The organism is Streptomyces sp. NEAU-YJ-81 (assembly GCF_017592595.1).
Lineage (GTDB): Bacteria > Actinomycetota > Actinomycetes > Streptomycetales > Streptomycetaceae > Streptomyces > Streptomyces hygroscopicus_B.
In genome coordinates this window covers 57,672-115,342 of the sequence record NZ_JAGFNO010000019.1, presented here as the reverse complement: position 1 = coordinate 115,342, position 57,671 = coordinate 57,672, and the positions used below count along the sequence as shown (strand labels likewise).

At 71.5% G+C, this 57,671-nt stretch carries 39 protein-coding genes and 1 pseudogene (2 of these 40 cut by a window edge); 21 read left to right on the top strand and 19 right to left on the bottom strand.

Features of this window, described 5'->3' with window-relative positions:
* Window positions 1-36, bottom strand: the beginning of a protein-coding gene (locus J5X86_RS32075; RefSeq protein ID WP_208520199.1) for an alpha/beta fold hydrolase. 1,020 nt of this gene lie to the left of the window's left edge; only the first 36 of its 1,056 coding nucleotides appear in the window; it begins with the start codon at window positions 34-36; its stop codon lies beyond the left edge, outside the window.
* 149 nt (window positions 37-185) lie between these two features.
* Complete coding sequence (locus J5X86_RS32070) at window positions 186-1,208, bottom strand: 2-hydroxyacid dehydrogenase (RefSeq protein WP_243981947.1); 1,023 nt, start codon at window positions 1,206-1,208, stop codon at window positions 186-188.
* Between the two features lie 188 nt (window positions 1,209-1,396).
* Here J5X86_RS32070 and J5X86_RS32065 point away from each other — a divergent pair, with 188 nt between their 5' ends.
* From J5X86_RS32065 to J5X86_RS32040, 6 genes are read left to right on the top strand one after another with little or no spacing between them, the layout of a single operon-like run.
* Window positions 1,397-3,049, top strand: coding sequence for an ABC transporter substrate-binding protein (locus J5X86_RS32065; RefSeq protein ID WP_243981945.1), 1,653 nt, complete (start codon window positions 1,397-1,399; stop codon window positions 3,047-3,049).
* 1 nt (window position 3,050) lies between these two features.
* Window positions 3,051-3,980: an ABC transporter permease gene (locus J5X86_RS32060; RefSeq protein WP_119993656.1), complete on the top strand. Its 930-nt coding sequence runs from the start codon at window positions 3,051-3,053 to the stop codon at window positions 3,978-3,980.
* Window positions 3,981-3,994: 14 nt separating this feature from the next.
* Window positions 3,995-4,963, top strand: coding sequence for an ABC transporter permease (locus tag J5X86_RS32055; RefSeq protein WP_208520198.1), 969 nt, complete (start codon window positions 3,995-3,997; stop codon window positions 4,961-4,963).
* Window positions 4,960-5,973 (top strand): ABC transporter ATP-binding protein, encoded by a 1,014-nt coding sequence (locus J5X86_RS32050; protein WP_208520197.1) that lies wholly within the window; start codon window positions 4,960-4,962, stop codon window positions 5,971-5,973. Before J5X86_RS32055 ends, J5X86_RS32050 begins: the two co-directional genes overlap by 4 nt.
* Entirely contained in the window at window positions 5,966-7,030 is a 1,065-nt protein-coding gene (locus J5X86_RS32045; RefSeq protein ID WP_208520196.1) for an ABC transporter ATP-binding protein, read from the top strand. Before J5X86_RS32050 ends, J5X86_RS32045 begins: the two co-directional genes overlap by 8 nt.
* Window positions 7,027-7,743, top strand: a complete 717-nt coding sequence (locus J5X86_RS32040; RefSeq protein ID WP_208520195.1) for a sulfite exporter TauE/SafE family protein — start codon at window positions 7,027-7,029, stop codon at window positions 7,741-7,743. Before J5X86_RS32045 ends, J5X86_RS32040 begins: the two co-directional genes overlap by 4 nt.
* Before the next feature lie 41 nt (window positions 7,744-7,784).
* Here J5X86_RS32040 and J5X86_RS32035 read toward each other — a convergent pair whose 3' ends face one another.
* From J5X86_RS32035 to J5X86_RS32025, 3 genes are all read right to left on the bottom strand, one after another.
* The gene (locus J5X86_RS32035; RefSeq protein WP_208520194.1) at window positions 7,785-8,105 is read right to left on the bottom strand and encodes a hypothetical protein; all 321 of its coding nucleotides are present in this window, start codon (window positions 8,103-8,105) and stop codon (window positions 7,785-7,787) included.
* 54 nt (window positions 8,106-8,159) lie between these two features.
* Complete coding sequence (locus J5X86_RS32030; RefSeq protein WP_208520193.1) at window positions 8,160-8,855, bottom strand: DJ-1/PfpI family protein; 696 nt, start codon at window positions 8,853-8,855, stop codon at window positions 8,160-8,162.
* A 146-nt stretch (window positions 8,856-9,001) separates the two neighbouring features.
* Window positions 9,002-10,033 carry a LacI family DNA-binding transcriptional regulator gene (locus J5X86_RS32025; RefSeq protein ID WP_208520192.1) on the bottom strand — a complete coding sequence of 344 codons (1,032 nt, stop codon included), beginning with the start codon at window positions 10,031-10,033 and terminating at the stop codon, window positions 9,002-9,004.
* A 110-nt stretch (window positions 10,034-10,143) separates the two neighbouring features.
* Here J5X86_RS32025 and J5X86_RS32020 point away from each other — a divergent pair, with 110 nt between their 5' ends.
* From J5X86_RS32020 to J5X86_RS32005, 4 genes are all read left to right on the top strand, one after another.
* Window positions 10,144-11,322, top strand: a complete 1,179-nt coding sequence (locus J5X86_RS32020) for a phytanoyl-CoA dioxygenase family protein (RefSeq protein WP_208520191.1) — start codon at window positions 10,144-10,146, stop codon at window positions 11,320-11,322.
* 16 nt (window positions 11,323-11,338) lie between these two features.
* Window positions 11,339-12,115 carry an SDR family oxidoreductase gene (locus tag J5X86_RS32015; protein WP_208520190.1) on the top strand — a complete coding sequence of 259 codons (777 nt, stop codon included), beginning with the start codon at window positions 11,339-11,341 and terminating at the stop codon, window positions 12,113-12,115.
* A gap of 113 nt (window positions 12,116-12,228) precedes the next feature.
* Window positions 12,229-13,233, top strand: coding sequence for a Gfo/Idh/MocA family oxidoreductase (locus J5X86_RS32010; RefSeq protein WP_208520189.1), 1,005 nt, complete (start codon window positions 12,229-12,231; stop codon window positions 13,231-13,233).
* Window positions 13,230-14,252, top strand: coding sequence for a Gfo/Idh/MocA family protein (locus J5X86_RS32005; RefSeq protein ID WP_208520188.1), 1,023 nt, complete (start codon window positions 13,230-13,232; stop codon window positions 14,250-14,252). The genes J5X86_RS32010 and J5X86_RS32005 overlap by 4 nt, the downstream gene beginning before the upstream one ends.
* A gap of 84 nt (window positions 14,253-14,336) precedes the next feature.
* Here the strand turns inward: J5X86_RS32005 and J5X86_RS32000 are convergent, their stop codons facing one another.
* A complete protein-coding gene (locus J5X86_RS32000; protein ID WP_208520187.1) occupies window positions 14,337-14,948 on the bottom strand; it encodes a TetR/AcrR family transcriptional regulator in 612 nt (203 codons plus the stop codon).
* Window positions 14,949-15,176: 228 nt separating this feature from the next.
* Here J5X86_RS32000 and J5X86_RS31995 point away from each other — a divergent pair, with 228 nt between their 5' ends.
* The 5 genes from J5X86_RS31995 (at window position 15,177) to J5X86_RS31975 (ending at window position 20,327) form a co-directional block, all read left to right on the top strand.
* Window positions 15,177-15,734: a 2Fe-2S iron-sulfur cluster-binding protein gene (locus J5X86_RS31995; protein ID WP_208520186.1), complete on the top strand. Its 558-nt coding sequence runs from the start codon at window positions 15,177-15,179 to the stop codon at window positions 15,732-15,734.
* Complete coding sequence (locus J5X86_RS31990; RefSeq protein ID WP_208520185.1) at window positions 15,731-16,723, top strand: xanthine dehydrogenase family protein subunit M; 993 nt, start codon at window positions 15,731-15,733, stop codon at window positions 16,721-16,723. Before J5X86_RS31995 ends, J5X86_RS31990 begins: the two co-directional genes overlap by 4 nt.
* Window positions 16,720-18,870 (top strand): xanthine dehydrogenase family protein molybdopterin-binding subunit, encoded by a 2,151-nt coding sequence (locus J5X86_RS31985; protein WP_208520184.1) that lies wholly within the window; start codon window positions 16,720-16,722, stop codon window positions 18,868-18,870. Before J5X86_RS31990 ends, J5X86_RS31985 begins: the two co-directional genes overlap by 4 nt.
* A 195-nt stretch (window positions 18,871-19,065) precedes the next feature.
* Window positions 19,066-19,599: a bacterioferritin gene (locus J5X86_RS31980; protein ID WP_208520183.1), complete on the top strand. Its 534-nt coding sequence runs from the start codon at window positions 19,066-19,068 to the stop codon at window positions 19,597-19,599.
* A gap of 20 nt (window positions 19,600-19,619) precedes the next feature.
* The gene (locus J5X86_RS31975; RefSeq protein ID WP_208520182.1) at window positions 19,620-20,327 is read left to right on the top strand and encodes a pentapeptide repeat-containing protein; all 708 of its coding nucleotides are present in this window, start codon (window positions 19,620-19,622) and stop codon (window positions 20,325-20,327) included.
* On the opposite strand, the gene J5X86_RS31970 is transcribed toward J5X86_RS31975, so the two are convergent.
* Window positions 20,285-20,629, bottom strand: a complete 345-nt coding sequence (locus J5X86_RS31970; RefSeq protein WP_208520181.1) for a hypothetical protein — start codon at window positions 20,627-20,629, stop codon at window positions 20,285-20,287. The two genes, J5X86_RS31975 and J5X86_RS31970, sit on opposite strands and share 43 nt — an antisense overlap.
* Before the next feature lie 204 nt (window positions 20,630-20,833).
* Between J5X86_RS31970 and J5X86_RS31965 the strand changes: the two genes are divergently transcribed.
* Window positions 20,834-21,700 carry an AraC family transcriptional regulator gene (locus tag J5X86_RS31965; protein WP_208520180.1) on the top strand — a complete coding sequence of 289 codons (867 nt, stop codon included), beginning with the start codon at window positions 20,834-20,836 and terminating at the stop codon, window positions 21,698-21,700.
* A gap of 69 nt (window positions 21,701-21,769) precedes the next feature.
* Here J5X86_RS31965 and J5X86_RS31960 read toward each other — a convergent pair whose 3' ends face one another.
* Both J5X86_RS31960 and J5X86_RS31955 read right to left on the bottom strand, forming a co-directional pair.
* Window positions 21,770-23,209, bottom strand: coding sequence for an APC family permease (locus J5X86_RS31960; RefSeq protein ID WP_208520179.1), 1,440 nt, complete (start codon window positions 23,207-23,209; stop codon window positions 21,770-21,772).
* Window positions 23,203-24,048: a carbon-nitrogen hydrolase family protein gene (locus J5X86_RS31955; RefSeq protein ID WP_107439194.1), complete on the bottom strand. Its 846-nt coding sequence runs from the start codon at window positions 24,046-24,048 to the stop codon at window positions 23,203-23,205. The genes J5X86_RS31960 and J5X86_RS31955 overlap by 7 nt, the downstream gene beginning before the upstream one ends.
* A 109-nt stretch (window positions 24,049-24,157) precedes the next feature.
* On the opposite strand from J5X86_RS31955, the gene J5X86_RS31950 reads away from it, so the two are divergent.
* Entirely contained in the window at window positions 24,158-24,919 is a 762-nt protein-coding gene (locus J5X86_RS31950; protein ID WP_208520178.1) for a FadR/GntR family transcriptional regulator, read from the top strand.
* Between the two features lie 130 nt (window positions 24,920-25,049).
* On the opposite strand, the gene J5X86_RS31945 is transcribed toward J5X86_RS31950, so the two are convergent.
* Both J5X86_RS31945 and J5X86_RS31940 read right to left on the bottom strand, forming a co-directional pair.
* Window positions 25,050-25,559, bottom strand: coding sequence for a DinB family protein (locus J5X86_RS31945; RefSeq protein ID WP_208520177.1), 510 nt, complete (start codon window positions 25,557-25,559; stop codon window positions 25,050-25,052).
* Between the two features lie 34 nt (window positions 25,560-25,593).
* Window positions 25,594-26,283 (bottom strand): bifunctional 2-polyprenyl-6-hydroxyphenol methylase/3-demethylubiquinol 3-O-methyltransferase UbiG, encoded by a 690-nt coding sequence (locus tag J5X86_RS31940; RefSeq protein WP_208520176.1) that lies wholly within the window; start codon window positions 26,281-26,283, stop codon window positions 25,594-25,596.
* A 133-nt stretch (window positions 26,284-26,416) separates the two neighbouring features.
* On the opposite strand from J5X86_RS31940, the gene J5X86_RS31935 reads away from it, so the two are divergent.
* From J5X86_RS31935 to J5X86_RS31925, 3 genes are all read left to right on the top strand, one after another.
* The gene (locus tag J5X86_RS31935; RefSeq protein WP_208520175.1) at window positions 26,417-27,004 is read left to right on the top strand and encodes a helix-turn-helix domain-containing protein; all 588 of its coding nucleotides are present in this window, start codon (window positions 26,417-26,419) and stop codon (window positions 27,002-27,004) included.
* Between the two features lie 286 nt (window positions 27,005-27,290).
* Window positions 27,291-28,571, top strand: a complete 1,281-nt coding sequence (locus tag J5X86_RS31930) for a YeeE/YedE family protein (protein ID WP_208520174.1) — start codon at window positions 27,291-27,293, stop codon at window positions 28,569-28,571.
* 136 nt (window positions 28,572-28,707) lie between these two features.
* On the top strand, window positions 28,708-30,138 hold the full coding sequence (locus J5X86_RS31925; RefSeq protein WP_208520173.1) for a DUF3616 domain-containing protein: 1,431 nt from the start codon (window positions 28,708-28,710) through the stop codon (window positions 30,136-30,138).
* A gap of 53 nt (window positions 30,139-30,191) precedes the next feature.
* On the opposite strand, the gene J5X86_RS31920 is transcribed toward J5X86_RS31925, so the two are convergent.
* The gene (locus J5X86_RS31920) at window positions 30,192-30,980 is read right to left on the bottom strand and encodes a hydrolase (RefSeq protein WP_208520172.1); all 789 of its coding nucleotides are present in this window, start codon (window positions 30,978-30,980) and stop codon (window positions 30,192-30,194) included.
* A 285-nt stretch (window positions 30,981-31,265) separates the two neighbouring features.
* Here J5X86_RS31920 and J5X86_RS31915 point away from each other — a divergent pair, with 285 nt between their 5' ends.
* Window positions 31,266-31,673, top strand: a complete 408-nt coding sequence (locus tag J5X86_RS31915; RefSeq protein ID WP_208520171.1) for a RidA family protein — start codon at window positions 31,266-31,268, stop codon at window positions 31,671-31,673.
* Between the two features lie 78 nt (window positions 31,674-31,751).
* On the opposite strand, the gene J5X86_RS31910 is transcribed toward J5X86_RS31915, so the two are convergent.
* The 7 genes and pseudogenes from J5X86_RS31910 to J5X86_RS31880 all read right to left on the bottom strand — a co-directional run.
* Window positions 31,752-32,132, bottom strand: coding sequence for a helix-turn-helix domain-containing protein (locus tag J5X86_RS31910; protein WP_208520170.1), 381 nt, complete (start codon window positions 32,130-32,132; stop codon window positions 31,752-31,754).
* Between the two features lie 122 nt (window positions 32,133-32,254).
* A complete protein-coding gene (locus J5X86_RS31905; protein WP_208520169.1) occupies window positions 32,255-32,863 on the bottom strand; it encodes a TetR/AcrR family transcriptional regulator in 609 nt (202 codons plus the stop codon).
* 159 nt (window positions 32,864-33,022) lie between these two features.
* Complete coding sequence (locus J5X86_RS31900; RefSeq protein ID WP_208520168.1) at window positions 33,023-34,057, bottom strand: ACP S-malonyltransferase; 1,035 nt, start codon at window positions 34,055-34,057, stop codon at window positions 33,023-33,025.
* A complete protein-coding gene (locus tag J5X86_RS31895) occupies window positions 34,054-35,490 on the bottom strand; it encodes a class I adenylate-forming enzyme family protein (protein ID WP_208520167.1) in 1,437 nt (478 codons plus the stop codon). Before J5X86_RS31895 ends, J5X86_RS31900 begins: the two co-directional genes overlap by 4 nt.
* Before the next feature lie 123 nt (window positions 35,491-35,613).
* Window positions 35,614-42,564 (bottom strand): SDR family NAD(P)-dependent oxidoreductase, encoded by a 6,951-nt coding sequence (locus J5X86_RS31890; RefSeq protein WP_374229314.1) that lies wholly within the window; start codon window positions 42,562-42,564, stop codon window positions 35,614-35,616.
* Between the two features lie 186 nt (window positions 42,565-42,750).
* A pseudogene (locus tag J5X86_RS31885) lies at window positions 42,751-50,433 on the bottom strand (type I polyketide synthase); the annotation flags it as partial.
* 53 nt (window positions 50,434-50,486) lie between these two features.
* Window positions 50,487-57,671, bottom strand: partial view of a type I polyketide synthase gene (locus J5X86_RS31880; RefSeq protein ID WP_208520165.1) — the 3' portion only. The gene runs 3,174 nt beyond the window's last position; the window shows 7,185 of its 10,359 coding nt (coding positions 3,175-10,359); its start codon lies off the right edge, out of view; it ends in the stop codon at window positions 50,487-50,489.

Below are 57,671 nucleotides of genomic sequence, written 5' to 3'. Positions count from 1 at the left end.
GCCGACGGCCTTGCCCATATTCCGCCTGCTGATCATGTGACCCATCCCGCCCATCCCGCCCGTCTCTTCCGGTCTCGATGGGTGAGGAGCCTGGCACGACCGGCGTCACCTGTCAAACCGGTGACGCCGTGAAGTCAGGGTCAGGGCAAGGCCGGGCAGGCGCGCCTCCTGGAGGTCGGTCGAGGTCAGTCCGTCTTGCCACCGCCGCCGGGCGTGGTGGCCTGTTCACGACCGCCGCGCACCACATTGCCGAGGGGCTCCCCCTGGTCCAGGCGGTTGATGTTGGCCGCGATATCCGTGGCGCGGGCCGCGAAAGTCTCCTCGGTGTGGCCCGAGTTGTGTGGTGTCATCACCACATTGGGCAGGGTGTGGAACGGCAGGCGGCTCGGCGCGTGCGGAGGGCCGGCCCACCACACGTCCAGGGCGGCGCCGGCGATGGTGCCGGCCGAGAGCGCCTCGTACAGCGCCTCCTCCTGGACGACCGGGCCACGGGCGACGTTGACGAGGAGGGACCGCGGGCCCATCGCGGCGAGTTCGGCCGGGCCGATCAGTCCGCGGGTCGCGGCGCTCAGCGGAACGGTGACCACGACGATGTCGGATTCCGCCAGCAGGTCCGGGAGCCGCTCCGGGCCACCCACCCAGTCGGGGCGCAGGCCCTCCGGCAGGGCGGCCGACGGATCGCGGCGCACCGCCCGCACACCCAGCCCGACCGCCTGGCACAGCCGGCCGATCTCCCTCCCCGTCTCGCCGAAGCCGATGACTCCGACACGGCGGCCCCGCAAGGTGTCCCCGAAGGGCAGCGCGGAATCCACGGCGACATTCCGCCACCGTCCGGCGCGCAGCTCCTGGTCGGCCGCGAGCACACGCCGGGACAGCATCAGCACGCACATCAGGACGTGTTCGGCGATCGACCTGCCGTGGTGGTGGGTGTTGGCCACGATCACCTCCGGCCCCAGCGCCTCCAGGGGGATCCCGTCGTAGCCCGCGCCGACGACATGGACGAGGCGGAGCCGCCGGGCTCGTCGCGCGTCGTCCTCGGTGAGCTGGGAGCCCACGTACACGTCGACGGTGGCGATGGCGTCGGCCATCCGTGCCGCGTCCCAGTCGGAGGCGTCCAGCCACTCGTGCGGGCCCTCGATTCGCGCCCTCAGCCGCTCGGTGAACCTGCCCAGGATCCGGTGGTTGAGCATGATGCGCATACTGGCCATGACCGCCGTCCTCATATATAGCCGCTGTCTTCATTTCTGCACAGGGCTATTGAGGCTGTCAATGATTGGACTGTCCCGACTATAACCCCCTCCACCTGGGCTTGTTGTCAGATCTCTTGACGCCCCGGCACCTCAGGTTTAGCTTCAGCGTCCACAAATACAGACCGGGTACGCAAGTGTAGACAGCCATGTCGACTGTCGTTCTCGGGCGGCAACCCGCCACCACCCTCGGAGATACGCCGACGATGAAGTCCTCCGTACCCTCCAGCCCGCGCCCGGAACGGGGCCGGGCCCATACAGTTCTCGCCTTTCTGGCCACGGGCACGATGCTGCTCACCAGCGCGTGCGCCGTGGCGAACAGTGACACGGCGGGTGATGCCGGCAGCGCCGACGGGCGCACCCTGCGGGTGGTCCTGACCCAGGAGCCGCCGACGCTAGAGCCCTGTGAGTCATCGCTGACCGCGACCGGTGTCGTCGTCCGCTCCAACATCACCGAACCGCTGGTGGAACGGGACCCCACCTCGGGCAAGCTGGAGCCGCTGCTGGCGACCGGCTGGCGGCAGACGAAGCCCACGACGTGGACCTTCGACATCCGCCCGGGGGTGACCTTCCAGAACGGGCGGCCGTTCACGGCGAAGGACGCCGCGTTCTCCATCGACCGCGCCGTCAACTCCGATCTCGCCTGCAACGTGGACGGCTATGTCTTCGGCGACGCGAAACTCGACGTACGCGCCGTCAGTCCCACCCGGCTGACCGTCACCACCGAGAAGACCGACCCCATCCTCCCGCTGCGGCTCAGCTTCGTCGAGATCGTGCCGCGCACCACCGACACCAAGGCCAAGGTGCGCATACCGATCGGGACCGGCCCCTACGCCGTCAAGTCGTGGCAGACCGGTGTCTCGATCTCCCTTGCCCGCAACGCCGATTACTGGGGGAAGGCTCCCGCCTACCCCCGGGCCAGGTATGTCTGGCGGAGCGATGCGAGCGTCCGCGCGGCGATGATCGACAAGGGCGAGGCCGATATCGCGACGGCGCTGGATCACACGAGCGCCGACCAGGGCAACACCGTCGCCTACCCCAACAACGAGACGACCGCCCTGCGTCTGGACGGCCGCGAGGCGCCGCTCAACGACATCCGGGTGCGCAAGGCGATCGGCATGGCCATCGACCGCAAGGGCATCATCGGCGCTCTTCTCGGCGGACTGGCCAAGCCCGCCGCCCAATTGGTCCCGCCCGGCGTGGTGGGCCACAACGACGACCTCGCCCCCGCCCCGTACCAGGAGGCCGCCGCCCGCGCGCTGGTGAAACAGGCGGCCGCCGACGGCGTCCCGGTCCACCGGAGGATCACCCTCGTCGCGCGCAACGGCATGTTCGCCGGAATCGCGGAAGTGACCGAGGCCCTGCAGTACGAGATGGCGCGGGTGGGGCTGAACGTGAGGATACGCATGGCGGACACCGCCACCCATCTTCAGTACCAACTGCGTCCGCTGCCCCGCGGTGTCGGGCCGGTGGCGCTGCTGATCATGCACGGCAACCAGGCCGGGGACGCGGCCTTCACCACGAGTCAGTACCTGCAGAGCGACGGCCCCCAGTCCACCTTCGGCACCAAGGACCTCGACCGGCGCATCGCCGCGGCGGACGCGCTCTCCGGCAAGGCCCGGCAGAAGGCGTTCGCCGACGTGCTCGCCTACCAGAACACGTCGGTTGTCCAGTACGCCTATCTGGCTCATATGCGCGGGCTGCTCGGACTGTCGCCTTCGGTGCGGTACCGGCCGGACTCCGCCACCGGGGACGAGATGCGGCTTTCCGAGGTCAGTCCGGCGACGGCGCGGAGGCGCTGACATGACGTCCTTCCTGCGCAAGCGCATCGTCTCCAGCGCGATCCCGCTGGTGTTCGTGGTGCTGGGCGTGTTCTGCCTGGCCCGCCTGACCGGCAGCCCCGTCGATCTCTACCTCCCGCTGAGCGCGACTGCCCAGCAGCGGGCGGAATTCTCCGCCGCCCACGGCTTCGACGACTCCATTCCGGTGCAGCTGTGGGACTACCTCGCCAATGCCGCGCAACTCGACTTCGGCACCTCGCTGCGCACGGGCGAGTCGGCCGGTTCGATGGTGCTCAAGGCGTTCCCCGTCACGCTCCAACTCGCCGGGATGACCATGCTCCTGGCGATTCTCGGGGCGCTGCTGGTCGGAAGCCTCGCCGCCTACCGGCCCAACTCGCTCATCGACCGGATCGCCGGCCTGCTGTCGATGACCGCCGCCAGCATCCCCGACTTCTGGTTCGCGATCATGGGTGTGCTGGTCTTCGGCGTGGGTCTGGGCTGGCTGCCGACCTCCGGCACCCTGGGCGGCCCCGAGATCTGGGTGCTGCCCATCGCCACCCTGCTGATCCGTCCGTTCGGCGTGCTGGTGCAGGTGGTGCGCGGCAGCATGGTCGGCGCGCTGTCCGCGCCCTACGTCAAGGTCGCGCGCAGCAAGGGAGCGGACCCCAAGCGCGTGGTGTTCGGGCATGCCCTGCGCAACTCCATCACGCCCGTGCTGACCGTCGCCGGGGATCTCACCGTCGGTCTGGTCAACGGCGCGGTGATCGTGGAAACGATCTTCGGCTGGCCCGGGATCGGCAAGCTCATGATCGACTCGATTCTGCAGCGCGACTTCGCGGTGTTGCAGGCCGCCGTTCTGATCACGGCGGTGACGATCTTCGCGCTGAACATCCTCGTCGACGTCTGCCACGCCCTGATCGACCCCCGAGTGCGCCAGGCGGTGCCGGCGTGAGCGAAGGAGCCACCATGACCGAGCCCGCCGACCCCGCCGACCGTCCCTCCGACGAGGCCGCCCCGGCACGCACCCGACCGACCCGCTGGTGGCTGCTGCTCGGCAGGGACCGGGGCGCCGCCGTCGCGGCCGTCGTCCTCGCCGTGGTGTTCCTGATCGCGCTGTTCGGCCGGCTGTTCATCGGGGACCGAGCCGTACGGCAGGACCTCCGCGCCTCGCTGCGCCCGCCCTCCCTCGACCACGGCTTCTACGGGCTGCTGGGCACCGATGTGCTGGGACGCAGCGTGCTGGCCCGGCTGGTGGACGCCGCCGGGACGACGCTGTCCATCGCGGTGCCCGCGGTGCTCTGCTCGCTGCTGATCGGCTCGGCGCTGGGGCTGTGGGCCGGATACCACGGAGGCATGCGCGAGAGCGTGGCGATGCGTGTCGCCGATGTCATCCTCAGCTTCCCGTCCCTGCTGATCGCGGTCGTCGTGCTGTATGTCTTCGCGCCCAGCGCGATGAACATCGTGCTGATCCTCGCCATCGCGCGCATCCCGGTCTATCTGCGCACCGCCCGCGCGGAGTCGGCCGAGCTCAGAAGCCGGCTGTTCGTCGACGCGGCCCGGACCTTCGGCACACCGAGCCGGAACATCATCTACCGGCACATTCTGCCGATCGCGCTGCCCACGCTGCTCACCGTGGCCACGCTCGACTTCTGCTTCGTCATGCTGACCGAGTCGTCCTTGAGCTTCCTCGGCATCGGCATCCAGCCCCCCGATGTGAGCTGGGGACTGATGGTGGCCCAAGGGCGCCAGTACCTTCAAACGGCCTGGTGGATCGCCGTGCTGCCGGGCTTCGCGATCGTGCTCACCACGGTGTCGGCCACGGTGCTCGCCGCCTGGGTCCGCCTGGCCACCGACCCCGCCCAGCGCTGGCGGCTGACGCTGCCCCGGAAGCGGCGCGGCAACCGCGCCGCTGTTCCCTCGGAGATGATCGCGTGAAGCCCTCCACCCTGCCCGCGCCCGCCGCGACCGGCGATCCCGCACTCGAGGTCGAGGGGCTCTGCGTCGACCTGCGGACGCCCTCCGGCACCCTCCGTGCCGTGAACGGCGTCGGCTTCAGCGTGCGCAAGGGGCGCACGCTGGCGCTGCTGGGCGAGTCCGGCTGCGGCAAGTCGATGACCGCGCTGTCCATCGTCGGGCTGCTCGACCCGACGGCCGAGGTGACGGGCGGATCCGTGCGGGTGTCCGGCACCGATGTGCTGCGGTTGGGCCAGGCGGGGCGCAGAAAGCTCGCCGGTCCCGTGCTGTCGATCGTCTTCCAGGACGCGCTGACCGCGCTCAACCCCGTACAGCCGGTCGGCAGGCAACTCGCCGAGCCGTTCCGGATCCATCGCGGGCTGTCGCGGCGCGATGCCCGGGAGAAGGCGGTCGAGCTGATGACCCGCGTCGGTATCCCCGAGCCGCGGCTGCGGGCCCGTGCGTATCCGCATCAGTTCTCCGGCGGTATGCGCCAGCGGCTGCTGATCGCGATGGCCGTGGCGCTGGACCCCGATGTGCTGATCGCCGACGAGCCCACGACCGCGCTCGATGTCACCGTGCAGGCGCAGATCATGCGGCTGCTGCGGGATCTGCAGACCGAGCGGGACATGGCGCTCGTGCTGATCACCCACGATCTGGCGGTGGTCGCCCAGCGCGCGGACGATGTCGTGGTGATGTACGCGGGCAATGTGGTGGAGACCGGCCCGGTGGCGGAGGTCTTCTCCCGCCCCCGCCACCCGTACACCAAGGGCTTGCTCGACTCTGTGCCCGAACACGCCGTCAGGGGCGGCCCGTTGCCCGCCGTGCCGGGGAGCCCGCCCGAGCTCAGCGCGGTCCCGTCCGGCTGTGTCTTCCAGGCCCGATGCCCGCTGGCCGAGGAGCGCTGCGCCCGGGAACGCCCTCGTCTGATATCCGTCGGTGCCTCGCGTTCGGCCGCCTGCCACTTCTCCGAGGAGCTCGACCGTGCCTGAGACGCCCCTCACCGACACCACGGCCGCGGGCCCGCGGGCCGATGGCTCGGCCGCTCCCCCTCCACTGCTCGAAGTCCGCGGTGTGACCAAGTCGTTCGGCCATGGCCGCCGGCGCCTGACCGCGCTGGACGGAGTCGATGTGCGGGTCGAGCGCGGGGAGACCCTCGGGCTGGTGGGCGAGTCCGGATGCGGCAAGTCGACCCTGGCCAGAGTGGTGCTCGGGCTGGAGCGGCCGGACTCGGGGACCGTGCGCTTCAACGGCACCGATCCGTTCACCCTCAAGGGCAAGGAGCTGCTGGCCTGGCGGCGCCGGGTGCAGATGGTGTTCCAGGACCCCTTCGCCTCGCTCAACGCCCGAATGTCCGCGGCCGATCTCATCGGCGAGCCGTGGCGCACCCACCGCGACATCGTGCCCACGGCACAGGCGCGGGAGCGACGAGTCCGTGAGCTGCTGTCGCTGGTCGGACTGCGGGAGAGCGACGCCCACCGCTACCCGAACGAGTTCTCCGGCGGGCAGCGGCAGCGCATCGGCATCGCCCGCGCGCTGGCCCTCGACCCCGACCTCATCGTGTGCGACGAGCCGGTGTCCGCGCTGGACCTGTCGGTGCAGGCCCAAGTGCTCAATGTCCTCTCCGAGCTGCGGGAACGGCTCGGTGTCTCCTACGTCTTCATCTCCCATGACCTGTCCGTGGTCCGGCATGTCTCCGACCGGGTGACCGTGATGTATCTGGGCAAGGTCATCGAACACGGCCCCACCGAGGACGTCTTCGACCGCCCCCTGCATCCCTACACCGCCGCCCTGATGTCCGCCGCGCCCACACTCGACGTGTCCGGGCAGGCCCAGGACGACGACGAGATCCAGTTGCGCGGGGAGATCCCTTCCCCGTACGACATCCCGTCGGGCTGCCGGTTCCGCACCCGCTGCTGGAAGAGCGAGGCCCGGTGCGCCGAGCTCGCTCCTCCGGTGGTCACCCGTGACGGCACGGCGGACCCCGGGCGGGAGCCGCACGAGGGCCTGTGTCACTTCCCGCTGGGCACCGGGCCGACAGAAGCATGAGCCCGCCGGAGTTCACCCTGCTCTTCATCACGGTGGCGGTCGGGGCGCTGTTCCAGGTCTCCATCGGCTTCGGGCTCGGCCTGCTGGCCGCCCCGGTGATCGCGATATTCGACCCTTCGCTCACCCCGGTGGTGGTCCTGCTGCTCGCCACCGGGGTCACGGCCGCGGTCCTGGTGCTGGAGGGCGGCCACCTGGACCTGCGAGGCGCGGGGTGGGCGCTGGCCGGGCGGGTGCCGGGCGCGGTGGGCGGCGCGGCGCTGGTCGCCGTGCTGCCCGCCCGGCAACTCGCCCTCCTCGTCGCCGTGGTCGTCCTCGCGGGCGTCGCGGTGAGCCTGCGCGGCTTCGTTCCGGCGCCGCGACGGCGTGCGGTGCTGCTGGCAGGCCTGATGTCGGGGCTGATGGGCACGGCGACCTCCATCGGAGGGCCGCCGATGGCCATGGTCTGGCAGCGCCTGAGCGGGCCGCGACTGCGCGCCACGATGAGCGGGTTCTTCCTGGCCGGTTCCGTGATGAGCCTGGCCATCCTGGCGGCGACCGGAGCGGTGCACACGTACAGCCTGTGGCACACCGCCCTGCTCGCCCCTGCCGCGGCGATCGGGGTACTGCTCGCCCGCCCGCTGTCGGGCAGACTGGACATGCGGCGCACCAGGGGTGTCGCCATGGTGCTCGCGGTGGTGAGCGCGACCGTGCTGGTGATCCAGCAGTTCGTCTGAGCCGAGCCGCACCTCCGCTACTGCCCCGGCCTCGGGGAGCCTCAGCCCTCCGCTGCCACGGGGACGGCCCGGCGCTCTCCGGTCACCTTGGAGGAGGGCAGCCGCCCGGCCTTGGAGGTACCGGTCATCGTCTCGCCGTCGACCGTCATCGTGAACGCGAGGTTCAGCCGCATGGGCTTGGTGATGGCCTGCCGCCAGGTGAGCCGGTCTCCCTCGAGTGCCACATCGGCCAGCGGCACCTCCTCCCCCGCGCCGTGGGCCGTACCGGTCAACGTGCCGTCCTCGTCGCGGAATTCGGCCACGGCCTTGATCCGGCCGATGGGAGTGGAGATGGTCAGATCCCAGGTGCCTTCAACGGACATGGTGGTGTGCTTCCTTACCGTGGGTCGGGGCGGATTGCGCTGGGGGCGGTGTGGTCACAGGGCGACGGGCGACGGCCCGTGGTGGCGCCAGGGGGTGCCACGGCGCTCGTAGGCGAACAGCTCCTCGACGGCGTGGGCGACCCGCGGCCCCAGTTCGCGCTCCAGCAGGTACAGGCCCAGATCGAGCCCGGAGGTGACACCGGCGCCGGTCACGAGGTCGCCGTCGTCGACGACACGGGCCCTGACCACGTTGACACCGGTGGCGTCCAGCATGTCCAGGCCCATGTGGTGGGTGGTGGCCCAGCGGCCCTCCAGCAGACCGGCCATGGCCAGGACGAGCGATCCGCCGCACACCGTGGCGACGGTCACCTCCGGACGGTCCATGGCCGCCTTCAGCAGCCCCGGCAGGCCGGTGTTCACGGCGCGGCCCAGAGTCACGGGGATGAATTCGTGCTCCCGCCACTCGCCCGCATCCGCGTCCACGTCGAGATCGGGGACCTCGCCGGGTTCTCCGACCCGGCCGGCCGCGCCGGGGACCACCACCAGGTCCGCCGTCGCGGGATCCAGGGCGGCCGTGGCGCGCAGCGGCACACCGCCGACCCCGCTCACCACCTCACGCGGCCCCTCGGCGGACACCAGCTCGGCGCGCAGCACTCCCCCGGCAGCCATGCCACCGGCGTGCAGCACTTCGTAGGGGGCGAGCACATCGAGGAGGTCGAAGCCGTCGAACAGGACAATCTGGGCGAGCATGAAATGTTCCCTCACATGCGGTGATGGCCAGTCTGTCTGGCCTTGTCCCGACGCTAGGCGAGGGCGGAAACGGCTCCCAGTGGCACGAGCGACATGGTTCAACGGAATAGCGCCAAGCGGACCGGAGGGCGCCGCGGGCCGGCGTCTCAGACCAGGTCGGGCGGCATGTTGTACGGCGTGACGACCTGGATGGGCGAGGGCAGGGCGGGGCCGTCGTCGGGCAGGGCTCCGTGGGCCCGCATGATGATCTGGCAGGCGCGGCGCATGTCCTGGCGCAGGTCGTGGTGGAGCACCGCGGACAGCCGTCGCTCGCGCAGCAGCCGGGTGTTGTCGTGGTCGAGGTCGTGGGCGATGAACACCTCGTAGGCGCGGCCCAGTTCCTCGAAGGCTTGAATCGTGGCGGTGTTGCCACCGCCGATCGAGTAGACCGCCCGGATCTCCGGGTCGTGGCGCAGCGCCCGCAGGACCAGGTCACGCTGGGTGGCGTCCAGACCGTCGCTGTCGGTGACCTCGACCAGCGTGCGCGCGGGATGGGCGTTGCGCAGGGCGCTGCGGAAGCCCATCTCGCGTTCCTCCTCCCCGCGGAAGAAGCCGCGGCTGATGGTGGTGAGCACATTGCCGGGGCGGTCACCGAGCCCCTGTCCCAGGAGGTACGCGGCGGTGGCCCCGGCGGCGCGGTTGTCGATGCCGACGTAGGACCGGCGCGCGCTGCCGGGCAGATCGGTCACCAGGGTCACGACCGGTATGCCCACGGCGGCCAGGCGGCCGACGGCCGCCGTGACCTCCGGGACGTCGGGCGCCTTCAGGACGACCCCCTGGGAGCCGCCGCGCGCGGCGACGCGGTCCAGCGTGGCGATCAGCTCCTCGACCGGACCGGTCTCGCGGAAGTGGAAGCGCGAGCGCATCACCGCGGGGCGCAGCGCCGGCAGCTCCGCCTCCAGGGCGGCGCGGACCGCCAGGGAGAAGCGCTCCGGCGCCTGCATCACGATGTCGATCATGAAGGTGCGGCCGCCGATGCGGACCTGGGTCCGCTGCCGGTCCAGGTCCTTGATCGCCTGGTGGACCTCCCGAGTGGTGCTCTCGCGCACGCCGCCACGGTTGTTCAGGACCCGGTCGACGGTGGCCTCGCTCAGGCCCGCCTGCCGGGCGATCTCCCGGATCGGATACGGATGGGACACCGGCGCGCCTCCATGAGGGGTTTTTGATGGACTGCTGAGGATTGCCCGATGCTCGGCTGATCACAACACTGACAGAAAGCCGCAGCCCACGGGAAGGATCGCAAAGCATCATGCCCCTCGTCGCTCCGAGGTCTCACGTCTGGCTCAGTGAGGCCGACTGCACTCTCGACGCCTTCCGCGCCCTGGTCGAGCGGACCACCGACCCCGGCGACCACCCCGGCGCCGACGCCGTGGAGCAGAACGTCCCCGTCTACGACGGCGACCGCCTGCGCGCGCGGGCCGCCACAGCGTCCGGCCGCCGGGAGGCGCAGGCGGAACTGGTGGACGCCCTGCTGGACGGCCCCGGCATCGTGGTGCTCAAGGGCGCCTTCCCCGACCCGTCGGTCCTCGACCGGGCCACCGAGGCGTTCACGACGCTGATCGAGGAGGAGCGGGCGACGGGCTCCGCCCGCGGTGACCACTTCGCCAAGCCCGGCACCAACGACCGGGTCTGGAACGCGCTGGAGAAGCTGGCCCTGGGAGCGCCGGAGGTCTTCGCGGACTACTACGCCAACGACCTCCTCGCCCTGGTGGCCACCGCCTGGCTGGGCCCCGGCTATCAGATCACCTCACAGATCAACCAGGTCAACCCGGGCGGCGCGGCGCAGAGCGTGCACCGCGACTATCACCTCGGCTTCCTCTCCGAGGCGCGGGCCGCGGCCTATCCGGCCCATGTCCACCGGCTCTCCCCCGTGCTGACCCTGCAGGGCGCGGTCGCCCACTGCACCATGCCCGTCGAGTCCGGCCCGACGCTCTACCTGCCGTACTCGCAGGCGTACGAGCCCGGCTACCTGGCCTGGCGCCGCCCGGAGTTCATGGCCTACTTCGCCGAGCACCACGTCCAGCTCCCGCTGGAGGCGGGCGACGCGGTCTTCTTCAACCCCGCGCTCTTCCACGCCGCCGGGCACAATCGCTCCACGGATATCCAGCGGATGGCGAACCTGCTGCAGATCTCCTCCGCCTTCGGCCGCGCCATGGAGACCGTCGACCGTGCGGCGGTGGTCGACGCCGTCTTCCCCGTGCTGCGGCAGTGCAAGGCCGAAGGCGCCTCCGAGGACTGGCTGCACAACGTCGTCGCGGCCTGTGCCGAGGGCTACCCCTTCCCCACCAACCTCGACCTCGACCCGCCCGTCGGCGGCCTCGCCCCGGACTCCCAGGCCGACATCGTCCGGCGCGCCCTGGAGCAGGACTGGACCCCGGACACCCTGCGCGCCCAACTGCGGGCCGGCGCCGAGCGCCGCGAGAGCTGAAGGAGACGGACCGCTCATGGGACTGCTGCAAGACAAGATCGTCCTGGTCAATGGCGGCAGCCAGGGAGTCGGCGCCGGTATCGTCCGCGCCGTCGCCCGTGAAGGGGCCACGGTCGCCTTCACCGGACGCCGCCCCGACATCGGCGAGCCGCTGGCCGGGGAACTCACCGCCCAGGGGGCCACCGCCTCCTTCCTCCGCGCCGATCTGGCCGATCCCGCGCAGGCACGGGGCAGCGTGACGGAGGTGGTGGCGGCCCACGGCAGGATCGACTGCCTGGTCAACTCCGCCGGGCTCACCTCCCGCGGGACGCTGCTGGACACCACCCCCGAACTCTTCGACGCGCATATCGCGATCAATCTGCGCGCCCCGTTCTTCGCCATGCAGGCCGCCGTCGCCGACATGGTGGCCAGGAAGGCTCCGGGCACAATCGTCAACATCATCTCCAACTGCGCACACGGCGGGTATCCGTTCCTGGCGCCGTACTCCGCCGCGAAGGCCGGGCTCGCGGGCCTGACCCGCAACGCCGCCCACGCGCACCGCTGGGACCGCGTCCGTATCAACGGCCTCAACCTCGGCTGGACCGAGACCGAGGGCGAGGACGCCATCCAGCGCGCCTTCCACGGCGCCGGCGACGACTGGCGCGAGGAGGCGGCCCGCGCCCAGCCGATGGGCAAGCTCGGCCAGGTCGACGAGATCGCCGATTTCGTCGTCCTCCTGCTCTCCGACCGCAGCGGCGTCGTCACCGGCTCGGTCATCGACTGGGACCAGATCGTCGTCGGCGGACTCGGCTGACCCGCCGCGCCGCACCGTCACAAGCCGCACCGTCACAAGCGGCACCGCCAGAAGCCGCACAGTCAAAAACCGCACCCTCACCACCCGCACCGTCAGAAAGGGCACAACTCCCCATGCGTATCGGCATTATGGGCCTGGGCCGGATCGGCGCCTTCCACGCAGAGACCCTGTCCACGCTCGACGCGGTGGATTCCCTCGTGGTCACCGACCCGGTCGCCGCGGCCGCCACCACCGCCGCCGAGCGGTTCGGCGCCCAGGCGGTCGCCTCGCCGGAGGCCGTGCTCGCCGCCGGTGTGGACGGCGTCGTGATCGCCGCGGCGACCGACGCCCACCCCGAGCTCATCCTCGCCGCCGTACGGGCGGGCGTACCGGTCTTCTGCGAGAAGCCGGTGGCGCGCACGATCGAGGAGAGCCTCGACGTCCTCCGCGCGGTGAAGGACAGTGGCGTGGAGGTCCACATCGGCTACAACCGGCGCTTCGACCCCGGGTATGTGGCGGCGCGCAAGGCCGTGGTCAGCGGTGAGCTGGGGCCGCTGACCACCGTACGGTCCACCACCTTGGACCCCGAGCCGCCTCCGGCCGCCTATGTGGCCGTCTCCGGCGGCATCTTCCGCGACTGTGCCGTGCACGACTTCGACACCGTCCGCTGGATCACCGGCCGCGAGGTCACCGAGGTCTACGCGACCGGCGCCAACCGCGGCGCCGACTACATCGCGACCGCCGGTGACGTCGACACCGCCTCCAGCCTCCTCACCCTCGACGACGGCACCCTCGCCGTGGTCTCCAACACCCGCCACAATCCACGCGGTTACGACGCCCGCCTGGAGCTCCACGGCATGACGGACAGCATCGCCGCGGGCCTGGAGGACAAGCTGCCGCTGCGCTCCGTCGAACCGGGCGCCACCTTCCCCGGCGGCACACCGCACCACTTCTTCATGGACCGCTTCGCCACCGCCTACCGGGCCGAGCTCACCGCCTTCACCGAGGTGGCGGCGGGTCTGCGGCCCTCTCCCTGCACCGTCGCCGACGCCGTCGAGGCCGGCTGGATCGCCGAGGCGTGCACGCTGTCCCTGCACGAGCACCGCCCCGTGAGCATGGAAGAGGTACGGAAGGCATGACGACAGCCGAGCCGCTGCGCATCGGGATCCTGGGCGCCGCCCGGATCTCCGGGCTCTCCATCGTCGGCCCCGCCCGTGCGGGCGGCCACCGCCTCGTCGCGGTGGCCGCCCGCACCCGCGACCGGGCCGATGCCTTCGCCGCCGAGCACGGCGTCGAGCGCGTCCTCGACTCCTACTCCGAGGTGATCGACGACCCCGATGTGGAGGTCGTCTACAACCCGCTGGCCAACAGCCTGCACGGCCCGTGGAACCTCGCCGCCCTCGCCGCGGGCAAGCACGTCCTGAGCGAGAAGCCCTCGGCGAGCAACACCGAGGAGGCCACCGAGGTCCGCGACGCCGCCGCCAAGGCGGGCACCGTCTTCATGGAGGGCTTCCACTACCTCTTCCACCCCGTCACCCGCCGCCTCCACGAACTGCTGGACTCCGGGGAACTCGGGGAGCTGCGGCACGTCGAGACGATGGTCGCCATGCCCGCTCCGCCCGGGTCCGACCCCCGCTGGTCCCTCCCGCTGGCCGGGGGCGCCCTCATGGACCTGGGCTGCTACAGCGTGCACGCCCAGCGCCTGCTCGCGCCCTGGGCCGGTGGTCCCCCGCACCTGGTCACCGCCCGGGCCGGCGCACGGCAGGGCGCACCGGATGTCGACGAGTGGCTGGACGCGGAACTGGCCTTCCCGAACGGCGCCACCGGATCCGCCCGCTGCCATATGGCACACGGGGAGTGGAACATGAGCTTCCGGGTCGTCGGCTCGCGGGGCGAGGCCACGGCCGTGAACTTCGTCCAGCCCCATCTGGACGACCGTGTCCTGGTGCGCACGCCCGCGGGTGAGCGGACCGAGGAGCTGGGCAAGCGCTCCTCGTACACCTTCCAGCTGGAGGCGTACGCCGCTCACCTGCGGCATGGCGCGCCGCTTCCGCTGGACGCGGAGGACGCGCTGACCACCATGTCCCTGGTCGACGCGTGCTACCGCACCGCCGGGTTCCCGCCCCGGCCCCGCACCGCGCTTCCGGCCTCGGGCTGAGCCCGCACGCACGGGGGCACGGTCGCCGGCGCGCCCCCGCCGGTCGGCCTGCCCCCGCCAGTCGGCCTGTCCCCAGCCGCCGGCTCAGCTCTCCGTGTCGGCCGTCGACCCCGGCCGGGCCGCCGCGGGCGCGCCCACCCGCAGCCCGTCCATGACCAGATCCAGAAGCCGTCTGGCGCGCACCGGCCCCTCGTCATCGGGGCTGATCTGCCACAAGCCGGAGATGGCGAGCAGGAAGTCGTCGGTGGTCACGTCCGGGCGGATCGTGCCGACCTCCTCGTTCGCCTTCAGCAGAAGCGCGACGGCCTCGGTCATCTGGCCGTGGCCCGGTTTCTTCTGGCCGCAGGCGGTGCTGAGGGCCTTGTGCAGCGCGTCGGCGAGACCGGCCTTGGCCATGGCGAACCGGGCGAGGTGCCCCATCCACTCGCGCAGCGCCTCATCGGGCGCGCGGGTACGGAGCAGCTCGGCCGCGATGTCCGCGACCTGCAGCATCTCGTGGCGGTAGATCTCCAGCACGAGGGCCTCGCGGCTGGGGAAATTGCGGTACAGCGTGCCCTGCCCGACGCCCGCCTTCTTCGCGATGGTGCTCAGCGGGACATCCGCCGAGCGGGTCAGCTCCGCCAGCGCCACTTCCAGGATGCGCTCGCGGTTCGCTTGCGCGTCCGAGCGCAGACGCGCGTCCTTATCTGCCCGCACTCGTCCTCCTTCCGGACACCGCAAAGCGCCGACCTTGCCCACCGGACAGCTGTCCGCTAAGTTTCATGCACAGCGGACAAGTGTCCGCTTAGGTACACCTTACCGGCTGAAACGGCCCGTGGGGATGGCCGGAACCGAGCGCCGAATGGCATTCTCACGCATTCCCACCCCCCGGGACCTCCTTTGGATGACTTCGACGCGCACCACATCCGCGAAAGAAGGCTGATCATGGCCCCATCGACGTCCAGCGTCATCACGCTGACCATCAACGGCGAGAAGTACACGCTGCCCGTCGACCACCGCACCACCCTGCTCGACGCCCTGCGTGAGCATCTCGACCTCACCGGGACCAAGAAGGGCTGCGACCAGGGCCAGTGCGGGGCCTGCACGGTACTGCTCGACGGCCGCCGGGCCGTCTCCTGTCTGCAGCTCGCGGTGGCCGCCGAGGGCCGCGACGTCACCACGATCGAGGGGGTGGCCGACGGCGACCGGCTGCATCCGGTGCAGCAGGCGTTCCTCGACCTCGACGGCTACCAGTGCGGCTACTGCACCCCGGGGCAGATCTGTTCCGCCCTCGCCGTGATCGAGGAACACGCGGCGGGCTGGCCGAGCGCGGTCACCGCCGACGTCCGCCCCGAAGCCGCGCCCCCACCACTGACTCCCGATGAGATCCGGGAGCGGATGAGCGGCAACCTGTGCCGCTGCGGCGCGTATGTGTCGATCGTGCAGGCGGTCGCGCAGGCGGCCGAGGCGCAGGCGACCGGGACCGAGGAGGCCGTCGCATGAAGGAGTTCGGCTACCAGCGCGTCCTCGACGTCTCCGAGGCGATCGCCGTACTCGGCGCCGATCCCGACGCACGGTTCCTCGGCGGCGGCACCAATCTGGTCGATCTGATGAAGACCGGCATCGAGCGGCCCGGACGCCTCGTCGACGTACGCGAACTGCCCCTGGACCGCGTCGAGGTGACGCCGGACGGCGGTCTGCTCATCGGGGCCACCGTCACCAACAGCGATCTCGCCGCCCACCCCGAGGTACGGCGCCGCTACCCGGCGCTCGCGCAGGCCGTCCTGGCCGGTGCGTCCGGGCAGCTGCGCAACATGGCCACCGTCGGCGGGAATCTTCTCCAGCGCACCCGCTGCGGCTACTTCACCGATGCGGCGGGGCCCTGCAACAAGCGCCTGCCCGGCAGCGGCTGCCCGGCCATCGAGGGTGAGCACCACAACCACGCGATCCTCGGCTCCTCCGGGCACTGCGTGGCCACCCACCCCTCGGACATGGGGGTCGCGCTCGCCGCCTTCGACGCCGTCGTACGGTACGAAACCGCCGACGGGCCGGGCGAGTTGCCGCTCGCGGACTTCTATCTGCCCGTGGGCGACACCCCGCACCTGGAGACGGCGCTGCCCTCCGGCGCGCTGATCACCGGCGTCACCCTGCCCCCGGCCCCGGTCGCCGCCCACTCCCGCTACCGCAAGGTCCGCGAGCGCGCGTCCTACGCCTTCGCGATCGGCTCGATCGCCGCCGCCCTCGACGTCCGGGACGGCGTCGTCCACGAGGTCCGCCTCGCCTTCGGAGCGGTCGCCTCCCGGCCGTGGCGGGCCCTGGAGGCCGAGCGGGCACTGACCGGAGGCCCGGCGACCGCCGAGGCGTTCGCCGCCGCCGCGGACGCGGAGCTGGCCGCCGCCGAGGCACTGCCCCACAACGGATACAAGGTGCCGCTGATGCACAACCTCGTGGTGGCCCTGCTGACCGAACTCGCCGAGGAGGCCGCCCGATGACCACGACGACCGGAACCACCACGACGACGGGGGCCCTCGGAACCGCGCGCACCCGCGTCGAGGGCCGGGAAAAGGTCACCGGGGCGGCCCGCTACTCGGGCGACATCCCGCTGCCCGAACTCGCCCACGGCTGGCTGGTGCTGTCCACCATCGCCCGCGGCCGGGTCCGCTCGGTCGAGGCCGACTCCGTCCTCGCCATGCCCGGTGTCCTCGCGGTCCTCCACCATGAGAACGCCCCGCGCGTCAACCTGGACTACATGGGCATGATCGGGCCGCCCGACCCGATCATCGGGGTCTTCCAGCACGACCGTGTCCCCTTCCGGGGCTGGCCGGTGGCGCTGGTCGTCGCCGAGCGGCCCGAGCAGGCCCGGGAGGCCGCGGAAGCGCTGGTGGTCCAGTACGACCAGGAGTCGCACGACATCGACTTCTTCGCCGGACACCCCGATGTGTACACCCCCGAGGACTCGCCGTTCGGGCCGGCGGAGACGACGAAGGGCGACATCGAGGCCGAACTCGCCGCCTCCACCTTCGTCGTGGACGCCGAGTACACCACCCCGGAAGAGCACCACAACCCCATGGAGCCGCACGCGGCGACGGCCCACTGGGACGGCGGCCGGCTCGAGGTCCTCGACTCCAATCAGGGCACCACGTACGTGGCCGGTGAGCTCGCGCAGATCTTCTCCCTCGACGCGGAGTCGGTGCGCGTGCGGTCCGAGCACGTCGGCGGCGGCTTCGGCTCCAAGACGGTCCGCCCGCACCAGGTGGCCGCCGCCATGGCCGCGACCATCCTCGACCGTCCGGTCCGCGTCGTGATGACCCGCCGCCAGATGTTCTCGACCATCGGCTATCGCAGCCCCACCGCGCAGCGGGTCCGGCTCGGCGCCGACACGTCGGGGCGGCTGCGCGCGCTCGACCACCGGTCCGAGTGCGTCACCTCGACCGTTCACGAGTTCATCGAGCGCAGCGCCACGGTGGGGCGCGTGATGTACGACGCCGACGCGCACCACACCAGCGACCGGGTCGTACGGCTCGATGTGCCGACCCCGACCTTCATGCGCGCACCCGGCGAGGCACCGGGCTCGTTCGCGCTGGAGTGCGCGCTCGACGAACTCGCCGAGACCTCCGGCATCGACCCGATCGCGCTGCGCGTCCGCAATGAACCCGACCGGGGCCCCGTCTCGGGCCTGCCGTTCAGCAGCCGCAATCTGGTCGCCTGCTACGAGGAGGGCGCCCGCCGGTTCGGCTGGGCGGACCGGGATCCGCGGCCGGGGCTGCGCCGCGAGGGACGCTGGCTGCTCGGAACGGGTATGGCGGCGGCCAGCTTCCACTCCGGGGCCGGCCCGTCCACGGCGGGCGTGACGGCGGAGGCGGACGGCACGTTCACCGTGCGCATCAACGCGGCGGACATCGGGACCGGCGCCCGGACCGGCATCGCCCTGGTCGCCGCGGACGCGCTGGCAGTGGATCCGGACCGCGTCCGGGTGGTCATGGCGGACAGCGACCTCGGCCCGGCGATGATCGCCGGTGGCTCGATGGGCATGCGCTCCTGGGCGTGGGCGGTGTCGATCGCGGTGCGCGAACTGCGCGAGCGGCTGGCCCTGGGCGGCGACATCCCGCCCGAGGGAATCACCGCCCGGTCCGACACCTCCGAGGCGATCGGCGCCCTCTCCAAGAAGGAACGGCACTCCTTCGGGGCGCAGTTCGCCGAAGTGGCCGTGGACGTCACCAGCGGAGAGGTCCGGGTGCGGCGGATGCTCGGGATCTTCGCGGCGGGCCGGATCGTCAACCCCCTGACCGCGCGCAACCAGCTCGTCGGCGGGATGGTCTGGGGTATTTCCATGGCCCTGCACGAGGAGGCGGTCCGGGACCGGGCCTCGGGCGGCCATGTCGGACCGGACCTCGCGGGCTATCACTTCGCCGCGAACGCCGATGTGCCGCTCATCGAGGCGGACTGGGTGGACGACCCGGACCCGGACGACCCGGTCGGCATCAAGGGCGTCGGTGAGATCGGCATCGTGGGCGCCGCGGCGGCCATCGCCAACGCGGTGTGGCACGCCACCGGCGTCCGCCACCGCAACCTGCCGATCCGCCCGGACCGGGTCCTGTCGGCGGGGACGAGCGTGCCGGAGCCCGGCCACGGAGGCTGACCCCGCCATCGAATGATCGGCGCCGGCCGGGCCCACAGCCTGGCCGGCGCCGAACTCTCGGGCGCGTACGCCGGCCGGATACCGCCGATCGGCTGGCGCTGTGCGGCGATCCAGTCATCTTCACGCTCTGCCCGATGCCCTCCGGGCCCCCGCGGGGAACACTCGCCCAACCCGATGAGAGCAGAGAGGGCACCGATGAGCGACGACTTCGTGCTGGACGTGACCAGGATCCGCGACGAGGCCCGCCAGAAGATGGCGGCCGGACCGGTGACGGACACCTACGGTCTGGACAAGGACCGGGTCATCGGCATCCTCAATGACGTCATCGCGACCGAGGTGGTGTGCTGGCTGCGCTACACCCGCCACGCCATCTCCGCCAGCGGGATCGACCGCGCCCAAGTCTCCTCGGAGTTCACCGAGCACGCGAAGGAGGAGATGCAGCATGCGCTGCGCGCCGCCGAACGCGTCTCCCAGCTCGGCGCCGACCCCGACTTCGACCCCGCCTCGCTGGCCCAGCGCGCCCACACCGACTACACCACACCGCCCGACAACGACCTGAAGGCGATGCTGGAGCACAATCTGCTCGCCGAGCGCATCGTGATCGCCAGCTATCAGGAGATCATCCGCTGGCTGGGCGATCACGACCCGACCACCCGCCGGCTGATGGAGTCGATCCTGGAGGAAGAGGAGGAGCATGCCGACGATCTGGTGGATCTGATCGGCGTCTGACAGCCGTGGTAGGTCGGCCCATGACCACGCGTTGGCCCCGCCCGCTCTGCTGCCTCATCGCGATCGCCCTGTCCTCGGCCCTGCTCGCCGGGTGCGGGGAGGACGACGACCATGGCCGGAGCTGTTCCGGCCGTACGGGCAAGGACCTCTCCAGCCGCACCGTGGCCGGTGGCGATCTGTGGCAGAAGAAGCTGCGGTGCGTCAATCTCGAACGGTCCACCCTGACCGGGCTGGTGTCCGAGGCCAATCTGCGGCGCGGCAATCTCTACGCGGCGCGGCTGGCCGGGGTGTCGCTGGAGAACGTCGATCTGCGGGGCGCCGACCTCCGGCGCGCGAACCTCGGCTCCGCCACCCTCTCGCAGGTCGATCTGCGCGGCGCCGATCTGAGCGGCGCCAGGCTCGACAGGGGTCTGCTCACCGACGTCAGCTTCGAGGGCGCCCAGCTCGACGGCGTGGAGCTGCGGGCGGCGTCCCTCACCCATGTCGGCCTCAACGGAGCGGATCTGAGCGGCGCCGATCTGGGCGGAGCCACGGTGTCCGACTCCGATCTCCGCGGCGCGCGGCTGCGGGATGCCGATATCTCGACGACGAGTTGGGAGAACGTCCTGTGCCCGGACGGCTCGCGGTCGAGCGCACGGGATTCCTGCGCCGACCATCTGAGCCGGGCCGACTCCCGGGCGGCGGGTCAGTTCCCCGCGCCGTCGGCCGCCTTGCCGGATTCGCCCTGAGACGCCTTCTGCGCGACACGGTGCGCCTGTTCGAGACCTGCCATGTAGGCGTCCAGATAGTCGGCGTCCGACAGCCGGGCGCACGGTCCGGGGACGGGGTGGGAGCGGACCGCTCCGCCCTTGTGCGCGGCGGCGCGGTCGGCGATGGCATCGACACAGCGCTGGGTGATCTCGGCCTTCTCGGCGGCGGCCGGGGTGCCGCTCGGGGTGCGCTTGTCGCCCGCGGCACCTCCGCTGGAACAGCCGGTCAGCAGCAGGGTGATGGCGATGACGGCCGCGGCTTCCAGGGTACGGGTGCGCATTTGTCTCCCAGGGGCGTCGATGGTGGGGTGCATCATGCGGCGCCGGGGCGGCGGGGCGGGAGAGCCGGGTGACCGTTGTGATGAAACGGTGACCGAACGGGCGTACAGGGCGATCCGGCACACCCGACCGGAGCGGGCACGGAATGTCGGGTCCGGCAGGGTGCGGACTTCCTAACGTGAGGGGCGTCAGGGAAGGAGACCGAGGTGCTGGAGCGGCTGAACAAGGCCCTGGAACACATCGAGTCGCATCTCGATCAGCGGATCGAGACGGCCGAGTTGGCGCGGATCGCGGTGACGTCGGAGTACCACTTCCGCCGGCTGTTCTCCGCGCTGGCGGGGATCCCGCTGTCGGAGTACATCCGGCGCAGGAGGCTCACCATCGCGGGGGCCGAGGTGCTCGCCGGGGAGCGGACGCTCCTGGAGATCGCGGTGCGTTACGGCTACGGCTCGGGCGAGGCGTTCGCGCGTGCGTTCCGGGCCATGCACGGTGTGGGGCCGGGCGACGCCCGGCGGGCAGGTGCCGTACTGCGCTCCCAGCCGCGGATGTCCTTCCGCCTCGTTGTCGAAGGGAGCAGCAGTATGCGATACCGGGTCGTGGAGAAGGAGCGATTCCATGTGGTCGGCAAGAAGGTCCGGGTCCCGCTCGTCCATGAGGGGGTGAATCCGCGGATCGCGGAGTTCATCCGAGGTATCGGCCAGGAGACGATCGGGCGGATCACCGCCCTGTCCGATCAGGAGCCGGAGGGGATCCTGGGAGTGAGCGACAACCTCGACCCGAGCCGGGCGGAGGGCACCGAACTCGACTACTACCACGCGGTGGTGACCGGAGCCGCCGCCCCTAAGGACCTGGACGAGCTTGTCGTCCCGGCGGGGACATGGGCCGTCTTCGAGAACTCCGGGCCGTTCCCGCAGGCGCTCCAGCACCTGTGGCGGGACGTCTTCACCCAGTGGTTCCCGTCCAACCCGTACCAGAGCAGGCCGGGGCCGGAGATTCTGCGCACCCGGCTGTCGCGGGACGCGGCGCGGGCGGACGCGGAGCTGTGGATCCCCGTGGAGCGGACCGCGGTCTGACACTCCGCCCGGCCGTCACGACGGCCGGGCGGAGCCGCGTCTCCTGGACGGCCGGGCGGAGCCCGCGTCTCAGATACGCCCCCGCGGGCCGTGAGCCCCTCGGACCAGGCCGGCGATGAACGCGAGGAAGGGGATGACGCCGAGGACGATGCTCACGCCCACGCCACCACCGGTGACGAGGGTGAAGTTGGAGAACACCAGCCACAGCGCGGTCAGCAGTCCGGCCACGGCCAGCAGCGGGGCGATCCGGGTCTGCCAGGGCCTGCCCGCGGAGAGCTGGGCGTTGCGCGCGAAGTAGGCGACCACGGCGACGGACGTGATGAGCATGAGCAGGATCATGCCCACCGTCGCCAATCCCGCCATGGAGCCGAAGACACCCACCAGCGGATCCAGTCCGATGACGGCGCAGGCGACGACCAGGACCAGCGCGGTGACGGTCTGGACGACCGAGGAGACGGACGGCGAGTGGTGGCGCGGGTGGACGACGCCCAGCCGTGCGGGGAGGAGGTCCTGGCGGGCGAGGGTGAAGGTGTAGCGGGCGATGACGTTGTGGAAGGACAGCACGCAGGCGAAGAGGCTGCTGAGCAGCAGTACCTGCATGACGTCCCGCAGCGCGGTGCCGACGTAGGTCTGGGCGGTGTCCATGAGCATGTTGCCCTGGCTGTCCACGGTCTTCTGGGCCACGGCCGAGGCGTCATCGGTGCCCGCCGCCAGGACCAACGCCCAGCAGGACAGCGTGTAGAAGCCGCCGATGATCAGGACGGCGAGGTAGGTGGCCCGGGGGATGGTCCGCTCCGGGTCACGGGCCTCGTCCCGGAAGACGGCGGTGGCCTCGAAACCGATGAATCCGGTGATCGCGAACAGTACGGCCACGCCCAGCGGGCCGGAGAGCGCCGCATGCGGGGTGAACGACTCGACGTTGACACCGTGGGCGCCGCCCCGGGCGAAGATCCCCGCGTCCAGGACCAGCACCACCACGATCTCCAGGACGAGTGCGACACCGAGGACCTTGGAGCTGAGGTCGATATGGCGGTAGCCGAGGAGGGCCACGATGCCCAGGGCCGCGAGCGCCCATACCCACCAGGGCAGGGTGGGCCCGCCGAAGGTGTGCAGGACATCGTTGACGGCCCAGCCCAGATAGCCGTAGACGCCTACCTGGATCGCCGTGTACGCGACCAGCGCGACGGCGGCCGTGCCCACTCCGACGCGGTCCCCCAGGCCACGGGTGGCGTAGGCGTAGAAGGCGCCGGCCTGCGGAACGTGGGGCGTCATGGTGACGAAGCCGACCGCGAACACCAGCAGGACCAGCGAGGCGAGGGCGAAGCCGACGGGGGCTCCGGCGCCGGGGCCGCCCGCGATGGCGAGCGGGACATTGCCGCCGACCACCGTCAGGGGCGCGGCGGCGGCGATCACCATGAAGACGATGGCACCGGTGCCGAGCCGCCCCGACAGATTCGCTTGTGCCGATTGCCGGGTGGAGGACGCGTGCGCGTCGGAGTCGGTCAGCATGACGGGTCCTTGGTGGCGCGGGCGGACGGGGTGAAGAGGTCTGGCCGGAGATCGGCCAGGTACGGATTGGCCTTGCGGGCTTGCCGGACCGTGTGTGGGTCCACGGTCGCGAAGAGCAGCCGGTTGCCGTGTTCGACGCTGTCCAGCACGGTGGCCGACGGGCTCACGATGGAGCTGCGGCCGACGTAGCGCAGTGAACCCTCGTCGCCGTCATGGTTGACGTAGGCGATGTAGATCTGGTTTTCCCAGGCGCGCACCCTCAGCAGGTGCTCGGCGATGAACTCGTACGGTTGCATCTGGGCGGTCGGGACCGCGACGAGGTCCGCACCGGCGAGGGCGGCGGCCCGCACGTTCTCGGGGAACTCCACGTCGTAGCAGATCAGCATCGCGATCCGGACGCCCTCGTAGTCGATGACGGGGGCGGGCCGGTCGCCCGGGGTGAAGTACCTGCGGTCGAGTTCGCCGAAGAGATGGTTCTTGCGGTGCCGGGCGAGGACCGCTCCGGCCGGGTCGATGAAGAAGGCGCTGTTGTAGCAGGCGCCGGAGTCGTACTCGGGCGCCCCGAGGACGAGCGCGATTCCGTGGGAGGCGGCAATCTCCCGGGCCGGTGACAGCAGGTCGGTGCGGGCCAGGTCCCGGACGGCGTCCCCGATGTCGTAGCCGGTGACGAACAGCTCGGTGGTGATCAGCAGTTCGGCGCCTTCGGCACGGGCCCGGCGGCACGCCGCGTCCAGTTCGTGGAGGTTGGCGTCGACGTCGCCGGGCGTTCCCGCCGTCTGCAGTCCGGAGATCTTCATCAGTGCCTTTGGAGTGGGCGTCCAGGGGTGAATGCGAGCCATGAAAACATGCTCACTTTGATCAGGTAAACCCCCGGAGGTCACGGTTCCGCAAAGCGGCGGCCCCCGCCCGAAGGCCGTGGGGAGGCCACGAGGCCCCTACTCTGAGGGCATGGCGATCCAGGAACCGTCCGGCGCACCGAGCGCCCTGACCAGCAGCGCCCTCGCCGCGATCCGCCGCACCAGCGCCGTCGACACCGTTCGGGCCCGGATCTCCCTGGCGGTCGACCTGGGCCTGCTGGCGCCCGGTGAGCGGCTGCCCAACGTCCAGGCCACGGCGGCGGCGCTCGGAGTCGGCGAGATCACCGTCCGCCGGGCCTTCGGCACCCTGGAGCGCGAAGGCGTGGTCGAGCGGCGCCCGGGGCGCACGGGCGGCACCTTCATCGCGGAGCGGCCCCGCCGCCGCACCGTGGCACAGGTCGCCGCGTACCGGGAGGACAGCGAACGGGTCCACCGGCTGATCGACGAGCGCATCGTGCTGGAGGCCGGTTTCGCGCATCTGGCCGCCGAGCAGCTCGATCGGACCGGGCTCGACCGGCTCGATCAGTGCATCCGGGAGATGGACGCGGCCGAGAGCTGGGCCGAGTTCCACGCCAGCGACCAGCGGTTCCATCTGGCCCTCGCCGAGGGCGCCGGGCTGTCCGCCGCCCTGGAGATGTACCAGCGGGTCACCGGAGAGCTGTACGCGTACTTCCTGCCATACCCGATGGGCTACCTCCGCAGCAGCAACGAGCAGCACAAGGCCATCCGGGCCGCGCTCGGCGCGCAGGACGCCACCTTGGCGGCCGGCCTCCTCCGGGACCATGTCGCGGAGCTCCACCACTCGATGTACGTCGGCCTCGCGGACACCGCCGAGCGGGGCGCCGACGGCTGACACCGGCGCCGCCCTCGCCGGAAGTCGCCCCCGAGTGGTCAGACGCCGCCCCGGTCAGCCACGGAGGATCTTCAACACCTGTCCGCGGCTGCTGGGCTTTGAGATCGGTCCTCCTCGGCGGTAGCCGGTGTCAGCGGCCGGTGAATCCGTCGATCTGCTCGCGGAGGATGTCGGCGTGGCCGGCGTGCCGGCCGGTCTCCTCGATCATGTGCACCAGGACCCAGCGCATCGATGGTGCCGCTCCCCGGCGCGGGGCTCGCGGAGCGGGGAGAGCCAGATCGGGGCAGGCGTCGATGACCCGGTTGGCCCGCTCGACGGTCTTGCGGTAGTCGGCGAGCACGCCGTCGACGGTGTCCTGTGCGGACGGCCGCATGGTCGCGGGCCAGTCGCCGGCATCCTCACCGAGGAAGTAGAACCGCTCGACGAACGCCAGGTGCTTGAGCAGTCCGAGAAGGCTGGTGCCCGAGGGCACTCCGCCCGTTCGGACCTGCGGTTCCGGTACGCCCGCGACCTTGTCCGCGACCGAGTTCCGCAGATAGTCGAGGAAGCCCCGCAGGGTGGCCTTCTCATCGGGGCCGGTCGCCGGAGGGCCGGTGTCCTTCGCCCGGGTCCGGGATCGCTGGGCGCTGTTTCCTTGCATCGAGTCACTCCCCTGCGTCGTGAAATCGGGTGGTTCAGGCGGCCATTCGGCGGTCGCGCCGCTGGACGAGCAGGACGTTGTCGATGACGGTGGCGGTCTCACCAGCGGGTCCGGTGGCTTGGCGGCGGGGCATCTCGGCGCGCAGCACGGACCAGTGCGCGGGGTCGAGATCGAGTTCGGCGGCGATCTCGGTGGGCGTGGGGTAGTGGATGTCGGGGTCCTGGTTCCACGACCAGGGCGCGGTGGAGCCGTGATCGACGATCAGCAGGAGACCGTCAGGGCGCAGCGCCCGTGCGGCGGTGCGCAGGACTCGGCTGCGGGGCAACGAGAACGGGGTGTGGAAGTACTGGGCGGAGACCAGATCGAACTGGCCGGCCGGGAAACTGGTGGCCAGATCGTGCTGTTCGGTGGCCACCCGGTCCGCGACGCCGAGATCGCGGGCGCGCTCCCGCACCCGTTCGACGGCCGTGGTGGAGATGTCCACGGCGGTGACGTGCCAGCCCTGCTGGGCCAGCCAGATGGCGTCGCCGCCGGGGCCGCAGCCCAGATCCAGGGCGGCACCGGGGCGCAGCGGTGCGGCGGTCTCGGCGAGCAGCGGGTTGACATGTGCGTCCCAGGCGCGCCGGGTGCCGTAGTGCCGCTCCCAGAACTGTTCGGCGTCCGCGTCCGCCGTGCCCTGATCCCCGGCGTGGGCAGTGAGTCGTTGGCCTTGCGTGGAATCCATCTGAGTCGCCCCTCCGTCGGCCGGCGTGCCGAGCGTGATCCGATACGCGCCTTCGACGCCGGTGATGTACCGACAGCCTCGATGCCGCCATTTCGCTCTTGCAAGAAAAGTTGCGGATCCGCATCATCGGGGGATGGACAACCCGGACAACCCCGCGGAAGACGTTCTGGCCGGAGTCGGGCCGCGACTGCGTGCCCTGCGCCGGGCGCGGAGCGCCACGCTGGCGGCGCTGGCGAACGAGACCGGCCTCACGGCGAGCACCCTGTCCCGGCTCGAGAACGGCAAGCTCCGCCCCACGCTGGAGCAGCTGCTGCCCCTGGCCCGGGCGCACGGCGTCCCGCTCGACGATCTCGTCGCGGCGCCGCCCACCGGCGACCCGCGCATCCACTTGCGGCCCGTGCGGCGATCCGGGCTGGTGATGGTGCCGCTGACCAGGCGGGCCGGCGGTGTCCAGGCGTACAAGGTGATCTATCCGCCCGCCGACCGGTCACCCACGATGAAGCTGCAGACCCACGAGGGATACGAGTGGTTCTACGTCCTCGACGGACACGTCAGGTTTCTGCTCGGCGAGCGGGAGTTCCGGCTCGGAGCCGGCGAGGCGGCGGAGTTCGACACCCGCATACCGCACTGGATCGGCAGCGCCGACGGCCGGCCCGCGGAGGTGCTCACCCTGTTCGGCGCGCAGGGAGAGCGCGCGCATCTGGCACCGGCCGGGCACTGACCGTCCCGGGAGCCGTCTGTGGCTGACCCCACAGATCACATGGTGAGACCAGGGTCCAGTTTTTGAAATCCGGACCATATCCTCGTCTCCATGTCCGCACCCGCCCGTCCGCTGTGTCTCGCGCTGTTCGCGAACTCGGCGTGGTGCGTCGACGACGGCCTCTGTCGCCGCTGAGCCGGAACCGGCCGGTTTCCCCACCGCGCGCCGCCGCTCGGCGCCGCGCCGCCCGGCCGGGCCCTCCCGCCCAGCGTGATGCCCCCCTTTCGAACGTCTCCGGAGTCCGCACGTGACCACCGCCCCGCCCGCCGAGGCAGCGAAGACCGCCGCGCTGCTGTCCCCCTCACCCACCTCCGTGCCCAGACCGGAGGCGCCCGCCGCGCCGCCGGTGCGCCGGGTGCCGCTCGCCGTGTCCGGGCTGCTCGGCGCGGCGCTGACCGCGTATGTGTGGTCCGCCCACGGGGCCAAGCCCGGCGTTCTGCTGCTGCTCGGCCTCGCCCTGGGAATCGCCCTCTTCCACTCCCGCTTCGGCTTCACCTCCGCCTGGCGGCAGCTGGTCGCCGTCGGCAACGGCACCGGCCTGCGCGCCCACACCCTGCTGCTGGGCACCACGGCCACGCTGTTCGCCCTGCTCATCGGCACGAAGACCGGGCTGTTCGGGTCCGTGCCGGCGCCCTCGGGCGGACCGCTGGGCTTCGGGCTGCTGATCGGCTCGTTCGTCTTCGCGGTCGGCATGCAGCTCGGTGGGGCCTGCGCCTCCGGCACCCTCTTCGCGGTCGGCTCGGGGCAGACGTCGATCGTGCTCACGCTCGGTGGCTTCATCGGCGGTGCCACCCTGGCCGCCTGGCAGTTCGACCTGTGGAAGGACCTGCCGTCGCTGGAGCCGGTCGTCATGGCGGACCACATCGGCTGGTTCGGCTCCTGGGCGGTGACGATCCTCGTGCTCGCCGCCATCGTCCTGGTCAGCCGTAGCGTCCAGGCCCGCCGCAACCCGCCGCCGATCGGTGCGGTGCCCTCCGCGCGCGGCGCCGCCGCCCGTGTCCTGCGCGGCTCCTGGCCGCTGGCGGTCGGCGCCCTGGCGCTGGCCGTGCTGGGCGCCGGGGTGCTGCTCGTCTCGGGCGGCGCCTGGGGCGTCACCAGTGCCTTCAGCCTGTGGGGCGCGGAGCTGGTACGAGCGCTCGGCGGCCACCCGGAGAGCTGGAGCTGGTGGCAGCAGCCCGGGAACAAGGAGATGCTCGCCGGGCCGGTGCTCGCCGACAAGACCAGTCTCACCGACATCGGCATCATGATCGGCGCGGCGGTCGCCGCGGCGCTCGGCGGCACCTGGACGCTCCACCGCGGCGTGCCGTGGCGGACGGCGACCGCGGCGGTGCTCGGCGGCGTGCTGATGGGCATCGGTGCCCGGCTGGCGGGGGGCTGCAACATCGGCGCCTACCTCGCGGGCATCGCCTCCGGCAGCCTGCACGGCTGGGTCTGGGGCGGCTTCGCGCTCCTCGGCACCTGGGCCGGACTGAAGCTGCGGCCGCTCTTCGGGCTCGGGAACCCCAAGCCGGGCGACGGCGTCTGCTGACCGCGACGGCCCCCTCCTTGGCCGGAAGTGGTTCATGTTCGGGGGTCGTTCATGCACACGCCATGTAAATGATCCATCGTCAGGGCGGTGTGCCGGTCCACCGACCGGCCCCGCAGCTGACGAAGGGTTGCTCACGATGGTCCCGTTCCATGCCGCTCCCCCGCGCCGTACCCGCCGGGTCGTCCACGCCGCCGCGCTGGCGCTGGTGGCCGGCGCCACGACGCTGTCCGCGTTCCCGGCCTCCGCGGTGGCCGGGAACGCGGACTACGGCACGCCGACCATCAAACCGGCCACCTCGTACCTGTCCGGCGCCGTCGGCGCCACCGGCGACCCGACGGTGACCGTGAAGGTCGGCCAGAGCGGCGCCGACGCGGACGCGCTCACCGTGTCCGCGACCGCCACCACCCACGGCTCGGTCGCCGAGACCGGGGACGTCACGGTGACCGGCACCGGCGCCACCCGCGAGGTGGCCGTACGGGCGCGCGGCAAGGGCTACACCGACCTCACCCTCAAGGTGAACGGCCTCGGCGGCAAGAGCGCCACCACCACCCTGCACTACGCGGCCTCCGGCGCCGTGGGCAACGCCACCGACACCCGCTACCTGACCGGCTCCAGCGACTCCTCCGCCGCCGTGGACGTCGGCGACGGCTACATGGTCGTCGCCGACGACGAGTCCAACGTCCTGCGCCTGTACCGCCGTGACGCGTCCGGCGCGCCGGTGCGCACCTGGGACGTCAGCTCCGACCTCGATGTCGACAAGGAGATCGACATCGAGGCCGCGGCCCGCGTCGGCGACACCATCTACTGGACCGGCTCGCTGGGCAACAACAAGGACGGCGAGCCGAAGGAGGACCGCTTCACCCTCTTCACCACCACCGTCTCCGGTTCGGGCGCCGACACCGAGCTCGAGGTCGGCGGCTCGTACCAGGATTTGCGCGAGGACCTGGTGGACTGGGACAAGGCCAACGGCGACCGGCTCGGCTTCGCCAAGGGCACCGCGGACGGCCAGGTGCCCAAGCAGATCGACGGATTCAACGTCGAGGGCCTGGAGTTCGCGCCCGGCTCCGACTCCACCGCGTACATCGGCTTCCGGGCGCCGCTGGTGCCGCCCGCCGACGGCGGCAAGGCGCTGCTGGTCCCGGTCACCAATGCCGACGAGCTGGCCCGGTCCGGCAGCGACAAGGACACCCACGCCACCTTCGGCGCCCCGATCACCCTCGACCTCGGGGGCCTGAGCGTGCGCGACATCCGCCGCAACGACAAGGGCCAGTACCTGATCGTGGCGGGTTCCTGGGCGGCCGAGGACAACAGCGCCCCGTACGCGCTCTACTCCTGGGACGGCGTCGCCGGACACCAGCCGGTCAAGCGGCTCGACCTGCCGACGGCCGACCCCGGCGGCTGGGAGATCGTGGTGGACGTGCCCGACCTCACGGCCCCCGGCGCCCGCGCCCAGGTCATCACCGACAGCGGCTCGGCCGACCTGTACGGGGACGGCACCGAGGCCAAGGACCTGGAGCACGAGGAGTGGAAGAAGTCCCGGTCGGTCAGCTTCCCCCTGAACCCCTGAACCCCTGGCCCGGTTGCCCGACCCGGTTGCCGAGCGCTGTCCTAGACGGTGGCTCAGCAGCCGATCCGGGAGGTGCCGACGGCCACGTCGTCGTACCAGAGAGTGTCGTCGCCCTCGCCGTAACTCTCCCAGCCCAGCCGCAGATCGCCCGGGGCGGGCCGCCACCCGCCCCGGCTCAGCCATTGCTGGTCGACGTCCTGGGTCGGGGTGCCGTCCACCACCAGGCCGGTGACGAGCCCGCCGTTCACCCAGGTGTCCAGGCGGCCCGCGGTGCGGTCGAGGCGGAACTCCAGACAGGTCCAGGTGTTGACGGGCAGCGGGGTGCTGAGCGCGACGCCCGCCGGGCTCTGGGCGGGGAGAGTGGCGTCGTCCGACTCGCGGTTCCACTGCAATGCCTTGTTCTGACCGCCCATGCGCAGGTCCCTGCCGTTGTCGTTGGCGTCGCGCAGGGCGGCGAACGTGACGTGCTGGGCGGGCAACGCGGTGGTGTGGCGGACCCACAAGCGTCCGTAGAGGTCGCCACCGGACGGCAGACCGGACAGCGAGGTGCCGGCGAAGGCGTGGTTGCAGTATCCCGCCTTGCCCGTGATCCGCACCGACGTGGTGCCGCCGTGAGCCGTCGTGGTGTCCACGGTGGCGGTGCCGGTGCCCGAACAGTTGGCGACGGCCGTGGTCCAGCGGCCCGCGGGGGTGGTACCGGTCTGGGACTCGAAGTCCTCGCAGAAGCCATTGGCGGCGCAGGCCGCCGGTTGTGCCGAGGCCCGTGGCGCGGCCGGGGCGGTCAGCGTCAGCGCCACGGCCACCGCGGCGGCGGCCAGGGTGCGGTGTGCTGTGGGGGTCATGGCGGATCCTTCGACTGGTCAGGACGATCGAGAACTTGGGAGCGCTCCCACCATGCCCGGCACTGTAGCCCGTCCATGACAAACCCGGAAGGCCGGGCGTCCGCGGAACCGGTGCGCGAGCCCCCGGGCTACGCGGTCACCAAAAGGTTCCCCAGTCACCGAAAAGTGCGTTCTTCCATGTCAGCGGCCACTCTCTTACGGTTTCCGGGTAACCAAGAGAGAGCGCGTCCCCGTGGGCTCCGCGGAAGCGAGCCCGTGGGCTCCCCTGATGAGAAGGCAGGCAGCATGGCCATCACCCTGGTAAACCCCAGCGGATTGCCGGAGATCGAGGTGTACCGGCAGGTGTCGATCGCGACCGGGTCGAGGCTGGTCCATATCGCCGGGCAGGTCGCCTGGGATGCCGATGGGGTCACGGTCGGCGAAGGCGACCTCGCCGCTCAGGTCGAGCGGTGCTACCTCAACATCGGCACCGCCCTGGCCGAGGTCGGCGGCTCCTTCGACGATGTGGCGAAACTGACCGTCTACGTCGTCGACTGGACGCCCGACAAGATGCCCCTGTTCCTGGAGGGGGCGGCTCGGGCGGCCGCGAAGCTGGGGGTCACCCCGGTCCCGCCGGGCACACTGCTGGGGGTCGCGGCGCTGGACGTCCCCGAGCATCTGGTCGAGATCGAAGCCACCGCGGTCCTCGACTGACATGGCCGCTGACGTGGCCGCGCGGTGGCCCCGCACGAGACGGCGCCACCGCGTGGTCGCAGTGAGCGCTCCCCCCGATCAGCCGTCGAAGCGGCGGCGGGAGTCTTCGATATGGCCGAGGTAGGTGTGGGTCCAGCCGCACATGCCGTCGACCGTCGCACGCAGGGCCCGGCCCGCCTCGGTGAGGGTGTACTCGACCCGGGGCGGCACGGTGGGGTGCACCTTCCGCTCGACCAGGCCGTTGCGCTCCAGCATGCGCAGGTTCTGGGTGAGCATCTTATGGCTGACGCCCTCGACCTCGTTCCGCAACTCGCTGAAGCGCAGGGTGCGCTCACCGAGGAACTCGATGATCAGGAACGCCCACTTGTTGGCGACATCCGCGAAGATCTCCCGCGCCAAGGAGTCCGCGCGCATCAGATCGGCGTCCTCGGGCGAGCCCGTGTACTGCTTGGTGCCCATGCGGCCACTCTCCTACAGGTCCCGAGTCACCACAAGAGAGCACGGAGGCGGAGGGCCGGCCCCGGCACATCCGCGGCTCGGGTCAGGTGAGCCGGTCGGCCAGGAACGGCGGATCGCCGCCGTCAGCCGGTGACGGCGGCCGCCGGGGAAGTCAGCATCGCCATGACGGTGTCGACCGCGGTGGTGATGCGGTCGCGCTGACCCTCGCCCGCGCACGACAGCACCTTCAGGCCACTGTTGAGCGAGGCCAGCATGGTCGCCGCCGAACTCGGATCGACGCCGGGCGCCAGCTCGCCCTGCGCGCGGGCTCTCAGCAGCGCACCGAAGAGCGCGGTCTCGAAGCGGCTTCGGTTGCCCTCCAGGCGCCGCGAGATCTCGGGATCGGAATCCCCGTGCTCCACCGTGGCGTTGACCGCGAAGCAGCCCTGGGGCGTACCCGGCTTCGGGGCTGCCGCACTGGTCTCCAGCAGATCCCGGACGGCGTCCAGGGCGGACGCACGCGACGCCAGGATGTCGGCCGGGCTCGGCGCGGCGGCGCCGGAGAGAAAGCGGTCGAGCGCGGCCAGATACAGTCCGCGTTTGGACCCGAAGGTCCCGTACAGACTTGCCCGCGCGATTCCCAGGCCGTCCACCAGGTCGCTGGTGGACGTTCCCTCATAACCATTGCGCCAGAACAGCCGCATCGCGGCGTCCAGTGCGGCCTCGGGGTCGAATTCCTTCCTCCGTGCCATACCGGCACACGAACCTTTCGAGATCGATCAGTCATTTTGAAGGGGCGGTGGTGCCGCGGACGACGTCCGGCCGCCGGCTGGGCGCTGCCCGAGGGCAGCGCCTCCGTCAGACGGCGGACGACGATCCGGGGCCGGCCGTGGCCCAGGGCGGAACGGCCGTCACCGCCGCGCCCGGCGAGCACTCCTCTGACGGACGCGCGGGCGCATCGCCTTGCGGGCGTCGATGGCCAGGACCTCGAAGTTCTCCCCGGTGCTGTTCACCCGGCCGAAGAGGTTGTCCGGGCCCGAGATGCAGATCTTGGTGATGCCGCGCTCCCGCATCGTCTCCACCATGTCCGGCCAGCGGATCGGGCAGTTGAAGGTGTCGAGCAGCATGGTGCGCACCCCCTCCGCGTCGGTCAGCAGCGCGCCGTTCTGGTCGGAGACGACCGGGAGCTTGGGGTCGGCCAGCTCGAAGCCGCCGAAGACCTCTTCCTCCGCCTTGCGGCGCAGGTCGCCGAACGAGGGGGCGTGTACGGGCGGCCACATCGTGTACATGTTGTAGCCGCCGAGGTCGCCGATCCGCTTCTTGAACCGGTCGATCACGGGCTCACGCAGAGACACGAGATAGAAGCCCTGGTCGATATAGCCGGAGACGTCGTGCCACTCCCCCTCGTCGTCCAGTTCGCCCAGCGCCTTGCGAAGGCTCTCCTCGGGAGTGTGGATCACGCAGTGCGTAACCGCCTCACGGTGCTCCTGCGCGAAGTACTCCTCCTCGCAGCGGGCCAGCTCGGCGGTGAGCCGCACGGTCTCCTCGAAGGGCAGGGACCCCGCGTAGGTCACCGCGGCCCGCTGGCCGAAGCTCGGTCCGGCGCACAGCTCGGGCTTCTCTCCCAGCGTCTCCTCCGCCCAGTCGGCGAGCGAGAGACAGACGGTCAGGAAGGCGATCTGGGTGTGGGCGGCGTACTGCCCCTCCTCCTCGCCGTCCGACTGGCGGTACCGGTCGAAGACGGAGTAGCCCACCACCTCGTCGGCGATCGCGAGCCGGCGCCGGGCATGGGGGTTGGTCAGCAGGAACTCGCCCACGTCGGTGAAGCGGAAGGGCCCCATCCCGGGGAAGACGAACGCCGTGCGGCCCGGCTGTGACTCCGTCGCCTGGGGCTCTGTCGCCTGGGGCTCGGGGGTCTGGGGCTCTGTCGCTTGTGGCTCTGTCATGCCTTCGCTCCGGGTGCCAGGTCGAGAGCGAGCTGCTCGAGTTGTCGCTTGTCGGGCTTGCCGTTGCGGTTCAGCGGGAATCGCTCCAGGACGTGAATGCGGTTGGGGTGCTCGAAGGCGGGCAGCAGGGAGCTGATCGGCTCCCGCCAGAACCGCGACTCCCGCTGCTGCTCGTCCTCCACGAAGAAGACGAGCTGGCAGCCGCGCTGCTCGTCGGGGACGGGCACGACCTTGACGAGACAGCCGCCCGCGGCCAGCTTGTGCTCGATGATCTCGGGGTAGAGCGTGTGGCCGTTGCGGTGCACCGCGGACTTCCGGCCGAGGACGAAGAGATTGTCCCCGCCGTCGAGATAGCCGAAGTCGCCGGTGGGGTACCAGTCGGTCTTGTCCGGGTCGACGGGGGCCACCGTGCCGTCGACCGCCAGGTAGCCCTCCATCAGGTCGGGCGAGTGGACCTGGATCTCCCCGACCTCGCCCGAGGGGAGGGCGGCGCCCTCGTCGTCCACGATCCGCAGCTTCAGGCCCCCGACGGCCCGCCCGCAGGCGACGACGTTGTCCTCGGTCGCGAAGGCCACGTTTCCGGCCTCGGTGCTGCCGTAGCTGTCCAGCAGGGGCAGCCCGAACTTCTTGACGTAGTCGCCGACCAGGCCGGGGTCCAGCGGGGCCGCCCCGCTGCAGAACATGCGGACACCGGACAGCTCGTCCGCCAGGGCGGGCTTACGGCCCATCATGTTGAGCATGCTGCGGTAGCTGGCCGGGGTGGCGTCGACCACCGTCGCCCCGCAGGTGCCCGCCATGGTCATCGCCCGGTCCAGACGCCGGTAGGGCGCGATGACCAGCGAGCACTTGACCAGCCAGGCGATGAGCACCATGGACAGCCCGTACTGGTGGGAGAAGGGCAGCAGCGGCAGCAGGACATCGTCGGAGCGGTGGCCCACCTGTTCGGCGTTGCGCTCCAGGTTCTTCAGGAACTTCGCCCCGGTCTTGACGACGCCCTTGGGCTCCCCGGTGGACCCGGAGGACCACATGATCAGGCCGTCGGGCAGCTCGCACCAGGTGTCGAAGGACAGCCGCCGCTCGGCGGGGGACTGCTCCACGCCCGCCACGAGCAGCTCGTAGACGGTGACCCGGGCCGGGCCGCTCTCGGGCATCGGGGTGTCGTCGTCGACCACGCATATCTTGACGCCGGCCCGGTCACAGATGCGCTGTGTCGCCTCCGCCCGCTCCTGGTGGTCGACCATGACGATCGACGCGCCGACGTGCATCAGGGCGAGGAGGGCCCCCACATAACCGGCGGAGTTGCCCGCCTTCAGCATGACCCGGGTGCCGTCGCTGACGCCACGCTCGCGGAGCGCGTCGGCGATGCCCAGGGCCCGCTGCTCGAACTCGGGAAGCGTGTGCACCGCTTCCGTCGTAAAGAGCTTTGCGGTCATCGGGTTTCACTGTGCCTTTCTTCTTCTTGAAGCTCTTGGGGGGTGAGGAACACCCGCGACGAGGGCGGACGTTGCCCGAGAGTGCGAGTCCCCCCGGAGGTCTCCGGGGGGACTCGGCCTTCATCAGGAGTCGAGATCTCCGAGCATCATGTCGATCAGGTCGTCGTCGTCCATCGCGTCGATGGAGTCCGTCTCCTTCTCCTCGGCGTCCTTCCCGGCCTGGTCCTTGCCGCTCGCCAGCTCGGTGAGCGTGTCCAGCAGACCGGCGCGGCGCAGGCGCTCCAGCGGAATCGACGCCAGAACGGCACGGATCCTGGCCTCTTCCGGATCGACGTCCGGTTCGGCCGGGCCGTCCGTCGCCACCCGGCCACGCAGGTACTGGGCGAGCGCCGCGGGCGTGGGGTTGTCGAAGATGAGCGTGGAGGGAAGGCGCAGCCCCGTGGCCGAGTTCAGCCGGTTGCGGAACTCCACGCCCGCCAGTGAGTCGAAGCCGAGGTTCTGGAAGGAGCGGCCGGGCTCGATGGCCTGGGGACCGCTGTGCCCCAGCACCATCGCCGCGCTGCCGCGCACCAGGTCGAGCAGCGCACCGTCGAGTTCGGCTCCGGACAGACCGGTCAGCTTCACCCGTGCCGATTCGGAAGCGGCCACCCTCCCGTCGGATGCCGCCTGGCTCCGCACCCGGACCACACCGCGCAGCAGAGTGGGGATGTCGGTCTGGCCGCCGAGCGCCGCGGTCTCCAGCCGCATCGGCACGAGCAGGGCGTCCTCGCTCGTCCGGCCGACGTCCAGCAGACGCAGCCCGCCGGACATGGACAGGGCCGCCATGCCCTCACGCGCCATGCGCACCATGTCCGCCTGGGTGAGCGTGCCGGTCATGCCACCCGCCTGCTCCCACGGACCCCAGGCCAGCGATACGGCGGGGAGCCCGAGGGCACGCCGGTGTGCGGCGAGCCCGTCCAGGAAGGAGTTGGCCGCGGCGTAGTTTCCCTGTCCCGGGCTGCCGAACACACCGGCGACGGACGAGAACATCACGAACTCCGCCAGGTCCAGATCCCGGGTCAGCTCGTGCAGGTTCCACGCGGCGTCGACCTTCGGCTCGAAGACCGCGTCGATCCGCTTCGGCGACAGGGTATCGATGACACCGTCGTCGAGTACGCCCGCCGCGTGCACTACGCCGGTCAACGGGTGGTCGGCGGGCACGGCGGACAGCACCCGCTCCAGCGAGGCGCGGTCGGCCACGTCGCAGGCCGCCAGCGTCACCGAAGCACCGGCTGCGGTCAGTTCGGCCTCGAGGTCGGCGGCGCCCTCCGCGTCCGGCCCGCGCCGGGAGACCAGCACCAGGTTGCGCACTCCGTGCTCGGCCACCAGATGGCGCGCCACCTCGCTGCCCAGGCCGCCGGTGCCACCGGTCACCAGCACCGAACCCTCGGGGTCGAGGTCACGCGGCATGGTGAAGACGTTCTTGCCGATGTGCCGGGCCTGACTGATGTGCCGTACCGCGTCCGGGGCCCGGCGCACGTCCCACGCCGTCACCGGAAGCGGGCTCAGCACGCCGCGGTCGAAGAGGTCGACCAGTTCGACCAGCATCCTCTGGATCCGGTCGAAGTCGGTGATGACCAGGTCGTACGCCTGGTACTCCACCCCGGGATGGTCCGCGGCGACGACCTCGGGGTCACGCACGTCGATCTTGCCCATCTCCAGGAACCGCCCGCCCCTGGGCATCAGCCGCAGCGAGGCGTCGACGAACTCGCGGGCGAGCGAGTCCAGCACCATGTCCACGCCCCGGCCGTCGGTGGCCTCCAGGAACCGCCGCTCGAACTCCAGGTCACGCGACGAGGCGATGTGCTTCTCGTCGAATCCCATCGCCCGGAGGGTGTCCCACTTGCCGGGGCTGGCCGTGGCGTACACCTCGGCGCCGAGGTGGCGTGCGAGTTGCACGGCAGCCATGCCCACACCACCAGTGGCCGCGTGCACGAGGATGGACTCGCCCGCCCGCAGCCCGCCGAGCTCGGCCAGGCCGAGGTAAGCCGTCAGGAAGACCACCGGCACCGACGCGCCCTGGGCGAACGTCCAGCCCTGCGGCAGGGGGACGACCTGCCGCCGCTCGGCGACCGCGATGGGCCCGAACGCGTTGATCAGGCCCATGACCCGGTCGCCGGGTGCCAGGTCGGTCACTCCCGGGCCGACCTCCAGCACCACACCGGCGCCCTCGCCACCCATCGTGGCGTGGTCGTCCGGGTACATGCCGAGGGCGATCAGCGCGTCACGGAAGTTCAGACCGGCGGCGCGGACCGCGATCCGAACCTGCCCGGGGGCCAGCGGCGCTTCCGCCTCCGGTTCGGGCAGCAGAGCGAGGCCGTCCAGGGTGCCCCCGCCCGTGGTGGCGAGCTTCCACGCCGAGGTCCCGGCGGGAGCCTCGAGCACCCGGCCCGCGGCGTTCCTGGCGAGCCGGGGAACCAGCCCCTGGCCCGCGCGGAGCGCGACCTCCCGCTCGCCCGCCGCCATCGCTGCCGTCACCACGCCGACAGCAGCGGTGGCCGACTCGGCGTGGCGGTCGATGTCCACCAGCTGGATCCGGCCCGGGTTCTCCGTGGCCGCCGAACGCACCAGTCCCCAGACGGCGGCGTTGGACAGTCCGGCGACGCCCTCCCCCGGGCCCGTCGCGACCGCGTCGCTGGTCACCACGACCAGCCGGGACCCGTCGAACCGGTCCTCCGCGAGCCAGGACTGCAGCAGGGCCAGCGCCCGGTGGGTCGCCTTCCGAGTGGCGTCGGCGAGGTTCCCGGCGTCCGGCCCGGCGGGCTCGGCGCCGCACCAGGCCCAGACCACGTCCGGCACCGCGGCACCCTCGTCGACGGCGGCGGCGAGCGCGTCCACCCCGGCGTACTCGGCGTACTCGACGCCGGAGGCGGTGAGCAGCCCGCCCACCCGCGCCCGGTCGGCGCCGATCACCGCCGTGGACGCACCGGTCCGGTTCTCGTCCCGCGTGGCGGCGAACACATCCCAGTTGGCCCGGAACAGCGTTCCGTCGCTGCCGGTGGTGCGCGGCCCGGAGGCGAACCGCTCGGCCGCCACCTCGCGCATCACCAGCGACTCCACCGAGGCGACGGGCGCACCCGTGGCGTCGGTCACCAGCAGCGCGACCGTGTCCTTGCCCTGCGGGCGCAGCCGCACCCGCACCCGTCCGGCGCCCACCGCGTGCAGGGTCACCCCGGTGAAGGAGAACGGCAGGGTCACGCGCCCGCTCTCGCCGCCGAAGTCGCCCATCTCCATGGCGTGCAGAGCGGCGTCGAGCAGGGCGGGGTGCAGACCGAACTGTCCGGCGTCCTGAGCCGCCGAGTCCGGCAGCGCCACCTCGGCGTAGACATCGCCGTCCAGCCGCCAGACCGACTCCAGGCCCTGGAAGACCGGCCCGTATCCGTAACCGACCTGGGCCAGGCCCTCGTAGAAGCCCTCCATCGGCACCTGCTCGGCGCCCGGGACCGGCCACTGCGGCAGGCTGTCGGTGCCCGCGGCGCCGCTGTCCGCCTCGAGGACGCCCTGGGCGTGGCGTACCCACTCCTCTCCCGGCTCGTCGCTGTCGGAGCGCGAGTACACGCCGAGCGGCCGTACCCCGGATTCGTCCGTGGGGCCGACCACGAGCTGGATGCGGACGCCGCCCTGCTCCGGCAGGAGGAGCGGGGTCTCGAGGGTGAGTTCGCCGAGCCGTCCCGCCCCGGTCTCGGTGCCCGCGAGCAGGCCCAGTTCGACGAATCCGGTGCCGGGGAAGAGCACTCCGCCGGCCACGGCGTGGTCGGCGAGCCACGGGTGCGTCTGCAGCGAGAGGCGCCCCGTGAGCACCGTGCGGTCGCCCTCGGCCAGTTCCGTGAGGCCGCCGAGCAGCGGGTGGTCCACCCTGCCGAGCCCCACACTCCGGGCGTCGCCGGTCACGGCACCGCCCGCCTCGAGCCAGTACCGCTTGTGCTGGAAGGCGTAGGTCGGCAGGCTGACCCGGCGTGCACCGCGCCCGGAGTAGACCGCGTCCCAGTCCACTCCGACGCCGTTCGCGTACAGGGTGGCGACCGCCTCCGCCAGTGTCTGGGCCTCGGCACGGCCGGAGCGGGCCAGGGGCACGAACGCCGCGTCGGCGTCGATGGCGTCCAGGCAGTCCTGGCCCATCGCGGTCAGCACGGCGTCGGGGCCGAGCTCCACGCAGGTCGTCACTCCCTGGGCCGCGAGGCAGCGCATGCCGTCGTCGAAGCGGACGGCTTCGCGCACATGGCGGACCCAGTACTCGGCGGTGGCCAGTTCGGCGCCGGCTACATCGCCGGTGACGTTGGAGATGACCGGGATCGCCGGAGCCGAGTACGACAGGCAGTCGGCGAGCTGGCTGAACTCCTCCAGCATGGCGTCCATCCGGGGGGAGTGGAACGCGTGGCTCACCCGCAGCCGCTTGGTCTTGCGGCCCTGTGCCTCCCAGTGGCCGGCGAGTTCGAGCACCGCGTCCTCGTCGCCGGAGAGCACCACCGAGGTGGGACCGTTGAGCGCCGCCAGCGACACCTGGTCCTCGCGGCCCTTCAGGCTCTCGAGGATCTCCTGCTCCGACGCCTGGACGGCCACCATCGCGCCGCCCTCGGGCAGTTCCTGCATCAGCCGCCCGCGGGCCGCCACCAGAGCGCACGCGTCCTCCAGGGACAGCACCCCGGCGACGTGTGCCGCGGCGATCTCGCCCACCGAGTGCCCCATCAGGAAGTCGGGGCGCACACCCCAGGACTCCACCAGGCGGAACAGGGCCACCTCGAAGGCGAACAGCCCGGCCTGGGTGAACATCGTCTGGTTCAGCTCGTCACCGGTCGCGGCCGCGTCGTCGTCCTCCGGGCCGAAGACCACATCCAGCACGGAGGTGCCGAGACGCACCTCGAGATAGTCGCACGCCTCGTCGAACACGTCGGCGAACAGCGGGTAGGTCTCGTAGAGCTCCCGGCCCATGCCCAGCCGCTGGGCGCCCTGGCCGGTGAACAGGAACGCCACCCGCTGCCCCGTGGACCTGCCTCGCAGCAGGCCCGGCGCGTCGGTGTCCTCGGCGAGCGCCGCGAGTCCCCGCAGCAGCCCGTCGCGGTCGGAGGCCACCACCACGGCCCGCTGCTCGAGTGCGGCACGCGTCACCGCGGACGACCATCCGACGTCGACCGGGTTCGCGTCGCGGTCGCGCACCACGTGTTCGCGCAGCCGCGCGGCCTGCGCCCGCAGCGCCTCCTCGCTCCTGGCGGACACCAGCCACGACACGGGCTGGGACGCCATCTCATCGACGTCGGCGTCGGCGTCGGCGTCGGCGTCGGCGTCGGCGTCGGCGTCGTACGTCGCGTCATCCGTCGCGGGGGCGGGCTCCGCCGGCGGCGCCTGCTCGATGATGGCGTGCGCATTGGTGCCGCTCATGCCGAACGAGGAGATACCGGCGCGGCGTGGCTGCCCGGTCTCCGGCCAGGGGCGCTGCTCGGCGAGCAGCGCCACACCGCCCGACGACCAGTCCACGTACGGGGTCGGCACGTCCACGTGCAGCGTCCTGGGCAGGATGCCGTGGCGCATGGCCATCACCATCTTGATGACGCCACCCACACCGGCCGCCGCCTGGGTGTGGCCGATATTCGACTTGAGGGACCCCAGCCAGACCGGCTGCCCCTCCGGGCGGCTCTCGCCGTAGGTGGCGATCAGCGCCTGCGCCTCGATGGGGTCGCCGAGCGAGGTTCCGGTGCCGTGCGCCTCGACGGCGTCGATCTGGTCCGCGGTCAGCTCGGCGTTGGCCAGCGCCTGCCGGATGACGCGCTGCTGGGAACGCCCGTTGGGGGCGGTCAGACCGCTGCTTGCGCCATCCTGATTGACGGCGGAGCCGCGCACGATCGCCAGCACCTCGTGGCCGTTGCGCCGGGCGTCGGAGAGCCGCTCCACCAGGAGGACGCCGACGCCCTCGGCCCACGAGGTGCCGTCGGCCTCGGCGCCGAACGCCTTGCAGCGCCCGTCGGAGGCGAGTCCGCGCTGGCGGCTGAAGAGGATGAAGTCAGCCGGGCTCGGCATCGTGGCGACACCGGTGGCGAGCGCAAGGTCGCATTCGCCCTGGCGCAGCGAGTACGCCGCCTGGTGCAGGGAGACCAGCGAGGAGGAGCACGCGGTGTCCACGGTCAACGCCGGGCCCTCGAAGCCGAAGGTGTAGGAGATGCGCCCGGAGGCGACGCTGCCCGCGGTGCCGGTCAGCGCGTAGCCCTCGAGGCCGCTCTTGGTGCTCTGGAGGTGGGGCCCGTAGTCGTGGCGCTCAACGCCGGCGAAGACGGCGGTCCTGCTCCTCCGCAGCGTGGTGACATCGATACCGGCCCGCTCGAAGACCTCCCACGACGTCTCCAGCAGCAGCCGCTGCTGCGGGTCCATGGCCAGCGCCTCACGCGGCGAGATGCCGAAGAACTCCGCGTCGAACTCGGGGACGTCGTGGATGAAGCCGCCCTCGGTCGCGTAGCTGGTGCCGGGCCGGTCCGGGTCCGGGCTGTAGAGCGCCTCCAGATCCCAGCCCCGGTCGGTGGGGAACGGGGTGATGGCGTCGACACCCTCGACGACGACCTTCCACAGGTCCTCGGGACTGTTGACGCCTCCGGGGAAGCGGCAGCTCATCCCGACGATCGCGATGGGGTCGTCCGAACCCACGACGGCACGCGCGGGAGCGGTGTCGTCCGTGTCGACGGGGAAGATCTGCCGGTGGAGGTGGTCCACCAGCTCGCTGGGCGTCGGGTAGTCGTAGGCGAGCGACACCTCCAGTGTGAGGCCGGTGGCGGCGACCAGTCCACGGTGCAGATTGACCGCCGCGAGCGAGTCCAGCCCCAGGTCGAAGAACGAGCTCTCCGCGTCGAGCGCGCGCGGCGACTCGGACCGCAGCGCCGCGGCGGCATGTGCGCGTACCAGGTCGAACAGGACCCTGCGCTGTTCGAGGTCCGGAAGTTCTTCGAAGTCCGGTGCGAGTGAGGGAAGTTCGCCTGGGCTCTCGCCGCGTTCCGGCCCAGCCTGGATTCCGGACTCGCCTGAGTCGCTGGACCCGTTCAACATGGTGCTCACCTAACTCCTGCCTTGTGGAAGACCCTGCGTCAAAGCTGTGTGCCGCGCCGACCGCGGCTTCGGCGTGGGCGCCCGCCCGCCATTCATCAATGCCGGGCGGGCGCGTGGCCGTTAGAGGTTGGCCATCCAGTTCTCGACGGCCTGGGCGGTGGTCTCCGCGTGCTTCTCCATCATGCTGAAGTGATCTCCGGGCACGTCGATGAGGGAGTCGGCGGGCCAGTCGGCCTGCCAGCTCTGCACCTCCGCGTTCGGGTCCGTCCGCAGCACCGTCTCGGTCGCACGAAGGTGGAGAGTGGGAACCGAGATCTGCGGCGGCTTCCACTCCGCCAGCAGATGCGAGTACCAGCCCATGGCGGACATCCGGACACCCTCCATGGAGACGAGCTCGTCCCGCTCGTACATTTCGTCCAGCCAGGCGTTCTCGAACTGGCCGAGCTTCGTGGTGTCCGGAAGGTAGGTATCCATCAGGACGACTCCCGCGGGTGGTGTGCCCTGGCTCTCCAGAGCGGCGGCCACCGAGTGGGCGAACATTCCTCCGGCCGAGGAGCCGCACAGGACGATCGGGTCGCCTTCGGCGTACTCGGCAACGACCCTCGCCTGCAAGTGGAACAGCGTGTCCAGAGTGGCCGGAAGGCTCTCACCCTGGACGGACCCCACGGTGCCGAGGCCCGCCACGTCCCGGTTGCCACGGAACGGCGCGGCGAACCGTGCGTACTGGTGGACACCGCCCAGGGCAACGTGGGAGGAGAAGCACATCAGCCGGGGGCGCTGAGGGCCTCGGGAGAGCCGCGCGGGCCTGATGTTTCCCTCGTAGTCGGCTGGGTCCTCGAAGGTCGGACGGAGCCTTGCCGCGTTCACCAGCAGATCCATGCCGACGCTGACCTTGCCCTGCTGCGCCGCCTGCCGGTAGAGAGAGCCGAGGGTGTCATCCGTGTTCACCTGCGGTGCCGGGGAAACGGGCTCGGCCACTGGCTCGGCGCCCGGAGCGGCCGCAACGGTCTGCTCCTGGACCTGGCGGCCGGCGGGAGCGGACGCGATCTCGGCCGCGAGCCGGGGGCGCAGATGGGCCACCATCTCGCCCGGGCTCGGGTGGTCGAAGACGACCGTGGTGTTCAGCTTGAGGCCGGTGAGGGCGGCCAGCTGGTTACGGAATTCGACCGCCGTAAGAGAGTTGAAGCCCATCTCCATGAACTCGTGTCCGGTGTCGATGTCATTGGGTGATGCGAAACCGAGCACCGCGGCGGCGACGGTACGCACCATTTCGAGAAGCGCCTCGTCCCGCTCGGCCTCCGACAGCCCGGCCAGCCGCTGCCGCAACTGGGTGGGCTGGTCCACCTCGGACTCCGCCGCCCGAGCCGTACGCCGGACGGGGGAATCCGGGACGACGGAACGGAAGAAGGCGGGCAGCGCGGCGCCCTGGGCACGCAGCGCACCCACGTCCAGCCGGGCGGGAATCACCACGGCCGTGTCGGAGGTGACTCCAGCGTCGAAGAGCTCCAGACCCTCTTCGGAGGAGAGGGGCGCCAGACTGGTGCGCGCCACATCGTTCCACTCCGTGTCCAGCCGCTGGACCTCGTAGAGATCGCTCAGCAACGGGCTGGGCCGGGTCGCGGTGAACGCGGGGACGAACCGTTCCCAGTCCACGTCCACGACCGTCACCACACCGTCGTCGCCCGCCACCACGCGTTCCAGACCGGCGATCGCCGGCTCCGGCGTCAACCGGGGCAGACCGCGCCGCGCCAAATGATCACCCTGCTCGTCCGCGGCCGCCATGCCGATCTCGGCCCAGGGGCCCCAGACCACGGAGGTGCCGACGAGACCCCGCGCACGGCGCTCCTCCACCAGCGCGTCCAGGTAGGCATTGGCCGAGCTGTAGGCGACCAGGCCGCCACTGCCCCACAGACCGGAGATCGACGAGAAGAGCACGAACGCGTCGAGCTCACGGTCGCCCAGCAGCTCATCCAGGTTGACGGCACCCGCCACCTTGCCCGAGACGATGGTGGCGGCATCGGCCAACCCGGTCTCCAGCAGAGGCGTTCCCCCGGTGGCGCCCGCCACGTGCACGACCGCCGTCAGCGGATACTCCTCCGGGACGGCGTCCAGCACCGCGGCCAGCTGCTTGACGTCGGCCACATCACAGGCCGCCACCGTCACCCGGGCGCCCAGCCCCTCCAGCTCCTCGCGCAGCTCGGCCGCGCCCGGCGCCTCGGGACCCCGACGGCTGGTCAGCACCAGGTGCTCGGCGCCACTGCGCGCCAGCCACCGGGCCGCCTGACCACCCAGCCCGCCCGTACCACCGGTCACCAGCACGGTGCCACGCGCCCGCCACGTCGTCCCCTCGGCAACGGACGGAGCCGACCGCACCAGACGGCGCACGAAGACACCGGAGCCGCGAACCGCGACCTGGTCCTCGCCGCCCCCGGCGGACAGCACACCGGTCAGCCGGGCCGCACCGCGCTCATCCAGCGACTCGGGCAGATCGACCACACCGCCCCACAGCGGCGGCAGCTCCAGCGCGGCCACCCGGCCCAACGCCGACACCATCGCCTGCAGCGGGCTGGTGAGCCGGTCCGAGCCGTCCACCGAGACGGCCCCTCGCGTACCACTCCACAGCCGAGCCGGAATCTTCGCCTCGACCATGGCCCGCACCAGCACCAGGCTCAGCGCGTAGCCGCTCGGCAGAGCCGGATGCCCCGGGCAGGGTTCCTCGTCCAGGGCCAGCAGCGACAGGACACCGCCCAGCTCGGGCGCCTGCTCGGCCACCTCGCGCAGCCGCTCCGCCAGCACGCTCGGGTCCAGGTCCTGCTCGTCCACGACGACCGAGACCACATTCGCACCATGCCGCTCGAGCCCGGCGACAACCCCCGAGACCAGCTCGTCCCCGGCACGGGATGCCGGAACCACCACCGGCCAGGTCCCCGACAACGACCCCTTGGCCGGGTCCGGGACCAGCTTCCACGACACCTGATAGCGCCAGTTGTCGATCTCGTCCCGCCCGGGCGGTGTCACGCCGCTGTCCTCGGCCCACCGGCCCCACGCCAGCGAGACACCCGGCAGTCCTTGGGTGCGACGCCACGACGCGAGGCCGTCCAGGAACACATTGGCCGCGGCGTAGTTGCTCTGCCCGGCCGCGCCGAGCAGACCCGCGGTCGATGAGAACAGCACGAACGCCGACAGGTCCATGCCCGCGGTCAGCTCATGCAGATTCCAGGCCGCGTCCACCTTCGCCCGCAGCACCGCGGTCGCCTGCTCGCGTGTCAGCGATGCGAACAGCCCGTCATCGAGCACCTCGTCCGCATGCACCACGGCGCTCAACGCGAGCTCTTCGGGCAGTCCCGCCAACACCGCGGCAAGCGCTTCGCGGTCCGCGGCGTCACAAGCCGTGACCACCACCTCGGCGCCCGCGGCCTCCAGTTCGGCCCGCAACTCGGCCGCACCGTCCGTCTCCGCACCACGGCGGGACAGCAGCACGAGCTTCTCGACGCCGTGCCGGGCCACCAGATGCCGGGCCACCAGACCGCCCAGAGCGCCCGTGCCCTCCGTCACCAGCACGGCGCCGGAGCCGAACACCTCCGACTCGGGACCGTCACCGGCGGGCAGTGAGCGGGCCAGACGCGGCAGGCGGACCTCGCCCGAACGCACCACCACCTGCTCCTCACGCGTGGCCACCACCCCCGCGAGAAGTGCCACCGCACGCTCGACATCATCCGTGTCGACAAGCACCAGCCGTCCCGGGTGCTCCGCCTGCGCCGACCGCACCAAACCCCATGCGGCCGCGCTCGCCAGGTCCGTCACACCGTCGCCGGTGTCAACGGCACCCTGGGTCAGCACCACCAGCGGGGTGGCCGCGAACCGGTCGTCCGCCAGCCACGACTGAACGGTCTCCAGCACCTCGGCGACCCGTGTGTGTACCTCGTCCACCACGGCGGGGCCGGCCGAAGCCACCGGCAGCACCACCATTCCGGGCATGCTCGTGCCCGTCGCCAGGGTGTCACTCAGCGCCTCGGGGTCCGAGTACACGTCGGCGGAGAAGAAGCCCGCCGCCTCCAGAGCGTCGCCCACGCCGAGGCAGTCGTCGACCAGCACCGCCCACCAGCCGGGTGCCACGCCCTCGGCGGGCTTCGCCGCGCCCGCCGTCCACTCCATGCGGAACAGCGCCTCACCGGCAGTCCGGCTCACGTTCTGCAGTGCGGCGGCCTGCATGGGACGGAAGAGGAGGGAGTCGACGGAAGCCACCGGGCGGCCGGAGGTGTCGGCCATGGCCAGCGACACGGCCTGCCGACCGTCCGGGACGATTCGGACGCGCAGCGCTTGGGCACCGACAGCTTCCAGGGAGAAGCCCCGCCACGAGAACGGCATCAGATTGCCCGCGCTCGGTGCGTCGTCGCCTCCGCGCAACGCGTTGTTCGCGCCGATCGCCTGGAGGGCCGCGTCGAACAGGGCCGGGTGCAGACCGAAGTACTTCGCGATGCCGCGCTGCTCCTCGGGCAGCTCGACGTCGGCGAACACCGCGTCGCCGCGCTTCCAGGCGCGCCGCAACCCCCGGTACGCGGGACCGTAGTACAGCCCGTGCTCGGCGGCATGCTCGTAGCCGCCGGAGACGTCGACGGGCTTGGCGCCGGAGGGCGGCCACTTCGCGAAGTCGAAGGATGCCGCCGGCGCGGGCGGCGTGAGCACACCGTGAGCGTGCTGCACCCACGGCTGCTCGAGGTCGGCATCGTCGTCGGCCGGCTCCAACCGCGAGTACACGCTTACGTCGCGATGGCCCGAGGCGTCGGCCTCCCCCACCTCGACCTGGATCTGCACCCCTCCGCGCTCGGGCATCGCCAAGGGCGCCACCAGCACCAGCTCATCGACCCGGCCGCACCCGACCTGGTCGCCCGCCTGTGCGGCCATCTCGGCGAAGGCCGTCCCGGGAACCAACGCCACGCCCTGCACCGTGTGTTCGGCGAGCCAGGGGTTCGTGGCTGTCGACAGCCGCCCGCTGAGCAGCACTCCGCCGCCGCCCGCCAGCGAGACCGCGGCGCTCAGCAGGGGGTGCGCCACCGCCCTGAGGCCCACCGATCCCACGTCGCCGACGGCCGCCATCGAGTCCAGCCAATAGCGCTGACGCTGAAAGGCGTAGGTCGGCAGATCGACCCGGCGGGCACCACGGCCCTCGAACACCTTCCGCCAGTCGACACCGACGCCACTGGTGTGCAGCTCGGCGGCCGAGGTCAGGAACCGCTCGGGTCCGCCCTCATCCCGCCGCAGGGTGCCCACAACCACTGCCCGCGCCTCAGCGGCCTCCACCGTCTGCTGCACCGGCAGGGCCAGCACCGGATGCGGGCTCACCTCGGCGAAGACCGTGAAACCGTCATCCAGCAACGTGCGCGTCGTGCTCTCCAGCTCAACGGTCTGCCGCAGGTTCCGGTACCAGTACTCCGCGTCAAGAGCAGCCGTGTCCACCAGCTCACCGGAGACCGTCGAATAGAACGGCACCTCCGACGAACGGGGCGCGATGTCCGCCAGAACCTTCAGCAGTTCCTCGCGGATCTCCTCCACATGTGCGGAGTGCGAGGCGTAGTCCACCGGAACCCGACGGACCCGCACCTCCTCGCCCTCCAGCTTCGCGACCATCTCATCCAGCGCCTTGGCATCACCGGAGACCACGATGGAACCGGGGCCGTTGACCGCCGCGACCGAGATCGCGCCGTCCCAAGCGGCGATACGCTCCTTGACCTGGTCGACCGGCAGCCCGACCGACACCATGCCACCACGACCCGCCAGACCGGCGGCGATCGCCTGCGACCGCAGGGTCACCACCTTCGCGGCATCCTCCAGCGACAGCGCACCCGCGACACAGGCCGCGGCGATCTCGCCCTGGCTGTGACCCATCACGGCGTCCGGTTCCACACCCACCGAACGCCACAGCTTCGCCAACGACACCATCACCGCGAACAACACCGGCTGAACGACATCCACCCGGTCGAAGCCGGGAGCGCCCTCGGCACCACGCAGCACATCCGTCAACGACCAGTCCACATACGCGGACAGAGCCGTCTCGCACTCGCCGATCGCCTCCGCGAAGACCGGAGAGGACTCCAGCAGCTCCACCCCCATACCGGCCCACTGCGCACCCTGACCGGGGAACACGAAGGCGGTCCTGCGCCCCTTCGCCGCCTGCCCCCTGACCACGCCCTGGGCCACCTCGCCCTCGGCCACGGCCCGCAGGCCGCGCAGCAGGCTCTCGCGGTCCTCGCCGATCACCGCGGCGCGGTGCTCGAACGCCGATCGGGACGCCGCCAGGGAGTAGCCGATGTCCGCTACGGACGCCACCGTGAGATCGTCGCCCTCAGCGGAGCCCTGGGCCGTCAGACGGGCGTACAGCCGCTCGGCCTGCGCCCGCAGCGCGGCCTCACCCTTGCCCGAGAGCAGCCATGGCACCACGGCGGAGGCGACCGGGTGGGGAGCCTCGGCCCCGGAACCGTCCGACTCCGACTCCTCCGCTTCGGAGGCCTGCTCGATGATGGTGTGCGCGTTGGTGCCGCTGATCGCGAAGGAGGAGATCGCCGCCCGGCGGGGCCGACCCGTCTCCGGCCAGGGCTGGGCCTCGGTCAGCAGCTCCACGGCCCCCGCCGACCAGTCGACATGCGGGGTCGGCTCGTCCACATGCAGCGTCTTGGGCAGAACGCCGTGCCGCATGGCCATCACCATCTTGATGATGCCCGCGACACCCGCCGCCGCCTGTGCGTGGCCGATGTTGGACTTGATGGATCCGAGCCACAGCGGTCGGTCCTCCGGCCGGTCCTGGCCGTAGGAGGCGATCAGCGCCTGCGCCTCGATCGGGTCGCCCAGGGAGGTGCCCGTGCCGTGCGCCTCCACCACGTCGACGTCGTCCGGGGTGAGTCCGGCGTTGTCGAGCGCCTGACGGATCACCCTGCGCTGTGACGGGCCGTTGGGGGCCGTGAGGCCGTTGCTGGCGCCGTCCTGGTTCACCGCGGAGCCGCGCACCACCGCCAGCACGGGGTGGCCGTGGCGGCGGGCGTCGGACAGTCGCTCCACGAGCAGTACGCCGACGCCCTCGGACCAGTTGGTGCCGTCCGCGGCCGCCGCGAAGGGCTTGCAGCGGCCGTCGGAGGCGAGACCCCGCTGACGGCTGAACTCGGTGAAGGTTCCGGGGCCGGCCATCACGGTGATGCCACCGGCCAGGGCGAAGTCGCACTCGCCCTGGCGCAGCGCCTGCGCGGCCAGGTGCAGCGTCACCAGGGACGACGAGCACGCCGTGTCCACGGTCACCGCAGGGCCTTCGATGCCGAGGACATACGAGATCCGGCCGGAGGTGACGGCGGGTGTCTGCCCCGTCATCAGATGGCCTTCGACCTCTTCGGCCTCGATCGGTCCGGCCGCACCGTACCCCTGGAAGGCGGCGCCCATGAACACGCCGCCGGTGGTGCCCTTGACGGACAGCGGGTCGATGCCCGCCCGCTCCAGGACCTCCCAGGACGCCTCCAGCAGCAGCCGCTGCTGGGGGTCCATCGCCAGCGCCTCACGCGGGGAGATCCCGAAGAACACGGGGTCGAACAGGGCGGCGTCGTGCAGGAATCCGCCCTCGTTCACATAGCTCGTGCCCTGGCTGTCGGGGTCCGGGTCGTACACCTCCTCGAGCCAGCCGCGGTCCTTCGGGAACGGTGAGAGCCCGTCGGCGCCCTCGGCGACCATGCGCCAGAGCTCCTCCGGAGAGCTGACCCCGCCGGGGAAGCGGCAGCTCATCGCGACGATCGCGATCGGCTCCCGGTTCTTCTCCTCCACCTCCCGAAGGCGCAGACGAGTGCGGTGCAGATCAGTCGTCACCTTGTTGAGATAGTCGCGGAGCTTCGTCTCGCTCACTGTTTTGCCGTCACTTTCTCTACAGTCAGGGTCAGAGGGCGCTGGACAACGGTTCAGGACAGCCCGAGCTCGTTGTCGATGAAGTCGAACAGCTCGTCGTTGGAGGACGACCCGATCCGTTCGGCCATCTCGACAGTGGAGTTGGCGTCGTCGGAAGCCTCGCCCAGCTTCTCCAGGAGCTCCTTCAACCGCTCGGCCACCTTCGTGCGGGTCTCACCGTCGTCCATCACGTTGGAGAGCAGCGGCTCCAACTTGTCGAGCTCGGCGAAGACCACGGGCTCCCCCGTGCCGCCGTCCGGCAGGAGCTCCTCCCGCAGGTGGTCCACCAGCGCCGTGGGGGTCGGGTAGTCGAAGACCAGCACGGCCGACAGTCGAAGACCCGTCTCCGCGTTGAGCCGGTTGCGCAGTTCCACCGTGGTCAGGGAGTCGAAGCCCATGTCCTTGAAGGCCATGTCCGGCTCCACCGTTTCCGGCGAGCCATGGCCGAGGACCGTCGCCACCTGCACCCGCACCAGGTCCAGCAGAGCCCGGTACTGGTCGGCCGCGGAGAGACCGGCCAGGCGGTCCCGCATCGATCCGGTGCCGGTCTGCGCGGTCTCCGGCGCCGTGACCCGGCGCCGGGGGACACGCACCAGGCCGCGCAGCAGAGCGGGCACCTCACCGGTGCGGGCCTGGACGCGCAGGGCGGCGAGGTCCACATGGGTCGGCACGAGCACGGTCTCATCGGCCCCGAGCGCGTCGTCGAACAGCGCGAGGCCCTCTTCCGAGCTGAGCGCGTTCAGCCCGGCCCGCGCGATGCGCTGGAGGTCCGCCTCGCCCAGATCCCCGGTCATCTCGCTGCGCTGCTCCCACATGCCCCAGGCCAGGGAGACCGCGGGAAGGCCGAGCGCGCGGCGCTGGTGCGCCAGGGCGTCCAGGAAGGCGTTCGCCGCGGCGTAGTTGGCCTGGCCGCCGCCACCGAAGTTGGAGGAGGCCGAGGAGAACACCACGAAGGCGGAAAGGTCGAGGTCGCGAGTCAGCTCGTGCAGGTGCAGCGCGGCATCCACCTTCGGACGCAACACCTTGTCCACCCGCTCCGGCGTCAGCGACTCCACCACACCGTCATCCAGCACACCCGCCGCATGCACCACCGCGGACAGCGGATGCTCCGACCCGATACCCGCCAGCAGACTCTCCACCGACGCCCGATCGGCCACATCACACGCCACAGCCCGCGCCTGCGCACCGAGCCCGGCCAGCTCCGCCACCAACTCCGCCGCACCCGGCGCCTCCACGCCACGACGACTCGTCAGCACCAGACGCTCAACCTTGTGCTCCACCACCAGATGGCGGGCCAACAGCGCGCCCAGACCACCCGTACCACCCGTGATCAGCACCGTGCCACGGCCGTCGAACGGCGTGGTCTCCGGTTCGGGCCGGTCCTCGGCCGGGGCCACCCGGGCGAGGCGCGCCGCGAGCACCCGTCCGTCGCGCACGGCCACCTGCGGCTCCTCGGCGGTCAGCGCCGTCCGCAGCGCCGAGGACACATCGCCGTGCTCCTCCGGGTCCAGGTCCACCAGGAGGAACTTCCCGGGGTGCTCGGTCTGCGCGGAGCGCACCAGGCCCCATACGGCGGCCTCGGCCGGGGTGCGCACCTCGTCGGAGGAGCGCGCACCCATCGCGCCGCGGGTCACGAACACCAGGTAGGAGTCGTCGAACCGCTCATCAGTGACCCATGTCCGCACCAGCTCCAGCGCGCGGTACGTGGTGCCGCGCACCCGTCCCGCCAGGTCCGCGCCGTCGTCGATGCCGACCGCCTGCGCGGCGCCCGCCACCATGACGACGTCCGGCGCCGTGGCCCCGGAGTCGATCGCCTCGCGCAGCGCGGCCAGATCCGCGTACGACGCCACGTCGGCGCCCTCGGCCGCAAAGCCGGAGAGCACCCCCAGGTCGTCGGTGCCCAGCACGGCCCAGGTGCCTTCGGAGGCGGGGGCCGGCGCACCGACGGGGACGGGGGTCCAGTCCAGCCGGAAGAGCGAGTCATGCCCGGCCGCCGGGGAGCCGACCGACTGGATCTGCCCCTCCGCGACCAGCCGCAGCACCAGGGAGTCGGCCGTGGCCACGGCGCGGCCGCTGGTGTCGGCCACCGCGAGGCCGATCGAGTCGGGCCCGAGCGAGCTGAGGCGCACCCTCAGTTCCGAAGCGCCCGTGGCCCGCAGGGACACACCGGTCCAGGAGAACGGAAGCCTGGCGAGGCCCGCCTCCTCCTGGGGTACGAACATGACGGCCTGAATCGCCGCGTCCAGCAGAGCCGGGTGCAGGCCGAACCGCCCGGCGTCAGAGGCGTTCTCCTCCGGCAGGCGCACCTCGGCGAAGACCTCGTCGCCACGGATCCACACCGACCGCAGCCCCTGGAAGAGCGGGCCGTAGGCGAAGCCGCCCGCGGCCATCCGGTCGTAGACGTTCTCGGTGTCGATCCGCTCCGCGCCCTCCGGGGGCCATACGGCGAAGTCGGCCTGTCCGGTCTCGTCCGGCGTGCCGCTCTGGGCGAGCAGGCCGGAGGCGTGCTGGATCCACGGCTGCTCCATGGTGGAGTCTTCCAGCCGGGAGTACACGTTCAGCGAGCGAGCGCCGTTCTCGTCCGGGCCGCCCACCGCCAGTTGGAGGTGAACCGCGCCCCGTTCGGGCAGCGCCAGGGGCGCCGTGAGGGTCAGCTCCTCGACCCGGTCGCATCCCACCTGGTCGGCGGCGTGCAGGGCCAGTTCGAGGAAGGCGGTGCCGGGCAGCAGGATCGTGTCCTGGACCATGTGGTCGACCAGCCACGGGTGCGTCTGCGGCGAAAGGCGGCCGGTGAACAGGAAGCCGTCCGCGTCGGGCAGTTCGACGGCGGCGCCCAGCAGCGGATGCGTCGGCGGGACGAGCCCCACGGCGGTGACATCGCTGGCGAACGCCGACAGAGCCTCCAGCCAGTAGCGTTCCCGCTGGAAGGCGTAGGTGGGCAGCTCGACCTTCCGGGCGTCACGTCCCGCGAAGAGCCGCTCCCAGTCCACTCCGATGCCATGGACATGGAGCTCGGCCAGCGCCGTGGTCAGCGCCCGCGTCTCGGGACGGTCCTTGCGCAGGACCGGCACCAGTACCGGTGCGGAGGCGCCCTCGGGCTGGTCCGCCACGCAGTCCCGCGCCATCGCGGTGAGCACGCCGTCGGGACCGACCTCCACGAACCTGGACACGCCCTGCGCCTCGAGCGCCCGCACGCCGTCCGCGAACCGCACCGCCTCCCGCACATGGCGGACCCAGTACTCCGCGGAGCACACCTCGTCCGGGGCGGCCGGCTGCCCCGTCACATTGGAGACCAGGGCGATGGCCGGCCGGGCGAACGACAGCTCTTCGACGACCTTGCGGAAGTCGCCGAGCATCGCGTCCATACGGGGCGAGTGGAACGCGTGGCTGACCCGCAGCCGGCGGATCTTACGGCCCTGCCGCTCCCACTCGGCGGCGATCTCCAGCACCGGCGCCTCGTCGCCCGCGATGACCACGGAGGTGGGGCCGTTGACGGCGGCGAGGCTCACCTCGGCCTCACGACCGGCGAGTGCCGGAGCGATCTCGTCCTCGGATGCCTGCACCGCCACCATGGCGCCGCCCTCGGGGAGCGCCTGCATCAGCCGGCCACGGGCGGCCACCAGCGAGCACGCGTCCTCCAGGGAGAACACCCCGGCCACGTGTGCGGCGGCGATCTCGCCGATGGAGTGGCCGATCACCACATCCGGCGCGACGCCCCAGTGCTCCAGCAGCCGGAACAGCGCCACCTCGACCGCGAAGAGCGCGGGCTGAGTGAAGGCCGTCCGGTCGAGCAGCCCGGCGTCCGCACTGTCTTCCGCGGCGAACACCACATCGCGCAGCGGGCGGTCGAGCAGACCGTCGAGATGGGCGCACACCTCGTCCCACGCGTCGGCGAACACCGGGAAGGCGTCGTACAGCTCCCGGCCCATGCCGAGGCGCTGCGCACCCTGGCCCGAGAACAGGAACGCCGTCTTACCGGCCGCGCCCGCCACACCGCGTACGACGCCGGGCGCGGTCTCGCCCTTCGCGAGGGCCTCGAGGCCACGCAGCATCTCCGCGCGGTCCTCGCCGACCAGGGCGGCCCGGTGGTCGAAGAGAGACCGGCTCATCGCCAGGGAATAGCCGACGTCCACAGTGGGCATGAACTCTTCGGTGGCCGTGGCCAGTTGGTCACGCAGTCGCCCGGCCTGACCCCGAAGGGCGGCGTCGGTCCGGCCGGACAGGATCCACGGCACCGGGGCCGCGGTGGTGTCCGGGGACTCTTCGGCCCGCGGCGCCTCGGACTCGTCGGAGGCCGGTGCCTGCTCGATGATCGTGTGCGCGTTGGTGCCGCTCACGCCGAACGCGGACACCGCCGCCCTGCGCGGGTGGTCCCGCTCTGGCCAGGGCACCGCCTCGGTCAGCAGCTCCACGTCGCCCGCCGACCAGTCCACATGTGGCGACGCCTCATCCACGTGCAGCGTCTTGGGAAGGGTGCCCTCACGCATGGCCATCACCATCTTGATGACACCCGCGACACCGGCGGCGGCCTGCGTATGACCGATGTTGGACTTGATGGCGCCCAGCAGCAACGGCTGGCCCTCGGGGCGGCCCTGGCCGTAGGTGGCCAGCAGTGCCTGCGCCTCGATCGGGTCACCGAGGGGAGTGCCGGTGCCATGGGCCTCGACCACGTCCACGTCGGCGGAGACCAGCCGGGCGCCGGCCAGCGTCTGCTCGATCAGCCGCTGCTGCGACGGGCCGTTGGGCGCCGTCAGACCGTTGGACGCACCGTCCTGGTTGATGGCCGAACCCCGGATGACGGCCAGCACCTTGTGGCCGTTGCGCTGTGCGTCCGACAGCCGCTCGACGAGCAGCATGCCCACGCCCTCGGACCAGCCGGTGCCGTCGGCATCCGCCGAGAACGCCTTGCACCGCCCGTCGAACGACAGCACGCGCTGGGCGCTGAACTCGACGAACGTGCCAGGTGTGGCCATGATCGTCACACCGCCGGCCAGCGCCACGGAGGACTCGCCCTGCCGCAGCGACTGGCAGGCCAGGTGCAGGGCGACCAGCGACGACGAACACGCGGTGTCCACCGTCACGGCCGGCCCCTCGAAGCCGAAGGAGTAGGAGATACGGCCGGAGGAGACGCTGGGGGCACTGCCGAGTCCGAGATACCCCTCCACTCCTTCGGCGTCGCTCACCATGCGCGAACCGTAGTCGTGGTAGTTGGAGCCGACGAAGACTCCGGTCCGGCTTCCGCGCAGCGCCACGGGGTCGATGTCGGCGCGCTCGAACGCCTCCCAGGAGGTCTCCAGCAGCAGCCGCTGCTGCGGGTCGATCGCCATCGCCTCACGGGGCGAGATCCCGAAGAACGCCGGGTCGAAGTGGCCCACCTCATCGAGGAAGCCGCCCGCCCGGACGTAGCTCGTACCGGACTTCTCGGGGTCCGGGTCGTAGAGACCGTCGATGTCCCAGCCACGGTCCTCGGGGAATCCCGAGATCACGTCCGCACCCGCCATCACCAGGTCCCACAGCTCCTCGGGGCTGCTCACCCCTCCGGGGAACCGGCAGCTCATGCCGATGATGGCGATCGGCTCATCGGTGGCCATGGGCTTGTCGAGCACGTCCGGCCGCTCAGGTGCGGCGGCGCCCTCGGCGACCGGTTGGTCACCGAACATCTCGGTGTACAGGTACCGGGCCAGAACCGTGGCGGTCGGGTAGTCGAAGACACAGGTGACCGGCAGTCGGAGGCCGGTGACCACGCCGAGGCGGTTGCGCAGCTCGACGGCGGTCAGCGAGTCGAAGCCGAGGTCGCGGAAGGCACGGTCGGCCTCCACCGCATCCGCGCTGTCGTAACCGAGGACGTCGGCGGCCTGGTTGCGCACCAGCTCCAGGAGGAGCTTGGGCTGCTCGGCGGGGGACAGCTTCGCCATCTCCCGGCGCAGCTCGGAAATGGCGTCGTCGCCGTCGCCGCTGTCCGCGCCGGTGGCGGCACCGGGGCGGTTCAGCTCGGGCAGCTCACGGAACAGCGCGCTCGGACGTGAACCGACGAACTCCGGCTGGAAGCGATCCCAGTCGATCTCGGCGATGACCACGAACGTCTCGTCCAGTTCAAGGGCCTGCTGCATACCGGAGATCGCCAGCTCGGGCACCATTCCGACCATGCCGGAACGGTCCATCCGCTCGCCGACCTCGCCGGATCCGAGGCCGCCTCCGGCCCAGGCGCCCCAGGCGATGGACGTGGCCGGAAGGCCGTCCGCGCGCCGCTGCAACGCCAGCGCGTCGAGGTAGGCGTTACCCGCCGCGTAGCTGCCCTGCCCCGGACCGCCCAGCGTACCCGCCCCGGAGGAGAACAGCACGAAGGCGGACAGATCCATCCCAGCGGTCAGCTCATGGAGATTCCGCGTGGCGTCCACCTTCGGGCGCAGCACCCCGGCCGCACGGCGCACCGTGAGGGCGTCCACCACACCGTCGTCCAGCACACCGGCCGTATGCACCACGGCCGTCAGCGGGAACTCCCGCGGAATCGCGTCCAGCACGGCGGCCAGCGCCTCACGGTCCGCGGCGTCACACGCCGCCACCGTCACCCGGGCACCGAGCCCTTCCAGCTCCGCCTTCAACTCGGCGGCGCCGTCGGCCTCCATACCACTACGGCTGGTCAGCACCAGATGCTCAATACCGGTAAGCGCCAGCCAACGGGCGACATGACCACCCAGCGCACCCGTACCACCGGTGACCAGCGCGGAACCGCGGCCCTGCCAGGACCCGCGGTTCTCCGCGTCCTCAGCCGCCGTGGCCCGCACCATGCGCTTGGCGAACACACCGGAGCCGCGCACCGCGACCTGGTCCTCGCCGTCCGCGCCCGCCAGCACTCCGGCCAGACGGGCCACCGCACGGCCGTCCATGGTCTCGGGCAGATCGACGGCACCACCCCAGCGCTGGGGGTACTCGACTCCCACGATCCGCCCCAGGCCCCACACCATCGCCTGCACCGGGTTCACCAGACGGTCGGAGCGCCCCACCGACACCGCACCGCGGGTGCCGCACCACAGCGGAGCCACCACACCGGCGTCACCCAGCCCCTGGACCAGCCCGACCATGGCCGCCAGCCCACCGGGCACCACACCGAACGTCGCATGCCCCGACTCATCCAGCCCGAGCAGCGAGAACACGCCCGTCACGCCCGAGGGCTCCACACCGGCCTCGCCAAGCGCCGC

Bases quoted from the DNA above. Each gene is read 5' to 3' on its own strand.
- J5X86_RS32070 (WP_243981947.1), bottom strand. From the start codon at position 1,208: ATGGCCAGTATGCGCATCATGCTCAACCACCGGATCCTGGGCAGGTTC.
- J5X86_RS32065 (WP_243981945.1), top strand. From the start codon at position 1,397: ATGTCGACTGTCGTTCTCGGGCGGCAACCCGCCACCACCCTCGGAGAT.
- J5X86_RS32060 (WP_119993656.1), top strand. From the start codon at position 3,051: ATGACGTCCTTCCTGCGCAAGCGCATCGTCTCCAGCGCGATCCCGCTG.
- J5X86_RS32055 (WP_208520198.1), top strand. From the start codon at position 3,995: ATGACCGAGCCCGCCGACCCCGCCGACCGTCCCTCCGACGAGGCCGCC.
- J5X86_RS32040 (WP_208520195.1), top strand. From the start codon at position 7,027: ATGAGCCCGCCGGAGTTCACCCTGCTCTTCATCACGGTGGCGGTCGGG.
- J5X86_RS32035 (WP_208520194.1), bottom strand. From the start codon at position 8,105: ATGTCCGTTGAAGGCACCTGGGATCTGACCATCTCCACTCCCATCGGC.
- J5X86_RS32030 (WP_208520193.1), bottom strand. From the start codon at position 8,855: ATGCTCGCCCAGATTGTCCTGTTCGACGGCTTCGACCTCCTCGATGTG.
- J5X86_RS32020 (WP_208520191.1), top strand. From the start codon at position 10,144: ATGCCCCTCGTCGCTCCGAGGTCTCACGTCTGGCTCAGTGAGGCCGAC.
- J5X86_RS32015 (WP_208520190.1), top strand. From the start codon at position 11,339: ATGGGACTGCTGCAAGACAAGATCGTCCTGGTCAATGGCGGCAGCCAG.
- J5X86_RS32010 (WP_208520189.1), top strand. From the start codon at position 12,229: ATGCGTATCGGCATTATGGGCCTGGGCCGGATCGGCGCCTTCCACGCA.
- J5X86_RS32005 (WP_208520188.1), top strand. From the start codon at position 13,230: ATGACGACAGCCGAGCCGCTGCGCATCGGGATCCTGGGCGCCGCCCGG.
- J5X86_RS31995 (WP_208520186.1), top strand. From the start codon at position 15,177: ATGGCCCCATCGACGTCCAGCGTCATCACGCTGACCATCAACGGCGAG.
- J5X86_RS31990 (WP_208520185.1), top strand. From the start codon at position 15,731: ATGAAGGAGTTCGGCTACCAGCGCGTCCTCGACGTCTCCGAGGCGATC.
- J5X86_RS31985 (WP_208520184.1), top strand. From the start codon at position 16,720: ATGACCACGACGACCGGAACCACCACGACGACGGGGGCCCTCGGAACC.
- J5X86_RS31980 (WP_208520183.1), top strand. From the start codon at position 19,066: ATGAGCGACGACTTCGTGCTGGACGTGACCAGGATCCGCGACGAGGCC.
- J5X86_RS31975 (WP_208520182.1), top strand. From the start codon at position 19,620: ATGACCACGCGTTGGCCCCGCCCGCTCTGCTGCCTCATCGCGATCGCC.
- J5X86_RS31970 (WP_208520181.1), bottom strand. From the start codon at position 20,629: ATGCGCACCCGTACCCTGGAAGCCGCGGCCGTCATCGCCATCACCCTG.
- J5X86_RS31960 (WP_208520179.1), bottom strand. From the start codon at position 23,209: ATGCTGACCGACTCCGACGCGCACGCGTCCTCCACCCGGCAATCGGCA.
- J5X86_RS31955 (WP_107439194.1), bottom strand. From the start codon at position 24,048: ATGGCTCGCATTCACCCCTGGACGCCCACTCCAAAGGCACTGATGAAG.
- J5X86_RS31950 (WP_208520178.1), top strand. From the start codon at position 24,158: ATGGCGATCCAGGAACCGTCCGGCGCACCGAGCGCCCTGACCAGCAGC.
- J5X86_RS31945 (WP_208520177.1), bottom strand. From the start codon at position 25,559: ATGCAAGGAAACAGCGCCCAGCGATCCCGGACCCGGGCGAAGGACACC.
- J5X86_RS31940 (WP_208520176.1), bottom strand. From the start codon at position 26,283: ATGGATTCCACGCAAGGCCAACGACTCACTGCCCACGCCGGGGATCAG.
- J5X86_RS31935 (WP_208520175.1), top strand. From the start codon at position 26,417: ATGGACAACCCGGACAACCCCGCGGAAGACGTTCTGGCCGGAGTCGGG.
- J5X86_RS31925 (WP_208520173.1), top strand. From the start codon at position 28,708: ATGGTCCCGTTCCATGCCGCTCCCCCGCGCCGTACCCGCCGGGTCGTC.
- J5X86_RS31920 (WP_208520172.1), bottom strand. From the start codon at position 30,980: ATGACCCCCACAGCACACCGCACCCTGGCCGCCGCCGCGGTGGCCGTG.
- J5X86_RS31915 (WP_208520171.1), top strand. From the start codon at position 31,266: ATGGCCATCACCCTGGTAAACCCCAGCGGATTGCCGGAGATCGAGGTG.
- J5X86_RS31910 (WP_208520170.1), bottom strand. From the start codon at position 32,132: ATGGGCACCAAGCAGTACACGGGCTCGCCCGAGGACGCCGATCTGATG.
- J5X86_RS31905 (WP_208520169.1), bottom strand. From the start codon at position 32,863: ATGGCACGGAGGAAGGAATTCGACCCCGAGGCCGCACTGGACGCCGCG.
- J5X86_RS31900 (WP_208520168.1), bottom strand. From the start codon at position 34,057: ATGACAGAGCCACAAGCGACAGAGCCCCAGACCCCCGAGCCCCAGGCG.
- J5X86_RS31895 (WP_208520167.1), bottom strand. From the start codon at position 35,490: ATGACCGCAAAGCTCTTTACGACGGAAGCGGTGCACACGCTTCCCGAG.